This window comes from Clostridium sp. TJA032 (assembly GCF_058310275.1).
In genome coordinates, this window is the sequence record NZ_JBZEFB010000001.1 from 1002235 (window position 1) to 1059905 (window position 57671).

The following is a 57671-nucleotide window of genomic DNA, read 5'->3' on the forward strand; positions in this document are numbered from 1 at the left end:
CCTACAAAGTCCATAAACTTAGGCAATACTTCCTCTATACTAGGCTGACCATTTACCATATTTTGAGTGATACTTGTAAGCTCGGTAATTTTATACGGAATATTTACCTTAGGGTCTACAAATGTACTAAAAGAATCTATTATTTCTCCATTTTTTAATTTAACGGCACCAATTTCTATAATCTTATCATTTTTGCTTGAAAAGCCTGTTGTTTCTATGTCAAATACCACATACTCATCATCAAAGGATTCATTGTTACTATTAATAACTATTGGTGTTCCATTATCTGCTAAATATCCTTCAACTCCATAAATAACCTTTATATTATTTTTTTTAGCTGCTATTTGAGCATCAGGAAAAGCTTGAACAACCCCATGGTCTGTTATTGCCACAGCCTTATGGCCAAACTTTGCTGCCCTTTCAACAATTTTACTTGCAGAAGTTACAGCATCCATAGAACTCATAGTTGTATGCATATGAAGCTCAACTCTCTTTTCTTTTGCATTATCAGTACGCTCTATCTTTTTCAATTTATTTATATCTCTAGCCATTATTACAACTTCCTTAGCATATGGGTCCATAGTAGCTTCCCCTCTAACTTTGCAATAAAGACCTTTTTTAACATTTTCTAAAACATGTTCTTTATCTTTCTCTCTTAAAAAACACTTAACAGATATAGAACTTGTATAATCTGTTATAAAAAATGTAAGTATTATTCTTCCTGTTTTAGTTTCAAAAATATCAGTTTTAAACACATCTCCTGAAACAGTAACAATACCAGAACCCATATCTATACTACTTATATCTACACTTTCCCCTTGAATACTTCTTCCAAGTATAGTATTTTCATCCTTAGGTTCATCTTTATAATATTTCTTTTCATAAGTTCCTTTGTTAGAACTTGCTGTTTTATTTTTATTTTCTCCGCCTTCTCTTTTTGAAGATTTTTCTTTTAGCTCTTGTGATTTTATGCTTTCTATAAGTTTTTTAGCTATTTCTTTATTTTCATTTAATTTAGCTTCATTATAATTTTTATCTTCTAAACTTTCATCATAATTAAACTCTACAAGAGAGTTAATTCCAAAAAATGATTTTATGTATCCTTTAATTTCTCTATCTAAACTCTTTTTAGCAACATAATTACATAAAAATTTAGAACCACTTTTTATAGTTATTTTTTCTTCTTTAATTTCCCTAGGAGAATTAATTAAAAACTCTTTTAAAACAGGATGTTTTTCTATGATTTTTTCACAGACATGATTCCAATGTTTTTCTCCTACTTCTTTTAAACTTATATCTGAAATATCTATATAATGCATAATTTCTACATTAACTTCAAAACCTATAGCTTTTTTTATATATTTCTTAATTATATTTTTTTGTTCTTCGCTTAACTTTTCTTTACTTTTTATTAAAGCTCTAAGAATATTGCTTTTTTTAACCAATTGAAACTTAGTTATTTCAAATTCTAAATCATTAAGATTTTCATCTGATTTTATTGACCTGTTAATCTTTTTAACAAACTCATTACTCAAAATCTAAGCCTCCTTTGAATTTTATTTTAAATTATCCCTATACAACATAAAGAAGGGATATTAATCCCTCCTTTAAGCTTAAATTGTTTCTATTATTTTTATAAGTTCCTCAACTAAATCCTCTTCTTTTACTTTTTTAATTATTTCTCCTTTTCTAAAGATAAGACCTTCTCCCTTACCTCCAGCTATACCAATATCAGCTTCTCTTGCTTCTCCAGGACCATTTACAACACAGCCCATAACTGCAACTTTAATATTTTTTTTGCAATCTTTTAATCTTTCTTCAACTTCTTTAGCTATATTTATTAAATCTATTTGGGTTCTTCCACAAGTTGGACATGAAATAAATTCTATTCCATCTTTTACATATCCAAAATTCTTAAGAATTTCTTTTCCAACCTTTATTTCTTCAACAGGGTCCCCTGTTAAAGAAACTCTTATTGTATCACCAATACCTTCTGCAAGTAAAGTTCCTATACCTATAGCTGATTTTATTGTTCCTCTCCAAGGTGTACCTGCTTCTGTAACACCTAAATGAAGAGGATAATTTGTCTTTTTAGAAGCTATTCTATAACTTTCTATCATAGTTTCAACATTTGAAGATTTCATAGAAATTACTATATCGTGAAAATCTAATTCTTCTAATATTTTAACATGTTCTAAAGCACTTTCAACTAGTGCTTCTGGGGTAGGTTTACCATATTTAGTTAAAAGTTCTTTTGAAAGCGAACCTGAGTTTACTCCAATTCTTATTGGAATATTTTTTTCTTTACAAGCTTTCACTACCGCTTCTACCTTTTCCCTTGAACCAATATTTCCTGGATTTATTCTTATTGCAGAAACTCCATTTTCTATAGCCTTTAAAGCTAATCTATAGTCAAAATGAATATCTGCAACTAAAGGAATGCTTATTTTTTCTACAATCTCTTTTATAGCAGAAGCTGCCTCCATATCTAAAACTGCACATCTAACTATATCACACCCTGCTTCTTGTAGCTTTTTTATTTGTTCTACAGTAGCCTCTACATCCTTTGTATCTGTATTTGTCATAGATTGGACAGAAACTCTAAAATCTCCTCCAACATATATATTTCCAACTTTAACCTTTCTAGTTTCTTTTCTCTTCACAACTAAGTCCTCCAAACTTTATAGTATCGGGAATATTATATCTTTTATAGTAACCAACACCATAAGTCCCATAAGAAGCATAAAGCCTAAGGTATTTAAAGCTTCAACATATTTAGATGGAATTTGTTTTCTAATTATCATCTGAATAATCTCTATGAAAATTCTTCCTCCATCTAAAGCTGGGAATGGTAAAAGGTTAAATACAGCTAATTGAACACTTAAAAATGCCATAAACCATAAAAGATTACTTATACCTGCTTTTGCAGCTTGACCTGACATTTTAATTATTGTAACAGGACCACCTACATCTGTTTTTAAATTTGCTTTTCCCATAACTATGCTCTTTAAAGCAATAAATGACTGAGATATAAGACTTCTTGTTTTATTAAAACCTTCTTTTACGCCTTGAAGTAAAGTAGGTTTTTCTACAAAATCATAATTTATTCCCACTTGATACATTCCATTTTCATTTACAATAGGCTTTACGGTTTTTGAAATAACCTCATTTCCTCTTTTTATCTCTAAATCAACTGGATTTCCCTTTGCTAAAACTAATCCCATTTTAAAATCTTCTGTAGTATAAATTCTATGGCCATCTATTTTTAGGAATTTATCCCCCTTTTCTATTCCTACTTCCTGTGCTGGAGAATTTGGTAAAACTTTTTCAACCTTATTCTCTGCAAAACCAGTATTCATAGTTAAGCCAATAAAAATCAAAAGGGCTAATAAATAGTTCATAAAAGCTCCAGCCCCCATAACAAGGATTCTTTGAATTGGAGTTTTATTACTTAAGCTTCTTGAATCGTTGCTTTCTTCTTCCTCTCCAAGCATTCTAACAAAGCCACCAAAAGGAAGTATTCTTAAATTATATTCTGTCTCTCCAATCTTCACCCCAAAAAGCTTTGGACCCATTCCAATTGCAAATTCCTCAACATAAATACCATTTAATTTAGCAACAATAAAATGCCCAAGTTCATGAACTACGATTAAAACACTAAAAGCTATTAAAGCAAAAATTATATACACCCTTTTACCTCCTAATTATACTTTTCACATATATACTGTCTAACTTCTTTATCTAAATTTATTACATTATCAAGAGTTACCTCTTTGTTGTAATCAAAAATATTCATACACTCTTTTATTATCTCTGGTATTTGTAAATAACTTATTTTTTTATTTAAGAATAACTCAACGCAAACTTCATTTGCACCATTTAAAATAGTAGGCATAAGTTTTCCTTTTATTCCTGCTTCATAAGCTAATTTTAAGCATTTAAATGTGTTTAAATCTGGCTTTTCAAAGGTTAATTCTCTAATTTTAAATAAATCTAATTTCTCACTAATATTTTCTCCTCTATTTGGATAATTTAAGGCATACTGAATTGGTAATTTCATATCAGGCACTCCTAATTGAGCTATAATAGCACCATCAGTATATTGTACCATAGAGTGAATTATTGATTGAGGATGTACTACAACTTCTATGTTCTCATAAGGACAATTAAATAGCCAATGAGCTTCTATAACTTCTAAGCCCTTGTTCATTAATGTTGAAGAATCTATTGATATTTTCTGTCCCATATTCCACTTTGGATGTTTAAGAGCCTTTTCTGGAGTTACTAATTTTAAATCATCTATTCTAAATCCCCTAAAAGGTCCTCCTGATGCAGTTAATAATATCTTATCAATTTTATTATGATAGTTTCCTTGTAGTGATTGGAATATAGCACTATGCTCAGAGTCTACAGGAAGAATTTTAACACCATTTTCCTTAGCTTCTCTCATTACAAGTTCACCAGCTACCACTAAAGTTTCCTTATTTGCTAAAGCTATATCTTTTTTCTTTCTAATAGCCTCAACGGTAGGTCTTAAACCAATCATTCCAACAACTGAAGTAACTACTATGTCAACTTCATCTAAAGTAGCTACCTTTATTAACCCTTCCATACCGTATATTATTTCACAGTTTAACCCTTCTTCTTTTACTAAATTCACAAGCTTTTCATAAGATTCTTTGTGATTTATAGCAACACATTTAGGTGAAAACTCCTTTATTATGTCTAAGGTTAATTTTATATTTCTATTAGCTGTTATACCAACTAATTTGAAAGCATCTTTATGAAATCTTAATACATCTAAAGTCTGTGTTCCTATAGAACCAGTTACCCCTAGTATAGATATTTTCTTCATAACTTTTTCCTCCTAAGTTTTCATTAAAACATAATAGACTAAAATAATCTACTTAGTCTATTCTATTATTTTATATCATTATATACTTAAATACAATAATATACATTTATTATGTTTTTATTTTTAAAAAAGTTATTATATTTATTGCTTACACATAATAAATATACTCAATTTATCTTTTAATATTCTTTTAAATAAAAAAAATGCTTTAGAAAATCTAAAGCATTAAAGTTTTAAAACAAGAGTTAAATAGAAAAATACTACAGTACCAGCAAATAAAATACTATCAAATCTATCTAATATTCCTCCATGTCCTGGTATTAAATTACTATAATCTTTTATTCCAGCATATCTTTTTATAGATGAAGCTACTAAATCACCAAATTGGCAGAAAACTCCACATAATATACCTATTATAAAATAATGATATACCGGTATTGATGGTATGTTGTGAGATATTAATATTCCAAATATTCCACATGCTAAAGTACTTCCTAAAACTCCACCTATAGAACCTTCAATAGTTTTCTTAGGACTAACCTTTGGACATAACTTATGTTTACCAAAGAATCTTCCTGCATAATAAGCTGCTGTATCACAAAGCCAAGAAGCTAAGAATATAAGCCAAACTAAATATTGTCCTCCTGTTTTTGAATTTACTAAGTATATGAAGCTAAAGAAAACGCCTACATATATAAATCCTAATATTGTAACAGCTACATCTATAAATGTATATTTAATATCTAATATAGGAACACAAAGTAAAAGGAAACTTCCTATTATTATCAAAAATGATAAAACTTCAAAATTATTACCTGTTAAATAATATAAAATAAGTAAAATATATCCCGCTATGGAAATAGGCTTTAACTTAGCTACCTTCACAGTTTTATAATATTCATAAAGTCCTGCAAAAGAAAGGGCTATTGTAAGAATCTTAAGCCAAATTCCACCTAAAAATATAAATATAATAAAGGGTGCCATTATAAGTGCCCCTAAATATCTACTATTAGATTTCACAAAATCACCTCTATTTTTATTTAATTCCACCAAATCTTCTATCTCTATTTTGATAATCAAAAATGGCTCTTCTTAAATCTTCACCTTTAAAATCTGGCCAATTTATTGTTGAATACCAAAATTCAGAGTAAGCACATTGCCATAATAAAAAGTTGCTAAGTCTTTGTTCTCCACTTGGTCTTATTATAAGATCTGGATCTGGCATTCCTTTTGTGTATAAATAGTCTTCAAAAGTAGATTCATTAATATCCTCTACCTTTATCTTTCCCATTTTTACATCTTCTACTATATTTTTTACTCCTCTTAATATTTCATCTCTTCCGCCATAATTTAAAGCTAAAGTTAATATTACGCCATCATTATCTTTAGTCTTATCCTTAGCCCATGCAATAGCTTGTCTAGGCTCCTCTGGAAATTTTGAAATATCTCCTATAGTTTGAACTTTTACTTTATTTTTATCAAGTTCATGAATTTCTTCCTTAATAAATTCAATTGCTAATTTCATAAGAGCATTTACTTCTTCTTCTGGTCTTTTCCAATTTTCAGTAGAAAAAGCATATAAAGTTAAGTACTTAACCCCTAATATTTCACACTCTTTTACTATACTCTTTATAGTTTTAACTCCTGCTCTATGACCCATAGTTCTTGGAAGACCTCTTTTTTTTGCCCATCTTCCATTACCATCCATTATTATAGCAATATGTTTTGGCATGTTTTCTTTATCTAAAGTTATTTCTTCTAAAGTTTCATTTGATTTTTTCCCAAAAATCTCTAACATAGAGCTTCCTCCTTATAATTTAATTATAAAATAAAAAACCTGCTAAAGAGCAGGTTTTTTTAAATTAAATTGACATAATCTCTTTTTCTTTAGCTGCAACTATATTATCTATTTCTTTAACAAATTTATCAGTTACTTTTTGGATGTCATCTTCACCCTTTTTCATTTCATCTTCAGTTATAGTTCCTTCTTTTTTGAAATTCTTAACTTTATCATTTGCATCTTTTCTTATAGATCTTATAGCAACTTTAGCTTGCTCTCCAACTTTTTTCACATTCTTAACTAAATTTTTTCTAGTTTCTTCAGTTAATTCTGGAACTAAAAGTCTTATTATAGTACCATCATTGTTTGGATTTATTCCTAAATCTGATTTTAAGATAGCCTTTTCTATTTCCTTAAGCATTGGTTTTTCCCAAGGTGTTATAACTAATAATCTTGGTTCTGGTGATGAAACATTAGCTACTTGATTTAAAGGACACATACTTCCATAATACTCAACTTGAATTCTATCTAACATAGTTGGGTTTGCTCTTCCAGCTTTCATTGTAGCTAATTCTGAATTTAATGAATTTATAGTTTTATTCATTTTTTCTTCTGATTTTTTTATAACGTCCTTAATCATTTAAAACTCCTCCTTATTTTTTGCTACTTACTATTGTTCCTATATTTTCTCCTAAAACAACCTTTTTGATATTCTCAGGATTATCTAAAGCAAATACTAATATAGGGATATCATTGTCCATACAAAGTGATGTTGCTGTTGAATCCATTACTTGTAAACCTTGTTCAAGTACTTCTATATATGATAATTTGTCATATTTTTTAGCATCATCATATTTATGTGGATCTTTATCATAAACTCCATCAACCTTTTTAGCTAATAAAATTACATCAGCTTCTATTTCAGCGGCTCTTAAAGCTGCTGCTGTATCAGTTGAAAAATAAGGGTTTCCTGTTCCTGCTCCAAATATTACTACTCTACCTTTTTCTAGGTGTCTCATAGCTCTTCTTCTTATATAAGGTTCTGCAATTTCTTTCATTTCTATAGCTGTTTGTACTCTAGTGTCTACTCCTAAAGATTCTAAAGAATCTTGAAGTGCTAAAGCATTTATAGAAGTTGCTAACATCCCCATATAGTCAGCAGTTGTTCTATCCATACCTTCTCCACTTCTGCCTCTCCATATGTTTCCGCCACCTACAACAGCTCCTACTTCTATGCCCATATCAACAAGTTCTTTTACTGCTTTTGCTATGTCCATTGCTATATTAAAATCTATCCCAAAACCATTTTCACCTGCTAAAGCTTCACCTGATAACTTAAGCATAACTCTTTTGTATTTACAAGTTCCCATCTTAAACCTCCAAAACGCTGAAATTTTTAATTTTATATCTATATTCTAAAAAAAGAGAACACAATGTGTTCTCTTATGTTATTATTTTCCGCCCATTTTAGCTACTTCTTCAGCGAAGTTTTCTTCTTTCTTTTCGATTCCTTCTCCTCTTTCGAATCTTACGAACTTAGTTATAGTTATTGGAGAACCTACTTCTTTTGATTTTTCTTCTAATAATTTAGCGATTGACTTGTCGCCATCTTTTACCCAAGCTTGATCTAAAAGACAAACTTCTTTACAGTATTTTTTGATTCTTCCCATTACCATCTTATCAACGATGTGCTCTGGTTTTCCTTCGTTAAGAGCTTGAGCTCTGTATATTTCTTTTTCTTTTTCTAAAGATTCTTGATCTACATCAGCTTCTGATAAGAATAGTGGGTTTGCAGCAGCTATTTGCATACAAACATCTTTAGCAACTTCAGCTAATACTGGTGATTGAGCATCACAAGCTAACTCAGCCATAACACCTATTCTTCCGCCACCATGAATGTAGCTTTGAACTATTCCATTTTCTATAGCAAATCTTTCGAATCTTCTAACGCTCATGTTTTCACCGATTTTAGCTATTAACTCAGTTAAAACTTCTTGAACAGTTTTATCTCCGTCTAATTTTTCTGCTAATAATTCTTCTACAGTATTTACATTTGAGTTAGCAACTAATTCTGCTACTCTTCCTGCAAATCCAACAAATTCTTCGTTTAAAGCAACGAAATCAGTTTCACAGTTGATTTCAACTATTGAACCTTTTTTCATATCTTCAGATACGTAAGTTTTAACTATACCTTCAGCGGCTACTCTTCCAGCTTTTTTAGCTGCAGCTGCTAATCCTTTTTCTCTTAAAACTTCAACTGCTTTTTCCATATCTCCATTAGTTTCAGTTAGCGCTTTTTTACAATCCATCATTCCTGCGCCAGTTCTTTCTCTTAACTCTTTAACTGCTTTAGCTGTTATCATTGAAATTCCTCCTGACTATTTAATTAAAAGGTAAACAAAGCATAAGAGAGCTTCATCTACCTTTTCAGTATTTATCTTAATATTACTCTGCTAATTGCTCGCCTTGTCTTCCTTCGATTATAGCGTCTGCCATTTTACCAGCTATTAATTTAACTGCTCTTATAGCATCGTCATTTCCTGGAATTACGTAGTCAACTTCTTCTGGGTCACAGTTAGTATCAACTATAGCTACTACTGGGATTCCTAATATTTTAGCTTCTGCTATTGCATTTTTTTCTTTTCTTGGGTCAACAACGAACATAGCTCCTATGTTTGAAGCATCTAATTCTTTGATTCCGCCTAAGTTTCTTTGTAATTTTTCTCTTTCAAGTTTTAACTTGATTACTTCTTTCTTAGGTAAAACATCAAATGTTCCGTCTTGTTCCATTTCATCTAATTTGTTTAATCTGTTTATTCTTGTCTTTATAGTTGAGAAGTTAGTTAACATTCCTCCTAACCATCTGTGGTTAACGAAGTACATGTTTGATCTTTCTGCTTCTTCTTTAACAGCTTCTTGAGCTTGTTTTTTAGTTCCAACGAATATTACGTCTTTACCAGCTTCTGATACTTCTCTTATAAAGTTATAAGCTTCTTCAGCTTTCTTTACAGTTTTTTGTAAATCGATTATGTATATACCGTTTCTTTCTGTAAAGATGTAAGGAGCCATTTTAGGGTTCCATCTTCTTGTTTGATGTCCGAAATGAACACCAGCTTCTAATAATTGTTTCATTGAAATTACTGACATTATTTTTTCCTCCTAGATTGGTTATTTCCTCCACTATCTTCCTTACTATAAGCACCACTTATATAAGTAGCACCAGCCTATAGATTCGATAATGTGTGTATTTGTTACCTTTGATAGTATAACATAGGGTTTTAAAAGTATCAACAAGATTTTTAAAAGTTTTTTAAAATAATAAATACTACATATTAAAATTCTTGTTATGTAAAAAATTCAAAAAATCTTTTTAAAAATATTATTTCTCTTTTTATATTTTTTATAAAAATAAGAGGGCATAAAATCCCCCTTTAACCTTAAACTATTTTATCTTTTTAAGTTCATCCATTAATTTTTCATTTAAAATTTTTATATGAGTACCTTTCATACCAAGACTTCTAGATTCAATAACTCCTGCACTTTCAAATTTTCTAAGGGCATTTACTATAACTGACCTTGTTATTCCAACTTTATCAGCTATTTTAGAGGCAACTAATAATCCTTCGTCTCCCTTTAACTCACTAAAAATATGTTCAACAGCTTCTAACTCTGAATAAGATAGGGTACCAATAGCTAGCTGAACCACTGCCTTTTTGCGTGCTTCTTCTTCTATTTCTCCCTGTCTAGCTCTTAAAAGCTCCATTCCAACTATTGTAGCACTATATTCTGCTAAAACTAAATCATCATCATTAAATTCTTCCCCAAACCTTGCTAATAATAAAGTACCTAACCTTTCTCCATTACCAATAACGGGAACAATAGTTGATATTTTCTTAGAAATAATACAATCTCCTACTCCCTCAAAAACACAAATCCCCCTATTAGGTATGTTAGCAATTGTATCTTGAATGTTTATTAATTTATTATTGTAGTCTTCTGGGAATTTTCTATCAACAACAACTTTTTCTTTCATTATGTCACACTCAAATTTTTCAAAAAAGGAATATCCTAATATATCACCTTTTCTTCCAACTAAATATACATTACATGACATAACTTCACTTAATAATTGGCATATATCTCCAAAAGCTATAGCTTCAGTACCTGATTTTTGTAAAATCTTATTTAATCTTCTAGTTTTACTAAGTAGTGTCGACATTATATCCTCCTCGCACCATTTTACAAAAGATGTAAATTTCAGAATCTTTGAAATATTCTTATAACAACTTACTATTTAAATATTAACATAGTCAATAATTCATTTCAACTAATAATACTAATGCGAGTTAGGCACTAAATTACTTTTCTTCCTTATTGTCATCATTTACTTTTTCTATTACTTTTTCGTATTTACATTCTTTATTACTACATTGTAAATACTCTCCCTTACTTTTTGAATATCTTTTTACCATATAAGAACCACACTCTGGGCACTTTTCATTTGTTGGTTCATACCAACTTACAAAATTACATTCAGGATAATTACTACATCCATAGAATCTATTTCCCTTTTTGCTTCTCTTAACTAAAACCTTTCCTCCACACAAAGGACAGTTTGCATCAACTTCTTCAACTATAGGTTTTGTATTTTGACATTCAGGATAGCCAGGACATGCTAAAAAGTCTCCAAATCTTCCATGCTTAATAACCATAAGTCTTCCACACTTATCACAAGGCACATCACTTACCTTATCTTCTATAATAACTTTAGATATTTCCTTCTCAGCTTTTTCTATATCCTCTTTTAAAGGAGTAAAAAATTCATCTACTATATGAGTCCAACTTTCATTTCCAGCTTCTACATTATCAAGCTTAACTTCCATTTCTGCTGTAAAATCAGTATCTACTATTTGCTTAAAATAATTTGAAAGTATATCATTTACTATAAAACCCAATTCTGTAGGTATTAATATTTTCTTTTCTCTTTCTACATATTTTCTGCTAATTAAAGTAGATATTGTTGGAACGTAAGTACTAGGTCTTCCTATCCCCTTTTCTTCTAAAAGCTTAACAAAAGCAGCTTCTGAATATCTTGCAGGTGGTTGAGTAAAATGTTGTTTTCCTTCAATAGATTCTTCCTTTAAAACTTCATTTTCTTCTAATTCAGGTAAAAGAACTGATTCTTCCTCTTCTCCTGAAACATATTCATAAACTTTCATAAACCCATCAAAATTTATTGTGGAACCACTAGCTCTTAAAATATATTCACCATTTTTTATTTCTAAGCTATTTGTATTTAAAATACAAGTTGCCATTTGACTTGCTATAAATCTTTTCCATATTAAAGCATATAATTTATATTGTTCATTGCTTAAATTTGCTTTAGCAATTTCTGGTGTTATTTCAACATATGTAGGTCTTATGGCTTCATGAGCATCTTGTATATTTTTCTTTCCCTTATATACTCTAGGCTCTGTAGGAATGTATTCTTTTCCATATGTTTCTTCTATAAAATTTAAAGCCTTATCTTGAGCTTCCTTTGATATTCTAACAGAGTCAGTTCTCATATAAGTTATCAAACCTACAGTTCCAAACTTTTTAACTTCAACTCCTTCATAAAGTTGCTGAGCTACTGACATTGTTTTCTTAGTCATAAAGTTAAGCTTTTTACTAGCCTCTTGTTGAAGAGTACTTGTTGTAAAAGGAGCTAAAGGATTTTTATTTTTAGTTCCTTTTTTTATTTTGTTTACTACATATTCATTTTCTTTAAGCTCAGTAATTATTTCATCTGCTTCTTCTTTATTTTTTATTTCTATCTTCTTTTTATTTTTTGTTGTTAATTTAACAGGAAAAGTTTTTCTGCCCTTTTTAAGTTTTACATCAACAGTCCAATATTCCTCTGGATTAAATTTTTTAATTTCTTCTTCTCTATCACATATAAGTTTTAATGCCGCTGATTGAACCCTTCCAGCACTCAATCCCCATTTAACATTTCTCCATAAAAGTGGACTTATTTCATATCCAACTAATCTATCTAATACTCTCCTAGCTTGTTGAGCGTCTACTAAATTAGAATTTATTTTTCTTGGATGTTTTATAGAGTTTTTAACTGCATCCTTTGTTATTTCATTAAATTCTATTCTACAATTTTCGTTTTCATCTATCTTAAGCACGTTAGCTAAGTGCCAAGATATTGCTTCCCCTTCTCTATCAGGGTCAGTTGCAAGATATATCTTATCACTTTTTTTAGCTAACTTTCTAAGTTTATTTAAAAGTTCTCCTTTTCCTCGTATAGTTATATACTTAGGCTTATATTCATTTTCTATATCAACGCCTAATTGGCTTTTTGGCAAATCTCTTACATGTCCCATTGAAGCTTCAACTACATAATTTTTACCTAAGTATTTTTCTATAGTCTTAGCTTTAGCTGGTGACTCAACAATTACTAATTTTTGACCCATCGTAAACCCCGAATTAAATTCAGAGTGTTCACCCCCTCAAACTATCATATTATTTTTGTATAATAATCTCCTGGTATAACTTCTATTTTATTTTCAAATTGCAATTCACATAATAACTCATATATAATAGATGTGTCAATATTTGTTACTCTTATAATATCATCTATATGTAGAATATTATTCTCTAATATGTTTAAAAGCAAATTATTAATCTCTGAAATTTCCTCTTTTTTGCCAGTTTTATTACAATTTCCTTCTTTTTTTATTTTAAAAGGTATGGAATTTAAAAATTCATTTACACTACTAAAAATATAAGCCCCTTCTTTTATAAGATTATTACAACCTTTACTTAAAGAAGAAAATATATCTCCTGGTACTGCATATACATCTTTACCTTGATTTATAGCATAATTTGCAGTTATTAAAGACCCACTTTTCTCCCCAGCTTGAACTACTATAGTAGCTTCTGACAAACCACTTATTATTCTATTTCTCCTAGGAAAATTATATTTAAGAGGTTTTGTATCAGGAAAAAATTCGCTAAGTATACATCCATTTTTAATTATTTTTTTATACAATTCTCTATTATAAACAGGATAATCTATATTTATACCACACCCAAAAACTGCAATGTTATATATACCCTCTTCAACACATTTTTTATGAACTTCAGTATCTACTCCAAAGGCTCCTCCACTTATTATTCTAATATTAGCTTTTCCTAATTCTTTAGCTATATAGGACGCACACCTTTTTCCATATAAATCACATTTTCTTGAACCTACAATTGATATACTATAATCTTCAACCTTTTCTAAATCACCTTTATAAAATAAAATATAAGGTGGTTCGTCTATATTTTTAAGCCTACTTGGATAATTATCATCTAAATATGTTACTACTTTATATTCTTTTTTATTTATATCACTAATTATTCTATGATTCAAATCTATATTAAGGTCATTTTTAAATTTACTAGCACATTTAATCCCTGTTTTCTCTATATCTTTTCTATGTATGTATATATTTTCCTCATTTCCTAATTGATTTAAAAGTTCTATCTTTATATTATTTGAAATAGCTAAACTTCCAAACCATAATTTATAACTTAAATCAACTTCCTTCATTATATTATATCTCCCTCTAAATTCTTTCTATAATTAATAGCTTCATATATATTTTTTCTTTCAATGTTTTCCTTTCCTTCTAAATCTGCTATGGTTCTAGATAGTTTTATAATTCTATCTAAAACTCTACTACTTAAGCAAAATTTTGCATACACTTTACTTAAAACCTCATCACATTCACTATTTATCTTAATTAAATTTTGAATATGCGAGTGCTTCATTTGAGAATTATAATTTATATCTAAATCTCTAAATCTAAATTTTTGTCTTTCTCTAGCCTCTTTAATTTTTGCTCTTAATAGGTCTAAATTTTCTTTTTTATTTTTTAAGCTTAACTCATTATAAGAGGCGTATCTTAAAGAAGTAAATATATCTATTCTATCCATCATAGCTTTAGATAATCTGTTTCTATATCTAATTTTTTCATATTCACTACATGTACAAACTCTTTCTTCATATCCACTTAAATAATTACCACAAGGACAAGGATTAAAAGCTCCTATTAACATAACTTCTGAAGGATAAGTTACGCTTCCTAAATTTCTAGATAAAGTTATTTCTCCATTTTCTATAGGCTCCCTTAAGGATTCTAAAATCCCTTTTTCAAATTCTAAAAGTTCATCTAAAAATAAAATTCCATTATGAGCTAAAGTTATCTCTCCTACTTTTAAATCTCTTCCTCCTCCTAATAAAGACACCTTTGTTGTAGTATGATGTGGACTTCTAAAAGGTCTCTCAATTCCTTTCTTAAATTCATTTAACTTTCCTGAAACACTATAGATTCTTATTGTTTCTAAAATTTCTTGTCTACTTAACTCTGGCATTAAGGATTTAATTCCTTTAGCTAACATAGTTTTCCCAGAACCTGGTGGTCCTTGCAATATAATATTATGATTTCCAGAAGCGGCAATTATCATAGCCCTTTTTGCACTTTCTTGCCCACATATCTCGTTAAAAGAATTATCTTCTCTAACTTTATATAAATTATCTTTTCTTTTATAAGGTTTTAAATCCTTATAAGACAAAAATCCAACAACTTCTTTTAAGGTATTAAAACCATATAAATTTACCTCTTCTAAAAAAGAACATTCTTCTAAGTTTTCCTTTGGAATTATAAAATTATAAATTCCTTTTTCTTCTGCTGATATTACAGAACATAAAGCTCCCTTAACTCCTCTTATATGCCCATCTAAAGATAATTCACCTAAGCATATAGTTTTATCTAAGTCCTCTCCCTTTATCTGCCCACTTTCAATTAAAATACCTAAAGCTATTGCTAAATCAAAATAAGTTCCACTTTTTCTTATATTTCCTGGTGCTAAATTTATAGTTATTCTTCCTAAAGGAAATTCATATCCACTATTTAAAATGGCTGCTCTTACTCTTTCTTTAGCTTCCTTAAGAGAGGTATCTGCTAATCCAACTAAAGTAAAACTTGGTAACCCTTTGCTTATATCTACTTCTATATTAACCACTATTCCCTCAATACCTAATAAAGCTGAACTTTTTAAAGTTACAGACATATTAAAATCACCAACCTTTTAAGATATACTTAAAAATCATACTAACCATAAAAAAATTTTTTAATCATTAAAATTTTAAAAGGTTTAAATTTTTTATTCCTTGTTAAAAATTAAAAAGAGGTGATTAAAATGAAAAAATATAATAAAGAAATAGGATATTATGGGGAAAGCTTAAGTATAAATTTTTTAGAAAAAGAAGGGTATAGGATTTTAAATAAAAATTTCACTTGTCCCTTTGGAGAAGTTGATATTATAGCTATAAAAGATGATATAATATCTTTTGTAGAAGTAAAAAGCAGGTTTTCAAAAACCTTTGGGAAAGCAAAGGAATCTGTAACCTGCCTTAAACAAACTAAAATAATAAAAGTTGCAAAATATTATTTGCAAAGAAAAAATTTATACAATTATTATGTTAGATTTGATGTTATTGAAGTTTATTTAAATTATAAAAATTCTAATTACGAAATAAATTTTTTAAAAGATGCCTTTAGGCCTTAATTATAAAATATTCTTTAAAAAACTCATTCTATGAATTTCTGTAGGACCAAATTCTTTTAAAGCTTCAACATGAGCTTTAGTTCCATACCCTACATTCTTTTTAAAATCATATTCTTTATAAATATCATCATATTTTTTCATAATATTATCTCTATAAACTTTTGCAATAATTGAAGCACAAGCTATGGAAGCACTTTTTGTATCTCCTTTTATAACATGTTTATTTTCCCCATTAAAGTTTTTTATTAAATACCCATCAGAGAGAACTAAATCAGGCTTTATTTTAAGCCCTTCACAAGCTTTTATAAAAACTTCATTATTACAATAGGCTATGCCTTTTTCATCTATTTCCTTATTATCACAAACTGAAATAGAATAACTTAAGGCTTTCTCTTTTATAATTTCATTTAATTCTCCTCTTTTTTCTTCTGATAATTTTTTTGAATCATTTATATAAAGAATTAAATCATCTAAATCACTAGAATTTAATATAACTGCTGCTGAAACTATAGGCCCAGCTAAAGGACCTCTCCCCACTTCATCAACACCAGCAATGTATTTATATTCTCCAAAACTCTTATCAAAAAGATACATATTTTTAACTCTTTCTTCTTCTTTAATAAGATTATTTACTTGTTTTTCTAATTTATTTCCTAAAGATATAACATTTTTTCTTTTATCAGATTTTAATAAAGAAGAAAGTTCAATTATTTGTTCTTTATTTTCTTTGTTTATGTCTATCTTTTTAACTAATTCATTTATAATTTTAAAAGAATATGTATTTAGATTTTCTCTTATATCTTTTATTAAATTATCCATAATAAACCCTACTTCCTATTCTGGTTTTTCTAAAGATATTTTTCCTATTTTTCCGCCTCTAAACTCATCTAAAATTATTCCTGCAATTCTGTTATAATCTATTTGATTACCAGCCATTATAGCTCCTCTTTTTCTAGCTATAGCATCTAAATTATCTAAAGGATTCTCTTTAATTTCTGTAAGCTTGTATCTTGTCATTAATTCCTCTTTATTTGTTTCTTGAAGTCTTTCAACTAATTTAAGAGCTAGTTCTTCAGTATCCATTATTTCGTCTTTTATAGCACCTGTAAAAGCTAAATTTAGCCCAACAGTTTCATCCTCGAATTTAGGCCATAATACTCCTGGAGTATCCATAAGTTCTATACCTAACTTAGTTTTTATCCATTGTTTATTTTTAGTAACTCCTGGTCTATCTCCAGTTTTAGCTATATTATTTTTAGCCATTTTATTTATAAAGGTTGACTTACCTACATTAGGTATTCCAACAACCATAGCTCTAGTAGTTATTTTAGCTAATCCCTTAGCTTTTAACCTATCATGCTTTTCTTTTAAAAGTTTTAAAAGTGCAGGCTTAATAGCATTTAGTCCCTCTCCTTTTAAAGCGTTTACTTCTAAAACAATTGTTTCATCATTAGTTAAACTATCTTTCCATGCTTTTGTTATTTTAGGGTCAGTTAAATCACTTTTATTTAAAAGTATTACTCTAGGCTTACCTGCACATAGAGTATCTATATCTGGATTTTTAGAAGATCTAGGTATTCTAGCATCTCTAATCTCTATAACTGCATCTACAAGCTTTAAATTATTTTGTATTTCTCTCTTTGTTTTGACCATATGGCCAGGAAACCAGTTTATTGCCATAATAAATCATCCTTCCTGCTTTTATTATTATTTAATATATTATATAAACAAACTTCTAGTTGTTCTAAACAAAAATTTAATATTTTTATAAAACAAAAAATGGGACTATTCACTAGTCCCAGTTTATGTTTAAAAAATTATCTAGTTAACTCTTTAACTTTAGCAGCTTTACCTACTCTATCTCTTAAGTAGAATAATTTAGCTCTTCTTACTTTACCTCTTCTTACAACATCAATCTTATCGATGATTGGAGCATTTATTGGGAAAGTTCTTTCAACACCTACACCGTAAGCAACTCTTCTTACTGTGAAAGTTTCTCTTAATCCACCGTTTTGCTTTTTGATAACAGTTCCTTCGAATACTTGTATTCTTTCTCTGTTACCTTCTTTAATTTTAACGTGAACCTTTATAGTATCACCTATGTTGAATTGAGTTAAATCTTCTCTGATTTGTTCTTTTTCGATTGCTCTTATGATTTCGTTCATTGTGCATTCCTCCTTGATATTCTATAAAATTTTGACGTTCTTAACACACTCTGTGACAGAGGACCGCCGGTACTAGCACGAAGTTTATTCTACCACACTTGTATTTTTTAATCAACATATTTATTTTGATTTTAACAATTTTATATCTTCTTTTGAAAGTTTAATTTTTTCAAACATATCAGGTCTTCTCTCTTTTGTAATAAGAAGCGCTTCTTTTCTTCTCCATTTTCTTATATTTTCATGATGACCTGATATAAGTACTTCCGGCACTTTTTCTCCTTCAAAATCAAAAGGCCTTGTGTATTGTGGATATTCTAAAGTCCCATCATAGTAACTTTCATCTTGAAAACTTTCTTCACTTCCTAAAACTCCTGGAACTAATCTAGCTATACTGTCAATAACAGGAATACAAGCCATTTCTCCTCCTGTTAAAACAAAATCTCCAAGAGAAATTTCTAAATCAAAATATTTATAAACCCTTTGGTCTATTCCTTCATAATGGCCACATACAAAGATAAGTTCCTCTTCTTTAGAAAGCTCCTTTGCCATCTCTTGATTAAAAGTTTTTCCTCTAGGTCCTAAAAATATAACCTTACCCTTATTCTTTTCTTTAATAGCCTTTATAGAATCTATAACAGGCTGTGGAGTCATAACCATTCCTGCTCCACCACCATAAGGATAGTCATCTACTTTTTTATGTTTATTTAAAGTATAATCTCTTATATTTGAAGTTTCTATATGTAAAAGACCATTTTCTCTAGCCTTTCCAATTATGCTATGATTAAATATATCAAACATTTCTGGAAATAAAGTAAGAATATTAATCTTCATATTGCCACTCCCTAGAAGGTCTTATAGTTATTAATTTTTCATCCATATTAATATCTAAAACTATATCTTTAAGTACTGGAACTAAAACTTCTTTTTTCCCTTGAACCCAATATACATCATTGCTTGGTGTTTGTATTACATCTTTTATTCTTCCATACTCAAAACCTTCTGTATCTATAACAGTGCATCCAATTAAATCTACAATAAAATATTCATCTTCTTCAAGGTCTATAGCATCTTCACGCTCTATTTCTAAATAAGTTCTTTTTAACTTTTCAGCTTCCTCTATTGAGTTTATTCCTTCTAGTTTAAGTATAACCTTGTCTTTAAAGTATTTTACGCCCTCTACTTTAACTTTTTTACCCTTTAAGATAACGTATTCTAAGTAATCAAATCTTCTCATATCTTCAGTTAAAGGCATAACTTTCATTTCACCCTTTAACCCATGAGTATTTATTATTTGGCCAACTACTAATAAATCTTCCATTATTACACCCCTTTTCTGTATATAAAATAAGAGTTAGGTATTCCCCTAACTCTTTTTAGATGATTTCTACTACAACTTTTTTATTTTCTTTAATTGCAGCAGCTTTCACCACTGTTCTTATAGCTTTAGCAATTCTACCTTGCTTTCCAATAACTTTTCCCATATCTTCAGGTGATACCTTTAGTTCTAATATGATTGATTCCTCTCCTAATACTTCATTTACATGAACTTCATTAGGCTTATCTACTAGTGACTTAGCAATTATTTCAACTAATTCCTTCATATTATTCCTACTTAAAAATAAGTAGATTCACCCCCTAGGAAAATTATTTTATACCAGCTTGGTTGAATAATTTTTTAACTATATCAGTTGGTTGTGCACCATTACCTAACCACTTAGCAGCCTTTTCAGCATCTATTTTAACTTCAGCTTCTGGCTTAGCAACTGGGTTGTAGTATCCTATTTCTTCGATGAATCTTCCATCTCTTGGACTTCTTGAATCAGCAACAACTACTCTGTAGAAAGGAGCTTTGTGAGCACCCATTCTTCTTAATCTTATTTTAACTGCCATTACATTTTCACCTCCTTCAAAAGTGTGTTCAATTTATTTCATAAAAGGAAGTTTACTTAAAAATCCCTTTTTACTAGCATTTTTTTGAAATGACTTCATTTGTTTCATTTGTTTTTTCATCATTTCATAACCTTTTAAAACTTTATTTACTTCTTGTACTGTTGTACCAGAACCTTTAGCTATTCTTCTTTTTCTTGAACCATTTCCTATTACTAAAGAAGGTTGTTTTCTTTCCTTAGCTGTCATAGATTGAATGATTGCCCTAACTGTAGCCATTTGCTTTTCTCCTTGAGAAAAATCAATACCTTCTAGTTCTTTAGTATTAACACCTGGAATCATTTCTATTAATTTATTTATAGGTCCAAGCTTCTTCATCTGATCCATAGCTGACAAGTAATCATCAAAGTTAAATTCTTGATTTAACATTTTTTCACTTAACTTACTTGCTTCATCTTGGTCAATAGCTTGTTGAGCTTTTTCTATTAAAGAAAGTACATCTCCCATACCTAAAATTCTTGAAGCCATTCTATCTGGATGGAATACTTCAATATCACTCATCTTTTCACCAACACCAACAAACTTAATTGGCTTTCCAGTAATGTCTCTTATTGAAAGAGCTGCACCACCTCTTGTATCACCATCTAATTTTGTTAGTATTATTCCTGAAAGGTCTAGAGAGTTATTAAAAGTTTCAGCTACATTAACAGCATCTTGTCCTGTCATAGCATCTACAACTAATAATATTTCACTAGGTTTTGAAACTTCTTTAACATCCTTTAACTCTTGCATTAACTCTTCATCTATATGAAGTCTACCAGCAGTATCTATTATAACAACGTTATTTCCATTGTCTTTTGCATGTTCTATTGCAGCTTTAGCAATGTCTACAGCTTTAACTTTATCTCCCATTGAGAATACTGGTATATCTATTTGTTTTCCTACAACTTGTAATTGCTTAATAGCTGCAGGTCTATATATATCACAAGCCACAAGTAATGGCTTTTTGTTTTTCTTTCTTAAATGTAGTGCAAGTTTTCCTGCCATAGTTGTTTTACCTGCACCTTGAAGACCTACTAACATAAATACCGTTGGGCCATTGTCTGAATATTTTAATTTACTTTCAGTTTCTCCCATAAGAGTTGTTAGTTCTTCATTTACTATTTTAATAACCTGTTGACCTGGAGTTAAACTGTTTAAAACCTCCTCACCAACACATTTATCTTTAACACTTGATATAAACTTTTTAACCACCTTGAAGTTAACATCTGCCTCTAAAAGAGCAAGCTTTACTTCTCTCATGGCTTCTTTTATATCTTTTTCTGTTAGCTTACCTTTACCCTTTAATTTTTTAAGCGTGTCTTGTAACTTAGACGCTAATCCATCAAAAGCCATGCTTAACCCTCCTAAGCGTTTATAATTTCCTCTAATTTTTCATCTATATATTTTTTCAAATCATCCTTTAAATTAGAGTTCTTATTTAATTCTGCCATAAGCTCTTCCTTAATTCTATACCTTTTATCAAATTTCTTTGATAAATTAAGTTTTTCTTCATAAGAATGAAGTTGCTTACAACATCTTTTGATTAAATCATAAATTGCTTGCCTACTGGTTTTATTAATTTCAGCAATCTCTGCTAATGACAAATCTTCATTATAATAAAGGGTCATAACATTAAACTGCTTTTCCGTAAGCAATGTTCCATAGTAATCTATTAATATTGATATTTCAAATCTATTCTCCATATAACCACCTTGCTCACGAATAAGATAATAACAAATAATTTTATAAGTGTCAAGTATTTTTACTTAACACTTATTTTTTTATCTTTATTCTCACAAAGCTTATTATATCTAGCATAGACTGCTATTTATTTTATTTATGATTAAAATTTAAAAAATATTTTTTTATAATAATGCTTCAGCAAATTCCTTAGCATTAAATTTTTGTAGATCTTCTACACCTTCTCCAACACCAATATATTTAACTGGTATATTTAAAGTATTTTTAATAGATATAACAACTCCACCCTTAGCTGTTCCATCTAATTTTGTTAGTATTATTCCATCAATAGGACAAGCTTCCATGAATTGCTTCGCTTGTATAACTGCATTTTGTCCTGTTGTACCATCTAATACTAAAAGAGTTTCCTTTTTTCTATCTCCTAATTCTCTATCTATTATTCTGTTTATTTTAGCTAACTCATCCATAAGATTTTTCTTGTTATGAAGTCTTCCTGCTGTATCACATATTAATAAATCAACATCTCTAGCCTTAGCTGCCTGTACTGCATCAAAAACTACTGCTGCTGGGTCTGAACCTTCTTGATGTTTAACTATATCAACCTCAGCTCTCTTACTCCATATATCTAATTGGTCTATAGCAGCTGCTCTAAAAGTATCTGCTGCAGCTAATAAAACTTTTTTACCATTATTCTTATTTCTAGCAGCAATTTTACCTATTGATGTAGTTTTACCAACTCCATTAACTCCTATTATAAGCATAACTTTTTTTTCATTATCTTCTTCGTCCTCTTCAAAGTCACCCTCTAACATCATTTCTGCAATAACTTCTTTTAAGGCTGGTTTAACCATTTCAACATCATTTATTTTTTCTTTTCTTATTTTAGCTTTTAATCTATCAATTATCTCAACAGTTGTTTCCATTCCTATATCAGACATTATAAGAGCTTCTTCAAGTTCCTCATACATATCATCATCTATAGTTACAGCTAAATTTAAAGCTTCATTTATTTTATCTGTTAAGTTATCTCTTGTCTTTGTTAAACCTGTTTTTAATTTATCAAATAATTTTCCAAACATTTTTGTCCTCCTTATTTATCTAAGTCAACTGAAACAATTTTAGATATACCCTTCTCTTCCATAGTAACTCCATACATAACATCAGCAGCTTCCATTGTACCTTTTCTATGAGTTATTACTATAAATTGAGTTTTATCTCTAAATCTTCCTAAAAACTCAGCGTATCTTCTTACATTTGCATCATCTAATGCAGCTTCAATCTCATCTAAGATACAAAAAGGTGTAGGTTTCATCTTTAATATTGAGAATAATAATGCTATTGCAGACAGAACCTTTTCCCCTCCTGACATAAGATTAATATTTTGAAGCTTTTTACCTGGTGGCTGAACATTTATATCTATATTTCCTGTAAGTTCATCTCCATCACTTAATACAAGCTTTGCACTTCCCCCTTTAAATAACTCTTTAAAGGTTTCATCAAATAACATATTTAAAATATTAAAATTCTGTCTAAAAACTACTTTCATTTTAGAGGTCATTTCTTCTATAACATTTAAAAGTTCCTCTTTTGCTTTTTGTAAATCCTCTCTTTCATTAACCATAAAATTAAACTTTTCTGATATTTCCTTAAACTCATGAATAGAATTTACATTTACATTTCCTAAACTTGTTATTTTACTTTTAAGATTTGATATTCTTATTTTATGAGAATTTATATCTTCAATAGGATTAAACTTTTCTTTTTCTTCTTCAAAACTTGTATTAAATTCTTCAAAAAGCCTTTTATTTAAAATATTTTTCTCGTTTTCTTGCTTTGTGTAACTTATATCATTTCTATGGATTTCATCTTCTCTTTTAGCTATTTCAACAGAAAGAACTTCTAATTTATTTTCAGTAGAATTTAACTCTTCCTTTAGCTTTCCCTTTTTAATATCAAATAAATTAAATTTCTCTTGAAAAGAAAGAACTTTTTCCTGCTCTTTTTTAACAAAAATTTTTAAAGATGATATTTCCTTTTCACTTTTTTCTTTATTTATTTCTATACTTTCTAAATTATCAATTATATTACTTTCTTTTTCTTGTAACTCTTTTATATTAGAATTTATCCTGTAAGAATCTTTTTCTTTTCCTTCTAAAGATTCTTTAACCTTTGCATTATTTATTTTTCTTAAGGTTAAATCCTCTTTACTTTTTATAAATTCTCCTAAAAGATTATCCTTATCTTTTTCTAAGAAATTTACCTTCTCTAAAGAATTTTTTTCACTTTCTTTAAATAAGAGAATTTTCTCATCAATAACTTCTACTTCCTTTAAAATTTTTTCTTTTTTATTGTCTGCTTCTTTTAAATCTAATTCTAAAGATTTAATTGAATTTTTAATTTTAAAGGTTTCATCATTGATACTTTTAATCTTATTATTTAAATCTGCTAACTCTAAATTTTTCTCATAAATATTATTTATTATCTCTTGTTTTTTTATTTCTAAATCCTCTTGATTTTTATTTAATAAATCTAATTCTTTAGAAAAATTATTTTCCTCACTCTTTATTTTTTCTAATTCAAGAGTTAAATTTTTAACCTCATTTTTTCTAGAAATAATACCTGTATTCTTTTGATAAATACTTCCTCCTGTAAGAGCTCCTCCTGAATTTATAACCTCTCCAGATAATGTAACTATCTTATATCTATAATTAAGAGTTTTCGCTATCTTTATAGCGTTATCTATATTGTCGCATATTATAGTTTTTCCTAAGATATAATCTACAATATTTTTATAAATCTTATTAAAACTTACAAGTTCTGAAGCTATCCCTAAAAATCCTTCACTTTTTATGACATTTTTACTAAGTTCTAAGGATTTACCATTTATTATTGATAAAGGCAAAAATGTAGCTCTTCCTAACTTATTATCTCTTAAGTATTTTATAAGAGTTTTAGCTTCTTCTTCATCCTTTGTAATAATATTAGAAATACTTCCACCTAATGAAATTTCAATAGCTGTTTCATATCCAACTTTAGTTTCTAGAATTCCCCCTAAAACCCTACAATTATTCTTACTTATTTTAACCTTGCCATTTTCTATACTTGACATTAGTTTTTTTACAGAAGTATTATATCCCTCATATTGCTTCTCTAGCTTATTTAAAAAATCCTTATTAGCTTCAAGCTTATTTAATTTAGATAAAATTATTTTAAGCTTTTCTTGAGTTTCTCTAATAGAAGCTATTCCCTTTTTAAATTCTTCTTCTTTTTTTCTTAATTCTTCTTCTTTAAACTTTTTATCTTCACTTATAACTTGAAGTTCCTTTTGAAGATTTAAACTAGTTGCCAAATTTATTTTTAAAGAGTTATTTAAACTCAACTCTTTATTTTTTGAAGAAGATATTTTTTCTTCTAAGTTCTTTAATTCATTTTTTAAAAGTTCTCTTTTGTTTTTTATTGAAGAAATCTTTTTAAAATTCTCTAGCTCTAATTCCTTTAATTTTTTAATTTCTTTTTCTGTAGATACTACTTTTAAATCAAGTTCTTTAACATAATTTTCTAAAGAAGCAGTTTCTTTTAAATCTGTTTCTAGAGTTTTTTTACTATTTAAAAAAGCTTTTTCTATTTCTTCTTTTTCTTTAAATAAAGCTTTTAACTTTTTCTTATTTTCTTTTAAATCCTCTTTATTTTTTAAAATTAAATGGCCTGTATTTTTAATTCTTTCTTCTAAAAGATTTATATTTCCTAAAGCTTTATTTATTTCCTCTTTCTTAGAAAAATACTCTTCTTGTCTTTTTGAATTTTCTTTTTCTAAGGAATCTAGATCTTCCTTTAAAGAGAACATTTTTTCTCTTTCTTTTTTGTATTTTTCTTTTTCTTTTGCATTTAAAGATATTAATCCATCTATTTTTTCCTTTTGTTTAAATATAATGCTATCTACATTAAGTAGTTCATTCATAATAGAAGATATTTCTTTATGCTTTAACTCATTTGAAAGTTCTAAATACTTTAAAGCTTTATTTTTTTCTTCCTCTAAAGGACCTAATCTTTCTTCATAAGTAAAAATAATATCATTTATTCTTACTAAATTTTCCTCAGTATTTTTTAATTTTTTTTCAGCTTCACCTTTTCTAGATTTAAACTTCACAATTCCTGCTGCTTCCTCTAAAATGGTTCTTCTCTCTTCAGGCTTTCCACTTAATATACTATCTATTTTACCTTGCCCAATTAAAGAATAACCTTCTTTCCCTATACCTGTGTCCATAAATAGGTTCACAACATCTTTAAGTCTGCAAGGAGAATTATTTATTAAATATTCACTTTCTCCAGAACGGAATAATTTTCTTGTAACTTTTACATCTAAATAATCTAAAGGAAGCTCTCCTAAGGAATTATCTAAAGTTAAAGAAACTTGAGCATAACCTATAGGCTTTCTATACTCTGTGCCGGTAAATATAACGTCCTCCATTTTAGCCCCTCTTAAGGTTTTAGCACTTTGTTCTCCTAAAACCCATCTTACACTATCAGATACGTTACTCTTTCCACTTCCATTAGGTCCAACTATAGCTGTTATTCCTTTTTTAAAGCTTAATTCTGTTTTATCAGCAAATGATTTAAATCCCCTTATCTCAAGAGATTTTAAAAACATATATTCACTCCTATCTTTACATAAATATAATTGGTACTAAAGTTGCTAAAAAGCATATTACAACAACAATAACCGTTATTTTTATAACCTTTTCTCTAGTAGTTTGTTTCATTTTACTTCACTCCTCATGGTATAAGTTTATATTATGCCAATTAAAATATCAATAAAAAAAGCCTTAGAGATAAACTCCAAGGCATATAATAGTTATAGGTCTATTTTATATACTTTCGATTCTACTTCTATATTGATTTTATTCACTTCCATAGAATTATCTACTTTAACCTTTATTTTGCAGTTTTTAACCTTATCTTGAAGTTCTTTAAAGTACCTTTTTTTATCAGCATAAAGCTTAGATATAGATTTATTGCTAATTCTTATAAGGACTTCTCCCTCTTTGTCTTTTAAAATATTATATAACTTTTCTATTATAATACTACTTTCCACTAATTCTCTAAAGGCAGGATGAAAAGGTCCTGCAACTACATCTTTTCCTAAAGCTATATTATCTGTAGGTTGTAGTCCAATTCTTATAACTTGAATATTATTATCTTTATAAAGTTTATAAACTTCAGCACTTATATGTACAGCTTCTTCTAAAGTATACGGCTTATAACTTCCCTCTAAATACATATCTTCCATCGGGGTATTTTTTACTGTTAAAGCAGGATATATTCTACATATATCTGGTCTCATTTTTATAGATTCCTTTGCTGTTTCTATATCCTTTTTAAAATTATCCATAGGAAGCCCTATCATTATCTGATGGCCTAAGACAAAACCGTATTCTTTTATTAGCTCTGATGCTTTTAAAACTTCATCATATCCATGACCTCTACCTGATTTATGTAAAACTTCTTTATCTAAAGATTGAACTCCAAGTTCTATAATATCTACACTATAACTTTTTAAATGGTCTAAAATATAATAATCAATATAGTCTGGTCTAGTTGACAATCTTATATAATCAATTATATTTTTATCTTTAAATTCTTTAGCAACAGCTAGTAACTCTCTTTGTTTATTTATATCAATTGCAGTAAAGGTTCCTCCAAAAAAGGAAACTTCTAAAATTCTATCTCCTTCTCCAATGGTTTCTAAGTATTCCTCAATTGTTTTTCTTACAAAGTCCCCATTAACCTTATTTTCCTGCTTATATTTTGGCCCTAATATAATTCCCTTATTTTCCCCAGTTATCTTCCCTTGATTACAAAATACACAATCATGGGGACATCCTTCATGGGGAACAAAAATAGGAATTATATAGTGTCTTTTTCCCATTTTATTTCACCTAACCTTTTAAGTGCTTCCTTAGCTGCATTTTGCTCAGATTCTTTTTTACTATAGCCAATTCCCTGCCCCATAATCTCACTATTAATTAAAAGATCTGTATAGAACTTTCTTCTATGAGGAGGTCCTTCATGCTTAAATAAATTATAAGCAATAGCAACTTCTCCATTTTTTTGAAGCACTTCTTGTAATCTTGTTTTAAAATCTAATATTATTTCTTCATTTATAGCTTTATCTATAACTTCTTTAAAGTTTCTTAAAATAAATTCATTTGCAACTTCAATTCCCTTATCTAAATAAACCGCTGCAATGACTGCTTCTAAAGCATCTGCTTGTATAGAGGTTCTTTCTCTTCCTCCTGTTAATTCTTCACCCTTACTCATTCTTATATATTTACCTAATAATAGTTTTTTTGAAACCTTATGAAGAGAACTTTCACAAACAACTAAAGCTCTTATTTTAGTTAATTCTCCCTCTGATTTATCCTTGTAATTGTTAAATAAATATTTTGTAACGCAAAGCTGTAGAACTGAATCTCCTAAAAACTCTAGTCTTTCATTATATTTTACATCTTTAAATTGATTTGCGTAAGAACTATGAGTTAAAGCTGTTATAAGTACACCTTTATTTTCAAATTCAATTCCTATAAGCTTTTCAACTTCTACTAAATTAATATCTTTCACCTTAAATTCATCTCCTTAAGGTTTATTCTTCAAGTTGTTTTTGAAACAACTTCAAGAATAAACTTAAATTAAAAATCCCGCTTTTTGGCGGGACTTTATTACTTTTCTGTATGCTCTGTAATATATTCTACTACATCTCCTACTGTTCTGAAGCCCTCAGCATCTTCATCTGGGATTTCCATCTCTAACTCTTCTTCAAGAGCCATTATTAATTCAACTATATCAAGAGAATCTGCACCTAAGTCATCTATAAATGTTGACTCCATAGTTATTTCATCTTCGCTTATGCCTAATTTATCAGCAATAATTTCTTTTAATTTATCAAACATTTAATTCACCTCCTAAGTTAATCTAATAAAATATTATTATATATAAAAAGCATAGTCAATATACAATGCATAAATTTTAAACATTTTTTTGATTATCAAAGCTTTTTTCTGTAATTTCTTCACTTATTTTCTTAATAAGGTCATTTTCATAAAATTTTCTTGCTTGTCTTATAGCATTTTTAAAAGCTTTTGCATCTGAACTTCCATGAGCTTTTACACATATTCCTTTTACTCCTAAAAATGGTGCTCCACCATACTCCTTATAATCCATTTTTTTCTTAAGATTCATTAAAGCTGGTGCTAAAAAAGGAACTCCAAATTTAGCTAAAAATGAAGAATTAACTTCATCTTTTATCATACTTAATATTGTAGAGGCAACGCCCTCATACATTTTTAATATAGAGTTACCAACAAATCCATCACAAACTAAAACATCTGTTTCTCCTGTTGATACTTCTCTAGGCTCTATATTCCCTACAAAATTAATATCTTTTTCTTCTTTTAAAAGTTTATAAGTAGCCTTTGTAAGTTCATTTCCCTTTTCTTCTTCTTCTCCAATATTAACTAACCCAACTGTAGGATTAGAAACATCCATAACAGATTTAAAGTAAACCTCACCCATTTTAGCAAATTGAACTAAATAAGAAGGTTTAGAATCTACGTTAGCTCCAGCATCAATTATCATAAAAGGTCCTTTTTTACCAGGCATAACTGGTGCTAAAGCAGGTCTTTCTACCCCTTTTATTCTTCCAACAATAAGTGTACATCCTGTTAAAAAAGCTCCAGTGCTTCCTGCTGAAATTACTGCATCACACTTATTTTCCTTAACAAGTCTAAGAGATTTTACAAGACTTGAATCCTTTTTCTTTTTAACAGCCATAGCAGGATGTTCATTTGTACTGATTACTTCTTTAGCATCTATAAAGGTAACTCTTTCTTTATCATATTTAAACTTAGAAAAAGCCTCCTTTAATTTATCTTCTGGCCCTGTTATATATATTTCTATGTCATTAAATTGATTTAACGCTTGAACGCACCCTTCAACTACTGCACTTGGGGAATTATCTCCACCCATTCCATCTACAGCAACTCTCATGAGTTTCACCCCTTTTTTTCCTATATATAAAGAAAAGAAAGTCATAAGACTTTCTTTTATTCTTCAACTGATACTACTTCTTTACCTTTGTAGTGTCCGCAGTTTTTACATACTCTATGAGCCATTTTCATTTCATGACATTGTGGGCATTCTACGATACCTGGTAAGCTTGCCTTGAAAGTTTGAGCTCTTCTTGAATCTCTTTTTGCTCTGAACGTTTTTCTAGCTGGATTTCCCATTGTTACACCTCCTTATTACTTAAACAAGTCCATTAGCTTTGCCATTCTTAAGTCAATTTCTTCATTGTCACATTGGCATGTTTCTTTATTTAAATCAATACCACATTTTTGACAAAGCCCCTTACAGTCTGTGCTGCAAAGTCTTTTTATAGGTAAGGTTGAAATTACGTTTTCTACTACCGCTTCAGCAACGTCTAATTCGTCACCTTCTACATAAGCAATAGAATCATCTTCTTGATTTGAATTATTTGTAAATTTCTCATCCATATCTATTGATACTTCATAAGAGAAATTAGTTAAGCATCTTGAACACCTCATCTGAAGTTCTCCAGTAATGTTACCTACTAACTCTATAAAAGACTCATTAGATATAACTTCACCAGTAAAATGTAGAGGCTTTATAACCTTCATATTTTCGCCTTCAAATTCGAAGCTTTTTAAATCCAGAACAAAATCTAAAGATTTTCTTCTTTCTCTTTTTGATGAGCATATTTCTGAAAAAATTAATTTCATAATAACCGTAGTTAAATAACTACTTTCACGCTCCTTAACATAAGATATGCATTGTTTATTCCTAAACAACACATATCTTATTATATTAACTACCTATTTAAAAGTCAAGTATTTTATAATTATTTACTTACAATACTTACTGTGTCTTGTGCTATCATTAATTCTTCGTTAGTTGGAACTACAAAAAGTTTTATTCTTGAACCTTCTTTGCTTATTTCAGCAATCTTAGCTCTTATATTATTTCTTTCTTCATCTAACTCAATTCCTAAGAACTCTAAATCTCTACAAATAGCTCCTCTTTCTATTATTGAGTTTTCTCCAACTCCAGCTGTAAATACTATTACATCACATCCATTCATTTCTGCAATGTATGCTCCTATAAATTTCTTTACAGAGTTTCTAAATAAATCTAAAGCTATTTGAGCTTCCTTACTTCCTTTATCAGCAGCAGCTTCTACATCTCTAAAGTCACTACTTACACCTGAAACTCCAAATATACCAGATTTTTTATTCATTAGTGTGTTTACTTCTTTAGAAGTATATCCTAACTCATCTATTAAGTATGTAACTACAGCAGGGTCAATATTTCCACATCTAGTTCCCATAACTAAACCTTCAAGAGGAGTAAATCCCATAGTAGTATCTATACATTTACCATTTTTTATAGCTGCTATACTTGCACCATTTCCTAAATGACAAGTGATTATTTTTAAATCTTCTATGTTTTTGCCCATAGCTTCTGCTATTTTAGCTGATACATATTTATGAGAAGTTCCGTGGAAACCATATTTTCTTATATGTTCTTTTTCATATAATTCATATGGTAATGCATATACAAAAGACTTCTCTGGCATTGTTTGATGGAAGGCTGTATCAAATACAACAACCATAGGAACATTTGGCATTAAAGCTTTGCAAGCATTTATTCCTATTATGTTTGCAGGGTTATGAAGTGGTGCTAATTTAGCACATTCTTCTAAATCTTTCATAACTTCCTCTGTAACTAAGGCAGATTCTGCATACTTTTCTCCACCATGAACAACTCTATGTCCTATAGCATTTATTTCATCTAGTGATTTTATAACCCCATGTTTTTCATCTCTTAATGCTTCTAATACTAATCTTATTGCATCTTCATGATCCTTCATAGGCTCTACTATTTCATACTTTTCTTTGCCTTCACTTTTTTGAGCTAAGTTTGCGCCTTCTAATCCAATTCTTTCTACTAATCCTGTTGCTAAAGCATTTTCAGTATCCATATCTATTAATTGATACTTTAATGATGAGCTTCCACAGTTTATAACTAATACGTTCATTATAAAATCCTCCTATTAAACTTATAAATAAGCTTAAATTTCCTTAATTTCACTTATCTTTGCAATTAAAAAATTTTATGAAATAATTATTTAGTAGCTTGTGCTTGAACAGCAGTTATAGCAACAACATTAACTATGTCATCTGAGCTACATCCTCTTGAAAGGTCATTTATAGGTTTTGCAAATCCTTGACAAACAGGTCCTATAGCTTCTGCCTTTGCAAATCTTTGAACTAATTTATATCCTATATTTCCAGCTTGTAAATCTGGGAATACTAATACATTAGCATTACCTGCTACACTACTATTTGGAGCTTTTTGAGAAGCAACCTTTCCTACTATAGCAGCATCTAATTGTAATTCACCATCTATATCTAAATCTGGTCTTAATTCTTTAGCTTTTTCTGTTGCTAATCTAACCTTTGTTACTAAATCATGGTCTGCACTTCCCATAGTTGAGAATGAAAGCATTGCAACCTTTGGTTCAATGTTACAAAGATTTTTAGCAGTATCAGCAGTTGCAATAGCAATAGCTGCTAATTGGTCTGCTGTTGGATTTGGGTTAACAGCACAGTCTGAGAATAATAACATTCCGCCTTCTCCATATTCTGAACCTGGTACCATCATTATGAAGAAACTAGATACTACAGATACTCCTGGAGCTGTTTTTATTATTTGAAGACCTGGTCTTAAAAGGTCACCAGTTGTGTGAACTGCACCTGAAACCATTCCATCAGCATCTCCCATTTTTACCATCATTGTTCCAAAGTATAGAGGGTCTCTTACTATTTTTCCAGCTTTCTCAAGTGTCATACCTTTAGCTTTTCTTAATTCATAAAATTCATTTATGTAAGTTTCTAATTTATCTGAAGTTTCAGGGTCTACTATGTTTATTCCCTCTAAGTTTACTCCTAGCTTTTCAGCTTTTTCTCTTATTGTGCTTTCTGAACCTACTAAATATACATCAGCAAGTCCTTCCTCTTTTATTTTTTGTGAAGCTACAAGTGTTCTTTCTTCATCACCTTCTGGAAGTACTATCTTTTTCTTGTTGTTTTTAGCACTTTCCCATATTTGTTTCATAAGTTCCATGTTAATTTCTCCTTTCAAGTTAAAGCAGATGTTATGTTTTTATACATACAATACTAATTAATACTATACTCCTATAATAGTATATTTTTCAATACATAACAAAGAAAAAAACGCTATCATAATTATTGTTTTTATATTAAAAATTATCTGAATTTTCTATTAAATATATACCCTTTATTATTTTTTCATATTCATGTATTATAAATTTATTAAAATACAAAAAAGTGGTGATTTAAATGAATATAACTGGAATAATAACAGAATACAATCCTTTTCATTTAGGACATGAACTTCACTTAAAAGAAACAAAAAAAATTACAAATTGTGATGGAATAATTTGTGTTATGAGTGGAAATTTTGTTCAAAGAGGCTTACCTGCTTTAACAGATAAATGGACTAGAACTAAAATGGCTCTAGAATCTGGAGTAGATTTAGTTTTAGAACTTCCTACACTTTTTGCAACTTCTTCTGCTGAGTATTTTGCTTTTGGTTCTGTTTCCACACTTAATTCTTTAAATATTGTTAATAATTTATGCTTTGGTTCAGAATGTGGTGATATAAATTTATTAAAAAAACTTAGTGAAATTATTATCAATGAACCGTTGTCCTATAAAGAATCCTTAAAGGAATTTTTAAAGGAAGGACTTCCTTTTCCAAAGGCAAGAAGTAAAGCTTTAATTGAATATTTAGAAAAAAATAATTTTAATTTAGAACCTTCTTATTTAGAAAAAATTTTAAATTCCTCTAATAATATATTAGCTATAGAATATTGTAAAAGCCTTTATACTTTAAAAAGTTCCATTACTCCTTTTACAATAAAAAGATTAGGTGCAGATTATAATGAAGATAAATTATTAGATGAAGAAATAGCTTCAGCTTCAGCTATAAGAAAAAGCATTTATAATTTAAACTTTGAAAAAACTAAAAGTTTTCTTCCTAAAAGCTCTTATGAACTTTTAGAAAAATCTAAATTTAGTGATATAGAAAAAATGTTTTTCTTAGTAAAGTATGCCCTAATACAAAATCCTAATACATTAAAAGAAATACCTGAAGCTTCTGAAGGAATAGATAATAAAATAATACAAAATTTAGGGAAAGCTACTTCTTTAGAGGATTTAATAAATCTTTCTAAAAGCAAACGTTATTCTTACACTAGAATAAACAGACTTTTATGTCATACTCTTTTAAATTTAGATAAGGAACTTATTTCTCTTAGAAAAACTCCTCCTAATTACATAAGAGTTTTAGGATTTAATAAAAAAGGGCAAGAAATTTTAAAGGAAATAAAGAAAAACTCTCAAATAGAAATTGTTAATAAATTATCAAAAGCTACTAAAAACCCTTTATTAGATCTTGATATAAAGGCTACAAATATCTATAGTCTTTTAAATGATTCCATAAAATATAATAGCGATTATTTAATTAGCCCTATTATTTTTAGATAACAATAATATTCTTATATAAATGAAAATATAAATACTATATATGATTTCATAAAAGGAGGAAAGCATGTATAGTATTTTATTTTTTTTAATTATAGTACTTGCTATACTTTTAATAAAGCAACTTAAAATAAAAGGAAATGTTATTTTCTCTCTACTTTTAACCTTAACAGTAATATATTTCATAATTAACCCTAAAATAGCTATGGAAGCCTCTCTATCTGGTGCAAAGCTATTTTTTTATTCTGTTCTTCCTACTATGTTTCCCTTTATGGTTATATGTAATATGATAATTAATTTAGATGGTATAAAATTATACTCAAAAATTCTAGGACCAATTTTATGTAAACCGCTAGGGTTAAGTTACCCTTGTAGCTTTGCCCTAATTGCAAGCTTTCTTTGTGGCTATCCACTTGGCGCTAAATATACAACAGACTTATATAAAAAAGGCGCTATTTCCCATGAAGAATTTGTAAGACTTCTTAATATAGCTTCAAATATTGGTCCACTTTTTTTAATAGGTGCCGTTGGAACTTCTATGCTTGGCAACTCAACTTTAGGATATTTATTATTAATTCCTAGCTACACCTCAGCTATAATCATAGGAATTTTAAGCAAAAATAAAAAAGGAGAGAAACAAAGTTCTCTCTACAAAGAATATCATATTAAAAAAAGCTCTTCCTTTAACTTAGGAGAAGTAATAAAAAAATCTATTGAGGATGCCTCTTTAAACATTCTAATTCTATGTGGTTACGTAATTATGTTTTCAGTGATAATAAATATGATAAAAACAATCCTTATATCTACTGGCTCTTTAAATTTTATAAGTTCTTTTTTTAATATTCCAATAGACATAATTAAGGGATTATTTTTAGGAAGCATAGAGGTTACAAATGGATGTAACATAATAGCCTCTAGTAATTTATCCGTCTTTATTAAATTACTTTTATTATCTTTTTTAAGTTCTTTTGGTGGAATATCTATAATTATGCAAACCTCATCTTTTTTCTATAAAGAAAATGTTTCTATAAAAAGATATTTCTCATATAAACTTTTACAAGGAATAATTGCTTTTATAGTTATGTTTTTTGCTTATATGTTATTTAAAAATAACTTAGCAGTTTCTTTTATAGAAAATTCTATTTTAATTACTTTTTCTCCTTTAATAATAATCTTAGGCTTAACGTTATTTTTAAGTATTATTTATAAATTAGTTATCGCCTCTTAATTCTTTAATATTACTTCTTATTTCACTAGTTGCTTTATCTAAGTCTTCTGTAAAATCAATAGCGAATTTTTCCATATTGCTTTTCATATAGTTTAAAAAGACTTCTCTTTTATTAGCTATTTCATTCTCTAGTTGAGATAAGATTTCATCTGCATATTCTCTTGAGCCTAGTCTTATAATATTTGCTTGTCTATGAGCATTTGCAAGTATTTCCTGGGCTCTTAATTCTGCTTCTTTTACTATATTATGATTTTCTATTCTCTTTTTCATCATCTCATAAGTTTCTTGCTTAACACTATCATTTTCTTTTCTAGCTTCTGCTAAAATTCTCTCTTTCTCACTTAAAACCCACTGAGCTTTTTTAATCTCATCTGGAAGACAATTAATCACTTGATCTAAAAGTTCTAAAACTTCTTTTCTATCTACAACAACCTTGCCTGTTATAGGAACCTTAGATGCTCCATCAACAAGATCTCTTAAGTAATCTAAAACCTCAATAACTTGTGATTCCATGTTAATAATTAACCCTCCCCTCTTAAACTAATAATCCTCTCTTGTAAATCTTCTACTATTTCTTTAGGAACAAAATTTTTTATTTCCCCTTTAAAATTTGCAACTTGCTTTATAGCTGAAGAACTTATATAAGAATAATTAGGGCTAGTAACCATAAATACTGTTTCAACCTCATTTGCTAATTCTCTATTCATAAGTGCCATTTGAAACTCATATTCAAAATCGGTAACTGACCTTAACCCTTTTATTATTACATCAGCTTTTTCTTTTCTTACAAAATCGATTAAAAGTCCATCAAAGCTTTTAACATAAACATTATTATATTTAGCTACACATTTTTCTATAAGTCTAACCCTCTCATCTATAGAAAACATACCCTTTTTATTTATATTTATAAGAACAGCCACTATTACCTTATCAAACTTGCTAGAAGCTCTTTCAATAAGGTCTAAGTGTCCCTTAGTAATAGGATCAAAACTTCCTGGATAAACTCCAATTTTCATTTTAGTCCTCCTTTATCTCATAAAAACAAACAGTAGTATTTCCATACTTTTTAACCCTTGTAAGCTTTATCTTTTCAGTTCCCTCAAATATTTCTTCACTTGAATCTATTTTTGTAACTATTAGCCCATCTTCATTAAGTAAATTCTTTTCTTCAATTATTTCTATAGCTTCTGGAATAAGGTTTTTCATATATGGAGGATCTATAAACATTAAATCAAAGACTTTACCTCTTGAAGCTAAACTTCTAAGCGCAGAATAAGCATCTGTGTTTAAAGCATGACAAAAATCTCCAAAACCTAAATTTTCTATATTTTTCTTTAAAACAGGAAAGGTTACTGGGCTTTTATCAACTAAGTAACACTCTTTAGCTCCTCTACTTGCTGCTTCTAAACCTAAACTTCCTGTACCTGCAAAAACATCTATAACTGTAGCATCTGGTATATACCACTGAATCATACTAAACATTGACTCTTTTACCCTATCTAATGTAGGTCTTGTTTCATATGTTGGTGGCGATAATAATTTTCTTCCTCTTGCTTTTCCCGCTATTATTCTCATTTAAAATATCCTCCTTTGATTGTCATTAATTATTTTATCATATTACTAGTTCTTGAACAATTTACTAATTGAAACAAATATATCTACTATCTCTTTCAATTCCTCTCATTATTTCAGTGCAAAGCTTTTTATTCTGGTCATCTATATTATTTTTAACTATTACTTTAGCTTCATAATTAGCACATTTTAATATATTTATATCATCAACTACATTAGATAAAATAAAACCTTCATCTCCATGTTGTCGCATTCCAAAAACTTCACCAGCACCTCTTAATTTTAAGTCTTCCTCTGCAATATAAAATCCATCTGAACTTTCTGTCATTATTTCCATCCTTCTTTTAGTAACATTATTTTTAGTGTTAGCTATAAGAATACAATAGGATTTATAATCGCCTCTACCAACTCTTCCTCTAAGCTGATGAAGCTGTGCTAAACCAAATCTTTCTGCATTTTCTATAATCATAACTGTAGCATTTGGCACATTAACCCCAACTTCTATAACCGTTGTAGATATTATACCTTTTATTTCTCCATTTTTAAAGTTATTTATGATATCCTCCTTTTCACTTCCCTTCATTTTTCCATGTAGCATTTCAATTTTTATATCTTTAAAAATACCTCTTTTTAATTCCTCATAAACCTTCTCTACAGAATTTAAATTAAGCTTTTCATTTTCTTCTATTAATGGAGATACTATATAAAACTGTCTTCCTTTTTCAACTTCCTTTAAAGCAAAGGTATAAGCTTTTTTTCTTTGATTAATATCAACTAAAACAGTATCTATAGTCTTTCTTCCTGGAGGAAGCTCATCAATTATTGAAATATCTAAATCACTATATAAATAAAGGGAAAGAGTTCTTGGAATAGGCGTTGCAGTCATTACTAAAACATCTGCTCTCTTATTTTTATTTATAAGCTTACTTCTTTGCTCTACTCCAAATCTATGTTGTTCATCTGTAACTAAAAGGCCTAAATTTGTAAAGTTAACATCATCTTGTATTAAAGCATGAGTTCCTATTAACATAATTTCTTTACCACTTGATATTTTTTCTTTTATTCTTTTCTTTTCTTTCTCTTTAGTGCTTCCTGTTAATAACTCTATATCAACACCAAATTTACTTAAATGCTTTTTAGCTTCTTCATAATGCTGATTTGCTAATATTTCTGTTGGAGCCATAAGTACAGTTTGATATCCATTCATATAAACATTAAACATAGATATTAAAGCTACTAAAGTTTTACCAGAACCAACATCTCCTTGAACCAATCTATTCATAGCTACACTTCTTTTTTGGTCTAACAATATCTCTCTAACAGTTCTTGATTGTGCATTAGTTAATGTATAAGGTAGTGATTCTTTTAACTCTTTAAGAAGGGGACTAATTTTAAAACTTATACCACTATTCTCTTTTTTTATATGAGCTTTCATCATTATTATTTTTAATGAATATGTAAATAGTTCTTGAAACTTAAGTCTATTTATTGCATTTTTTAATTCTTCTCTTCCTTCTGGAAAATGTATGCTTCTTATAGCCTTATCTAAAGATATAAGTTTGTATTTTTTTATAATATAATCTGGTAAATTTTCTTTTATAATCATACTCTTAAGTATCTCATTTATAAGTTTAACTAAAATCTTATTTGTTAATCCATTTTTTAAAGAGTATATAGGCATTATTTCACTTCTATTCGCTTCTTTACATGGAATTAATGGGTTTATAATCTCTAGCATATTACTATTTTTTTTAAATTTACCCATAAGATTATATTCGTTTCCTAAAACAAAATTTCTTTTTATGTAAGGTTGATTAAACCATTTTCCAACCACCTTAAAATCCTTATAGGTGAAATTAATTGTTGTTAGTATTTTTCCATTTTTAGTTCTTATAGAGCTTCCATAACTCTTAACTTTACATTTTAAAATAGCTTTTTCATTTTCTATATTCCCCTTTAAATCTATATCATCATTTAAAAATTCATAATCTCTTGGAAAATATAAGAGTAAATCTAAAATTGTAAATATGCATGATTTATTAAGTTTTTCTTTAAGTTTTGGACCAACTCCCTTTACTAAGCCTATATCATCATATATATTAATTTTAATCTCCTCCTTAACCTTATAAAAACTATTAAAATTACAAAATTAAAGGATTATAACCATAAAATTTATAGCTATAACCCTATAATAAAATTTCTATTTATATTAATTTAAATTTCAATAAAATTTATTAAAACCTAATTATTCTACTGACATTATAAAATAATATAAAGGTTGTTCCCCTTTGTAGCATTGAACATCTAAGTCTTCATACTTTTCTTCTAGTTTTTCAACTAAAGCATCAACTTTATCTTCATCACAGTCCTTACCATAGAATATAGTAATTAATTCTGAATCTTCATCAACAGAAGCATCAATTAAATCCTCTGCTACCTTATATGGGTCTTCTCCAACCTCTTTTATCTTACCTTCAACTAATCCTAATATATTACCTTCTTTTATTTCTTTACCATCAACTTCAGTATCTCTAACTGCATATGTTACAGAAGTTGTTTTAACCATTTCCATAGCTTCTTTTAATTCTTCATAATTTTCTTCAACCTCAGCTTCAGGATTAAACATAGTTATACAAGTTATTCCTTGAGGAATTGTTTTAGTTTCTATAACTCTTATATCCTTATCTGAAATTTCAGCTGCTTGATTTGCTGCCATTATTATATTTTTGTTATTAGGTAATATAAATATATGCTCTGCATTTAATTTATCAATAGCCTCTAGCATATCTTGAGTACTTGGATTCATTGTTTGACCACCTTCTATAACGTAATCAACACCTAAATCCTTAAATATATTTTTCATACCTTCACCCATAGCTACTGATATGAAAGCATATTTTTTATACTCTCCTGCTGCAACACTTTCCTCAGTATCTGAAGTATCATTATTTTCTTCATACATACCTTCAAGCATTTCTCTATGTTCTTCTCTCATGTTATCTATTTTAATTTTTGAAAGTTCTCCAAATTTAACTGCTTCTTCTAAAACTTTTCCTGGATTATTTGTATGAATATGAACTTTAATTACATCCTCATATCCAACAACAACTAAAGAATCCCCTTTGTCTATAACCTTAGCTTTAAATTCTTCTGCATTGTTTGAATCGCCTAAAATTATAAATTCAGTACAATATCCAAATTTAATATCTTCTTCATTTATAGCTTCACTTCTATTAACTTTAGTTGCTGAAGATTTATCAAAGCTTTGTGTACCTGTAGTTACTTTTAATCCATTTTCTAAAGCTTCTTGCATTCCTTGAAGGATTATTAATAATCCCATTCCGCCTGAATCCACAACTTTAGCTTTTTTTAAGGCAGGTAACATCTCTGGTGTCTTATCAAGCATAATTTTGCTTTCTCTGCATACTTCTCTCATAAGTTCAGTTATATTTTCTTCCTTTAAGGCTACAGCAACCTCTCCAGCTGTTCTAACAATTGTAAGTATTGTTCCCTCTGTTGGTCTCATAACAGCTTTATAAGCTGATTTACTTCCTTCTAAGATAGCATTTGCAAACTCACTTGCATTAGCCTCTTCTTTTCCTTCAAGCCCTTTTGATATTCCTCTAAGAATCTGTGAAAGAATAACACCTGAATTTCCTCTAGCACCCATAAGAGCACCCTTAGCTAATTTTTTAGAAACTTCTCCTATGTTTTTGCTATTCATTCCTTCGATTTCTTTAACAGCAGCTCTAAATGTCATAGACATATTTGTTCCTGTATCTCCATCTGGAACTGGGAAAACGTTAAGAGAGTTTACATAATCACTTTGTAACTCTAACTTATTTGCTGCATTACTCATCATATAATACAAGTGTTCCCCATTTACTTTATTAAATTTCATTCTGTTTTACCTCCTAGACTCTAACCGCTTGAACATTTACTGTTATGCTAGATACTTTAAGCCCAGTATAATTTTCAACATTATATTTAACTTTTTGAATTATATTGTTTGCTATTACAGATATTTTTGTACCATATTCTACCATAACAAATACTTGTATTGTTAATTTATCATTTTTATCATCTATTTTTACGCCTTTTGTTAAATTTTCTATTCTCATTAACTCCCAAAGGCCTTCTGTAGCACTCTTAGAAACCATCCCAACAACTCCATAACATTCCATTGTTGATAGCCCAACAATCTTTGCTAAAACGTCATCAGTATAAGACACATTTCCATATTCATTTGAATATCCTATCATGGCGATTCCTCCTCAACTAATTAGCTATACTGTATTTAATACCTTTATTTAAGTATAATAAAATAAACACATAAACCTATTACATATACTATATTCTATATTAAATACTTTGATTATTCAAGAACTATATACCTTTTGAAACATATTTTTAAAGAATTATTTTAATATTATGCTTGCATAAACGATATATATTATGATAGAATATTATCTGTCCTATTGAAGATTTTATCTTCATTTTAAAGGAGGTGTTTTTAATGGCAAGAAGATGCGAGATTTGTAACAAAGGAGTTGTAGCTGGAGTACAATACAGTCACTCTCACAGACAATCAAAGAGAACTTGGGCTCCTAACATAAAAAAGGTTAAAGCAATCGTTAAAGGAACACCAAAAACTGTTCACGTTTGTACAAGATGCTTAAGATCTGGAAAAGTTCAAAGAGCTATATAAGAAATCTTTGGCTAAAATGCAGTTTAATAACTGCATTTTTATTTTGCATAAAAAAGGGATAAGTTTTAAACTTATCCCTTTTCTTTTCCATCTTATGTATCAGATTTCTTATTTCCTTTAAAAGCTCTAACTATCTTAGATAAAAACTTTGGTAATTTAATAGTCATTATTCTCATAAACTCTCTCCTACCTTAAAATTATTCTTAGTTTATTTTATGCAGAAGAAACCTAAATTGTGATTAATCTCTTGAATATATAACTAAAACCTCTCCCTTTTCAAAGGAAATTTCAATATAATCATCAACAAATTCATTAGACACACATAAGGAATCTCCTATTAAAAGTTTATGATTTAAAAGCTCATATTTAGAACCCTTTATAGAAAAATTATTTACAGGACAACCAAAAGCTTGAAAGGATATATAATCACCAAATTCTTTCTCTAACCTTGTCCCTTTATTTTCTAAATATATTTTATTATTGTCATCAATAATATAGGTTTTAATATTTTTTCTTAACCCTTCTCTTAATAACCCTAAATTAGCCATTACATGGTCTATTCTTGTACCTGTAACACCTAATAAAGCTATCTCTGTAGCGCCTAACTCTATAGCCTTTAAAAAAGCTATTTCTGTATCTGTATAATCCTTCTCTGGATTAAATTTTTCAATATTTAAATTTTCTAATATCTCTTTAAATTCTTCTCCAATGGAGTCAAAATCACCTAAAGCATAATCTGGAGTAATATCATTTTCTATATAAGCTTCTACTCCTTTATCTGCTGCAATTAATAAATCACAATCTTTAATCTCTTTTTTTAAAAGTTTAGAACTTGGTTTATTTCCTCCAGCTATTATAAGAGCTTTCATAATTATAAAGCCTCTCTTAAAGCTTTAATATTTTCTTCTATATTATTTCCTTTAAATACAGCTGAACCTGCAACTAAAACGTTAGCACCAGAGTCTACTATTTCTTTTATATTATCTGTTCCAACGCCTCCATCTACTTGAATTAGTAAATCTTCTCTTCCACAAGCTTTAGCCATACTCTTAACTTCTTTTATTTTATCTAAACTATAAGGTATAAAACTTTGTCCTCCAAATCCTGGGTTAACAGACATTATTAATACCATATCTAAAGAAGCTATTAAATTTTTAAGCATTGAAACGGGTGTTCCTGGATTTAAAGCTATTCCAGCTTTGCAACCCTTACTTTTTATATAATTTATTGTTCTATCTATATGTCTATCTGCTTCATAATGAACAGTTATTAAATCTGCTCCTGCATTTATAAATTCATCTATATATCTTCCTGGTTCTTCTATCATTAAATGAACATCAAAAACAAGATTACTTAATCCTCTTATTGCTTTCATTATTGGAAAACCAAAACTTATATTAGGAACAAAATGGCCATCCATTACATCTATATGTAAAAACTCTGCTCCCCCTTTTTCTACTCTTTTAACTTGTTCTCCTAAAACACTAAAATCTGCTGATAATATTGATGGTGCTATTTTAACCATTAATTATTCCTCCTATTTATTATCTCTTCTAAAGTTTTTATATAAAATTCATATCTTAGCTTGTTTATTTTCCCTTCTTCAACGGCTTCCTTTACAGCACACTTAGGCTCTTTATAATGATTACACCCATTAAACTTACAAAGATTATTATAATCATTAAACTCTGGGAAACAATATTTTAATCCATCCCTATCTATAAAAGTAACATCTAAAGTTGTAAAACCTGGAGTATCAACTAAATATCCCTTATCCACTTCAATAAGTTCGCTATGTCTAGTAGTATGTTTTCCTCTTCCTATTTTTTCACTAACACTTCCAGTTTCCATATGTTCTCTATTTATAAAAGAATTTAAAAGTGTTGATTTACCTGCTCCAGAGGGACCACAAAGAACTGTTATATTATTAGCTAACCTTTCTTTTAAAGCATCAAAACCTTTTCCTTCCTTAGCATTTATGAAAAGAACCTCATAACCTATATCATTTATTAACTCCTTTAACCTTTCTTTTTCTTCATAAGTACATAAGTCCTCCTTATTTAGACATACAACTGCATGTATATCATTATACTCACAAAGAGTTAAAAATCTATTTAACAAATCTAAATTTATATCAGGATTTTTTATTGCAAAAACTACAAAGGCTTGTGTTACGTTTGCAACAGTTGGTCTTATAAGCTCTGAGCTTCTCTCATGAATCTTTTCTATTACACCTTTCCCATTCTCAACCTTTATTGTAACCTTATCTCCTACCATAGGTTTTAAAGAATTATATCTAAACTTACCTCTAGCCTTACATTCAATAATACCTTCTTCTGTTTTTATGTAGTAAAATCCACCTATGCCTTTTATTATAATTCCTTCCATGTTTCCTCCCTTTATTTAATGCTATATACTCTTATAATAAACAAAATTTAATATAAAATGCAAGAATCTTATAATCTATTTATATGATTTTGTAAAATAATAATCATATTTTATAATTTTTATAAAAAAAGAGAGCCTATTTAGCTCTCTCTTTTTTATTGATTATCTCCTGGTTGATTTGGATTTGGATGTTCTTGATTTTGTTGTTCTTCAGGTTTTGGTTTTTCCTCATTCTTATTTTCATCTTTTGGTGGTTCAACTGGCTTTTCATTTTTAGGTTTCTCCATAGTTACAGAAACAGAACCACCTTCTTCTACTGTATTGTGACTTACTGAAATTATTTTTAAGGAATCACTAGTTATTCCATTTACAGTTACATTATGGTTTGCAGCCCAATTTCTTGCTTCACTTCCTGTCATACCTACAAGGTCTCCTGCATTAAATTTAGCTTTAGCAGGTTCTCCATAGTAACTTATTGTTATTGTTAAAGTTTCTCCCTCTTTAATTGTTATTCCACCAACTTGGCTTTGGGCATAAACTTTTCCTACTTCTCCTTGACTATTTGCAGCGTCTCCTTTTACAGCATTAACTGAAACTCCAAGGTTTGCTAAAATTGATTTAGCTTCATCTACAGATTTACCTGAAACATTTGGTACATCTATAAGCTTAGTTTTTATTTCTACACCCTTACTTAAAATAACATTTATCTTAGAACCTTTATCTACCGATTCATCTTTGTTAGGGTTTTGAGAAATAACCTCTCCCTTAGCAACGCTATCACTATAATCTTCGCTAACATCACCTAGTTCTAATCCTAAACTATTTAAAGTTCTCTTAACACTCTCTAAATTCATGTTTGTTAAATCAGGTACTTTAACTTGTTCAGGACCTCCACTTACAACAAGCTTCACTTCACTTTTTTTCTTAACAGAAGCCCCAACTTCTGGTTCAACTTTCAAGACTACACCTTTTTCCTCATCACTTTCTTCTGTAACTTCTACAACTTTTAATCCTAATTTTTCTAATTCTTTTTTAGCTACATCCTGTTTTTGTCCTACTACATTAGGTATTGTAACCTCTTTGTTTTCAGACATTTTTTTAACACCTACAACCCCAATAGTCCCTAATAATGCTATAGCTAAAACTGCACAAAGAATCATAACTATAGGCGATTTTTTATTGCTACTTCTTTTTTTAATGTTATTTTGAGAATCCTCTTCTTTTTGATTATCCTCATCTTCGTCGTCTTCTTCATCCTCATCTTCATCATAATCGTCAAAATCTTCAGATTTTACCTCATTATTAGGAGGTACCACAGGAGACATAACTTTTGTAAATTGATTTTCTTCTTCTTCCTTCTTAGATAAAATAGTTGCATTTGGATCCTTTTTTATTTTTTCTAAATCAGTTATCATTTCCTTAGCAGTTTGGTATCTATTAACAGGATCTTTTTCAATAGCTTTCATTATTAAATCATTTAAACTATCTGGAATATTTTTATTTATACTCTTAGGAGGTATAGCCTGTTCTTGTATATGCTTAACAGCTACAGTAACAGGGGAATCTCCATTAAAGGGTACAACTCCTGTAACCATTTCATAAAGTACTATTCCTAAAGAATATAAATCTGTTCTATAGTCTGTATATGTTCCCTTAGCCTGTTCTGGCGAAAAGTAATGAGCAGACCCCATAACACTATTTGTATGTGCTATAGTTGATGAATCCATAGATTTAGCTATTCCAAAGTCTGTTACTTTAACAACCCCTTCTTCTGTAACCAAAATATTTTGTGGCTTAACATCTCTATGTATAATTCCACTTCTATGGGCACATTCTAAAGCCTTAGCTACCTTTATTCCTATACTTATTGCAACTTCGTAAGGCAATGGGCCTTTTTCTTTAATTATATCCTTTAAAGTTTTTCCCTCAACATATTCCATTACAATATAATTGATATCATCTTGAGTTCCAACATCTAATACATTTACTACATTTGGATTAGATAAGTTAGCAATGGCTGTAGCTTCCTTTTTAAATCTTCTAACAATTTCTTCATTGTTTTTAAATTCATCTTTTAATATTTTAACAGCTACGAATCTATTTAACTTTCTACATCTAGCTTTGTACACAAAGGACATGCCACCTTCGCCTACACACTGAAGCAACTCGTACCTATTCCCTAAGATTTTACCTATCATTCTACTTCTCTCCTCCAAAAACTAACACTGTAATATTATCTTTTCCTCCCCTTGCCTTTGCCATTTCTACTAATTCATTGCATGCTTTATCAAAATTTTCAGCCTTAATTATCTTTTTCCAAATTTCATATTCTTCTACATCATTACTTAGTCCATCTGTACAAAGTAAGTATGCCTTATATTCATCTCTGTCAACTTTAAATACATCTACATCAACATTTGAATTAGTTCCTATAGCTCTAGTTATTACATTTTTTCTTGGATGGTTTCTAGCTTCCCCCTCTGTAATACAACCACTATCAACAAGTTCTTGAACTAAGGAATGATCCTTTGTTAGTTTTTTTATTCCATTTTCATTAATACCAAAACAAGAACTGTCACCTACATTGGCAACATAAACTATATTTTTAACTTCTAATATAGCTGTTATTGTTGTACCCATACCAGATAAACCTGAACTTTCTTTACTCATATTATATATTTTATTGTTAGCATGTAAAATAGCTTCTCTTAAAAGATCCTCTATAGGTATTAATGAAAATTTCTCTTTAATAAAAGATATTATACTCTCAACAGCTCTTTTACTTGCAACTTCTCCTGCATTATGTCCACCCATTCCGTCGCCAACTACATATATTGAAAATTCATCTTCTCTAGAATAAGACAAAAAGTCTTCATTTAATTCTCTAACATTTCCTTTATCTGTTACAAATCCTAACATAAAATTTCCCCCTACAGTTTCAACCCTTTTGACTTAATATAACTTCTTCTTAATTGCCCACAGGCTGCATCTATGTCTGAGCCCATTTCTCTTCTTACTGTAGCTTCTATTCCATAGGTTTTAAGAGTATTTAAAAATACTTCTATATCTTTTTTAGTAGACCTTTTAAACTCATTTTCTTTTATTTCATTTACAGGAATTAAATTGACATGACAAAGCATTCCTTTTAAAAGTCTTCCTAAACTTTTAGCATCCTCTTTAGTATCATTAACTCCACTAACTAAAGAATACTCAAAAGTTACTCTTCTTCCTGTCTTTTCAATGTAATAATTACAAGCTTCTAAGATTTCACTTATGGAATACTTATTAGCTATTGGCATTATAGTTCTTCTCTTTTCATCAGAAACAGCATGTAAAGAGATAGCTAAGGTAACTTGCATTTCCTTATCAGCCATTTCTTTAATCTTTGGAACAAGTCCACAAGTTGATAAAGTTATATGCCTTTGACCTATGTTTAAACTATAATCAGCATTTACAACTTCTAAAAACTTCATAACATTATCATAATTATCTAAAGGCTCTCCACTTCCCATTAAAACTATATTAGATATTCTCTCTCCTAAAAGCTTTTGACCTATTAATACCTCTGATAATATTTCTCCTGAAGTTAAGTTTCTTACCATTCCTTCTAAAGTTGATGCACAGAATTTACATCCCATCCTACAACCTATTTGTGTGGAAACACAAATAGAATTTCCGTATTTATATCTCATAATAACACATTCTATTATGTTTCCATCTCTTAAGGCTAGAAGAACTTTTCTAGTTCCATCCTCACTAGAGGATAAATAATCTATAACTTCAGGTATTCCTATATAAAAGTTTTCTGAAAGTTTGTTTATTAATGCCTTAGGTATATTTTTCATTTCTTCAAAATTAAATACCTCTTTTTTATATATCCAATCGAAAATTTGCTTTGCTCTAAAGGCACTTTCTCCATTTTCTTTCATCCATTCTTTTAATTCATCTAATGTAAAATCTAAGATGTTTTTCATATAGTTTCACCTTCCATGTTTATCTTTTTTGCTTTTTACTTTTATTTTTTCTTAAGCTTAGCAATAAAGAAACCATCCATATATTTATTAGGTAATATTGTAACACTTCCATTATCGTTATATATTACATTATCTGCCTTACCTAAAAATATCTTCTCAATTTCGCAATCTGAATTTTTCTCTACAAACCAATCTATAACTTCTTCATTTTCCTTTTTATTTAAAGTACAAGTAGAATAAATTAGTTCTCCACCTTTTTTCAAATAATTCCAAGCATTATTTAAAATTTCTTTTTGGACCTTAACAACCTCTGTTAAGTCATTATTCTTTTTATTCCATTTTATTTCTGGTTTCTTTCTTATAATTCCAAGTCCTGAACAAGGAACATCTAATAAAACTCTATCTGCCCAATTTACGTAATTAGAGTTTACCTTTGTTGCATCTCCTAATTCAACTTTAATATTGCTTAATCCTAATCTATCTATATTTTCTTTTATTAAAGCTAACTTATGGTCATGAATATCAAAAGCTACAACTTCTCCTTTATTCATAAGTAACTCTCCAATATGAGTTGCCTTAGTTCCTGGTGCACTACATAAGTCCATAACTTTTTCTTCACCTTGTAAATTAAATAAAGGTGCAACTAACATTGCGCTTTCATCCTGAACTGTTATTAAACCTTCTTGATAAAGTTTATTCTTTTCTATTGCACTACCCTTTTTAATTATAATAGCTTCAGGTGAGAAAGCACCTTCTTCTATATCATATCCTTCTTCTTCAAGTCTTTCATAAACCTCATCATAGTCAGCTTTAAGTGCATTAACTCTAACTGTTATATATGGAACTGTGTTTAATCCTCTAAGAATTCTTAAAGCATCTTCTTTTCCATATTGTTTTATAAACATTTCTATCATCCATCTGTCAAAAGAAAAATCATAGCATAGAGCCTCATTATTTCTTAATCCAACCTTAAAGTTTTTGTTTTCATTTCTTAAGTAATTTCTTAAAACTCCATTTACAAGCTTACTTAAGTTAGGTGCAACTTCCTTAGTTAAGTTTACAGCTTCATTAACTATAGCATAAGGTGGCACCCTGTCTAAAAACTTCATTTGATATACTGAACTTCTTAAAATATTAAGTACATTTTCATCTATCTTTCCAATATCAGCTACAAAATTTGAAAGAATTATATCTATCATTTTTTTGTATTTTATAGTTCCATAAACAACTTCTGTTATTAATCCTTTATCCTTTGGATCTATATCATTAGATGCAAATTGCTTATTTATTTCTATATTTGAGTAAGCTCCCTTTAATAAAACATTATCTAATATTTCAACTATTATTTTTCTTGCATTCATATATTTTAACCTCTAATCATTTGAATTTCTATCGCTTATAGCGAAAAGCCTTACTAATTGTAAAACAGCCATAAGTGTTGCTGCAACATATGTTAAAGCTGCTGCTCCTAATACTTTTTTAGCTCCTTGTATTTCCTCATCATATAATATTCCTCTATCTTCTAAAAGTTTTAAAGCTCTTGAAGATGCATTAAACTCTACTGGTAATGTTACTAGTTGAAAAAGTACAATTACAGAAAATAAAATTATACCTATAGTTACTAATCCTTTAAAACTAAATAATATTCCAACTATAAATAAAATCCAAGATAAACTTGAAGAAAAGTTAACTAAAGGAACTATGGAATTTCTAAAAACTAAAGCTGCATAAGATTCCTTATCTTGTATAGCATGCCCTACTTCATGAGCAGCTACTCCTATAGATGCTACTGATGTACTTCCATAAACATCTGAAGAAAGCCTTAAAACCTTTGACTTTGGGTCATAGTGGTCACTTAATCTTCCTCCTATTTGTTGAATTTCTACATCTTGAAGTCCTGCATCATTTAAAAGAATTCTAGCAACTTGTGCTCCTGTATACCCATTTCTACTTCTAACGGTACTATATCTATTAAAAGTGCTAGATACTTTAAATTGAGCCCAAGCTGATATTAAAATTGCTGGTATAAGTATTAAGTAAGTTGGATCAATCCTGTACGGATAAAACATAATCTCACCCTCTTAAATTATTTTAAAGTTTTACCAATTTCAATCTTGTTACCATTTATAAATTGTTCTACATATAATTGTTTACTATTTGGGAATTGTAATTTTTCTATAACAAGTATATCTTTTCCTGTTGAAACCTTAATACCTGTCTTATCTACAGATAATATAGTTCCTGCTTCCTTGTTGCTATTTCCTTTTTCAACTCTTGTTTCATATATCTTTACTACTTTATCATCATAAGATGTTAAAGCTATAGGCCAAGGGTTTAATCCTCTAACTAAATTATGAATATCTTCAGCAGGAAGATTCCAATTAATTTTAGCTAATTCTTTATTAAGCATAGGTGCATAACAAGTCTTCTCATCCTCTTGCTTTTCTGGAACTATTTTATTTTCCAAAATACCTTTTATTGTTTTAACTAATAAATCTCCGCCTCTTTCTTTTAAGATATCATGTAATTCTCCTGTTGTCATATTATCAGTTATTTCAACTTCATCTTTTAAAAGCATATCACCAGTATCAATGCCTACATCCATAAGCATTGTTGTATTTCCTGTTACCTTTTCACCTTTTATTATACTCCAATTTAAAGGTGCTGCCCCTCTATACTTAGGAAGTAATGACGCATGTAGATTTATACATCCATATTTAGGTATATCTAAAACTTCTTTAGTTAATATTTGACCAAAAGCTACCACCACAATAAAATCTGGTTTCATATTTTTTAATTCTTCTATAGTTTCAGGTTCATTTTTTAATCTTAAAGGTTGATAAACCTTTATGTTATTTTCTAAAGCAACCTCTTTAACTGGAGACATAGCTAATTTTTTTCCTCTTCCCTTTGGTCTATCTGGTTGAGTAAACACAGCCTCTACTCCAAATTCCTTTATCAAACTTTTTAATGATGGTACCGCAAATTCTGGTGTTCCCATAAATACTATCTTCATGTCAAATTCCTCCTTAGTCTTAAAGTTCGTGGTCTATAAAAAGTACTCCCTCTAAATGATCATACTCATGTTGTATAGCTCTTGCTAAAAGTTCTTCAGCCTCTAATACAAATTCATTTCCATCTATATCTAAAGCTTTTATCTTTATTTTATTAGCTCTGTTTACAGCTTTATGTCTTCCTGGTAAACTTAAGCATCCTTCTTCATCTATTTGTTCTCCACTTTTTTCTAATATTTCTGGATTTATAAAAACCTTAGCTCCCTTTCCATCCATAACATCAACAACAAAAACTCTCTTTAGTATTCCAACTTGAGGTGCCGCTAAACCAACTCCATTGTTTTCATACATAGTATCTAACATATCTTTTACTAAGATTTTTATTCTATCATTAATATCTTCAACTGCTCTACATTTTTTTCTTAGTATCTCATCTTCATTAAATCTTAAGTTCCTTATTGCCAAAATAAACTCCTCCTTACATTAAACTATTAGGATTTATATCTAAACCAATCTTAATCTCATTATAAACATCTTTAGATAATTCATAAACCCCTTTTTTTATTTTATCACATAGCTCAGAAGTTAAACTTCCCTTAATTAAAATTTGCCATCTATAAACATTTTTTATTTTGCTAATAGAACAAGGGCAAGCTTCATATATAAATATATTATCATATTCTTTTAATATATTACGAAGATAACTCTCTAATTTTTTTGAAAATACTTTTACTCTTATTTCTCCTCTACCACTTAAATTTATTAAAAATAAATCCTTAAAGGGAGGGTAATCCATAAGATTTCTAATTTCAATTTCCTTTTTAAAAAAACCTTCATAGTTATTATCTTTAGCACAGGTTAAAGCATAATGACTTGGTTCATAACTTTGAATTATTACCTCTCCTTCATTTTCTCCTCTTCCTGCTCTTCCACTTACCTGCGTTATTAACTGAAATGTTTTTTCACTTGATTTATAATCTGGAAAGTTTAAAGACATATCTGCTGCCATTACTCCAACTAAAGTAACCTTTGGAAAATCCAATCCTTTAGCTATCATCTGAGTTCCTATTAAAATATCTGCTTTTCCTTCTTTAAACTCATTATATATTTCTTCATGAGAATTTTTTCTTCTTGTAGTATCTACATCCATTCTTAAAGTTTTCGCTTCTTTAAAATAAGTATTAACTGCCTTTTCTAACTTTTCTGTCCCTGTTCCAAAATGCTTGACATATGTACTACTACATTTTGGACAAAGTCTAGGCATCTTTTCTCTTCTTCCACAGTAATGACAAACTAAATCTCCATTATTATGATAAGTCATAGATATGTCACAATTGTTACATTTAAACACAAAACCACAACTTCTACAAGAAACAAAGGAAGAAAATCCTCTTCTATTTAAAAACAAGATAACTTGTTCTTTTTTCTCTAACCTATCTTTTATTTTAAAGTATAACTCTCTACTAAACATTGTCTTATTATTCGATTTTAATTCTTCTCTCATATCAACAATATTCACTTTAGGAAGCTTTCCATTATTAACTCTATTTTTAAGCTCAATTAATTCATATTTTCCCTTAAGCGCTTTATAAAAACTTGAAACACTAGGTGTTGCAGAACCTAAAACAACTTTACAATTTTTTATAAAACTTAAATATTCACAAACTTCTATAGTATTATATTTAGGGTTCATATCTGATTTATAACTACTTTCATGTTCTTCATCAACTATTATAAGCCCTAAATCTTTAAAGGGTAAAAATATAGCAGACCTTGCTCCTATAATTACCTTGACCTTATTATTTTTAACCCTAAACCACTCATCGTATCTTTCTCCATCTGAAAGCCTACTATGAAAAATAGCTACATCTTTACCAAACCTTCCTTTAAACCTTTCAATCATTTGAGGAGTTAAAGCTATTTCTGGAACTAATATTAAAGAACTTTTTTCTAAAAGAAGCATATAGCTTACTAAATTCATATAAACTTCTGTTTTTCCACTTCCTGTTACACCCTTTAATAAAAATATATTTTTTTCACTTTCTAATATCTTATCATAAGCTTTTACCTGCTCTTCATTTAATACCTTAGGTGGATAAAAATTAAACTCTCTTAAATTTTCTCTTAAAACTCTAACATCACAAGTAAGAACACAACCTAAATCAATTAATTTATTAATCATATAGATTGATATATTTAGCTTTTTATTAAGTTCAGCCTTTGTAAATTTTCCACTTTCTTCTTTGATTAAGTCTAAAGCTTGTTTTTGAGGTTCACTTAATCCTTCCTTATAGCTATTAAAAACTAAAACTTGTTTTGTTCTCTCTTTATTTCCACTCATTATTTTAGGTGGAATCATAACCCTTATAGCATCTATATATTTACACATATATTTTTCTCTCAAAAACTTAATAATTTTTAAGGAATCCTCACTTAAAAGAGGTTCTTTATCACAAAGAGAATATATGCTTTTATATGCTATATTTATATTTTCAACATGATTTAATATTTTTAAAACAAAACCTTCAATTTTTTTATTTCCTTTTCCAAAAGGAACTAGAACTCTATGTCCAACCTTTATGTTTTTTTCTAAATCTTCTTTAATTTTATATGTAAAAGGTTTATCAATCGTAACAGCTTCACTATTTACAATTACCTCTGCAAATTTTTCCAAAATAATCACCCTTATTTGTATAGAATAAAAAGGCGCCCTTAGCGCCCTTTTATAATGTCAAATATATTCTTTGCAACTTCTCTTTTAGACATTTTATCTAAAGAAAACTCCTCACCAGTCTTACTTATAATAATAACTTTATTATCATCGCTAGCAAAACCAGTATCTAAATTACTTATATCATTTGCAACAATATAATCTAAATTTTTCTTCTTTAACTTACCCTTAGCATTTTCTGTTAAATTGCTACTTTCTGCTGCAAAACCAACTAAAATTTGATTCTTTTTCATTTCTCCAAGAGTTTTTAGAATATCTCTATCTCTCTCAAAAACTAAATTTAAATCTTCATCTGCTTTTTTAATTTTTTCTTTGCTATAATTTTTACTTTTATAATCAGCAACAGCAGCTGATTTAATAACAATATCAGAATCTTTAAAATGCTCTTTTATAGCATTAAACATTTCTTCATTAGTTTTTACATCAATAACATTAATCCCATAAGGCTTTCTTAAAAATGTAGGTCCTGATATAAGTGTAACATCAGCACCTCTATCTCTAGCTTCCTCTGCTATTGCATAACCCATTTTACCTGAAGACCTATTTGTTAAAATCCTAACTGGGTCTATTGGTACTGTAGTAGGTCCTGCTGTAACAAGTACTTTCTTGCCAAGTAAGTCCTTATTAGAATGTAACCTTCTCATTATTTCTTCTGCAATAATTTCGGTATCTTGAAGTTTACCTTTTCCCTCATCACCACAGGCTAATCTTCCACTAGCTGGTTCTATAAAGTCATAACCAACTTCCTTAAGAAGACTTATATTTCTTTGAACTATAGGATTTTCATACATATTTGTATTCATTGCAGGGCAAAAAACAACTGGCGCCTTTGTTGCCATTATAGTTGTTGATAACATATCGTCAGCTATTCCATTTGCAACCTTTCCTATAATGTTAGCTGTTGCTGGAACAATAAGCATTAAGTCTGCTTTCTTTGCAAGAGATATATGCTGTATTTCCCAAGCTTTTGGTTCAGCAAACATATCTGTTATAACCATATTTTGGCTTAAGGATTGAAAAGATAAGGGTGTTACAAACTCAGTAGCGGATTTAGTCATTATAACATGTACTTCTACACCTTTTTTTCTTAACCTGCTTATAACATCTAAAGCTTTATAAACAGCTATTCCTCCACTTACTCCTAAAACAACACATTTCTTATCTTTCATAATTTTTATTTCTCCTCAGTATCTTTGTAATTTACAAATCCTTCATCAATTTCATTTATAGCTATTGTTAAAGGTTTATTTGAATCAACATCAACAAAAGTTTCAGCACCGTCAATTATTTGTCTTGCTCTTTTAGCACTTAATATTACTAAAGAATATCTATCTTCTACCCTTTTTAATAAATCAACGATTGATGGATTAATCATAGAGTTGTTCATGCATCTCGTCCTCCTTTGACTCTAATAAATTTTCTTTTAATCTATCTACTCTACACTTTTCAGCTAATAATATAGCTTCTATTTTCTTTACTGCATCTTCTACATTATCATTAACTACTGCATAATTATATTTTGACACATAATTAATTTCTTTATAAGCTGATTTAAATCTTGTCATTAAACTCTCTGGAGTTTCACTACCTCTTTTTATTATTCTTTGTTTAAGTTCTTCCATTGAAGGAGGTAAAATAAATATAAACACTCCATCAGTAGCCTTTTCTTTAACCTTTAAAGCACCTTGTATATCTATTTCTAATATTACATTTTTTCCTTCTTCAAGCATCTTCTCAACACTTGATTTAGGTGTTCCATAATAATTTCCATAAACTTCAGCATACTCTAAAAAATCATCTTCAGCTATTTTTTCTTTAAATTTTTCCTTTGTCAAGAAATGATAATTTACTCCATCAATTTCTCCAACTCTAGGATTTCTAGTTGTTGCAGAAACAGAAATAAATATGTCATCATGTTTTTCTAATAGAGCTTTACAAATAGTTCCTTTTCCTGCACCTGAAGGACCAGAAATAACTATTAAAACTCCTCTGTTATCTTTATGTATCTTATTCATCATCTTCAACAACTACTTCTTCCTTAGTTGATAATCTGTGAGCCACTGTCTCAGGTTGAACAGCTGAAAGAATTACATGGTCTGAATCTGTAATTATTACGGCTCTTGTTCTTCTACCATAAGTTGCATCTATAAGCATACCTCTATCTCTAGCCTCTTGTATGATTCTCTTTATAGGTGCTGATTCAGGACTTACTATTGCTACTAATCTATTAGCTGAAACTATGTTACCAAAACCAATATTAATTAATTTTATACTCATTTGCTACCTCCTATTATTCTATGTTTTGCACTTGTTCTCTAATTTTTTCAATAATATTTTTTATATCTATAACCTTATTGGTTATTTCCAAATTAGTTGACTTTGATGCTATTGTATTAGCTTCTCTATTCATCTCTTGTATTATGAAATCTAGCTTTCTACCTATTGTTTCATCTAAAGTTAAAGTTTCTCTTAGTTGATTTATATGACTTTTAAGTCTTATTATCTCTTCATCAATTGAAACTTTATCAGCAAAAACAGCAATTTCCATAGCCAATCTGTTTTCATCTACTGGAATTTCTTCTAATAAAGTTTTAAGCCTATCTTCTAACTTTTCTTTATAAGAAGCCACAATAACTTCTGCCTTTTCTTCTATAAAGGATACTATCTCCTCTATTAAACTACATTTAACTAATATATCATTAGCTAATTTCTCACCTTCAACTTTTCTCATAGAAATCATATTTTCTAAAGATATCTTTAGTAGTGAGTTTATTTCTTCCCATATAGCTTCTAAATCTTCTGATTTTTCTTCTATAGTTATTACATCTTGGTATTTAGCAACTAATGATAAACTTAAATCATCTTGTAAATTAGGAAATAAAGATTTTAAATCATTTAAGGCACTTACATAACTTTTAGCTAAGTCTTCATTTAAAAGTGCAACTCCTTGATTTTTAGCATAATCCTTATAATTTATAAAGATATCTACCTTTCCCCTGCTAAGTTTAGAAGAAACCATATTTCTTATCTTTTCTTCTAAAGAAACCATACTTCTTGGCATTCTTATGTTGATGTCTAAATATCTATGGTTTACACTTTTCATTTCTAAAGAAAAAACCTTATCTTTTCCTTCTTCACTAGTTGCTCTCCCAAAACCAGTCATACTTTTAACCATAAAGAGAGCCTCCTTGAAAATAATCTAAATATAGATTAATATAAATTCTAATTAATAACAAGTTATTTTTCACAAAATGTTAACATTTATTTTTAATATCCTAGTAAAAATAAAAAATAGACTTTACTTAAGAAATTAAAATCAACTTTTTAATTTCTTATAGCAAAGTCTATTTAAATTTTAAAATATTTTATCCCATCA

61 protein-coding genes (2 of these 61 only partly in view) are annotated in these 57671 nt (G+C 28.9%); 4 read left to right on the forward strand and 57 right to left on the reverse strand.

Annotation, left to right across the window (positions count from 1 at the left end):
* The 14 genes from AC4FRL_RS04565 to AC4FRL_RS04630 form a co-directional block, all read right to left on the reverse strand.
* A protein-coding gene (locus tag AC4FRL_RS04565; RefSeq protein ID WP_491139032.1) for a PolC-type DNA polymerase III crosses the window boundary here: on the reverse strand, window positions 1-1535 show its start. It extends 2815 nt beyond the left edge of the window; 1535 of the gene's 4350 nt are visible here — the first part of the coding sequence; its start codon is at window positions 1533-1535; the stop codon falls past the left edge of the window.
* 78 nt (window positions 1536-1613) lie between these two features.
* Window positions 1614-2663 (reverse strand): flavodoxin-dependent (E)-4-hydroxy-3-methylbut-2-enyl-diphosphate synthase, encoded by a 1050-nt coding sequence (ispG, locus tag AC4FRL_RS04570; protein ID WP_491139033.1) that lies wholly within the window; start codon window positions 2661-2663, stop codon window positions 1614-1616.
* Between the two features lie 18 nt (window positions 2664-2681).
* Entirely contained in the window at window positions 2682-3689 is a 1008-nt protein-coding gene (gene rseP, locus AC4FRL_RS04575) for an RIP metalloprotease RseP (protein WP_491139034.1), read from the reverse strand.
* An 11-nt stretch (window positions 3690-3700) separates the two neighbouring features.
* A complete protein-coding gene (locus AC4FRL_RS04580) occupies window positions 3701-4855 on the reverse strand; it encodes a 1-deoxy-D-xylulose-5-phosphate reductoisomerase (protein ID WP_491139035.1) in 1155 nt (384 codons plus the stop codon).
* Window positions 4856-5080: 225 nt separating this feature from the next.
* The gene (locus AC4FRL_RS04585) at window positions 5081-5875 is read right to left on the reverse strand and encodes a phosphatidate cytidylyltransferase (RefSeq protein WP_491139036.1); all 795 of its coding nucleotides are present in this window, start codon (window positions 5873-5875) and stop codon (window positions 5081-5083) included.
* A gap of 16 nt (window positions 5876-5891) precedes the next feature.
* A complete protein-coding gene (gene uppS / locus AC4FRL_RS04590) occupies window positions 5892-6653 on the reverse strand; it encodes an undecaprenyl pyrophosphate synthase (RefSeq protein WP_491139037.1) in 762 nt (253 codons plus the stop codon).
* Between the two features lie 64 nt (window positions 6654-6717).
* The gene (gene frr / locus AC4FRL_RS04595; RefSeq protein WP_491139038.1) at window positions 6718-7275 is read right to left on the reverse strand and encodes a ribosome recycling factor; all 558 of its coding nucleotides are present in this window, start codon (window positions 7273-7275) and stop codon (window positions 6718-6720) included.
* A 13-nt stretch (window positions 7276-7288) separates the two neighbouring features.
* Window positions 7289-8005, reverse strand: coding sequence for a UMP kinase (gene pyrH / locus AC4FRL_RS04600; RefSeq protein ID WP_491139039.1), 717 nt, complete (start codon window positions 8003-8005; stop codon window positions 7289-7291).
* An 81-nt stretch (window positions 8006-8086) separates the two neighbouring features.
* Window positions 8087-8998 carry a translation elongation factor Ts gene (gene tsf, locus AC4FRL_RS04605; protein WP_491139040.1) on the reverse strand — a complete coding sequence of 304 codons (912 nt, stop codon included), beginning with the start codon at window positions 8996-8998 and terminating at the stop codon, window positions 8087-8089.
* An 82-nt stretch (window positions 8999-9080) separates the two neighbouring features.
* Window positions 9081-9782: a 30S ribosomal protein S2 gene (gene rpsB / locus AC4FRL_RS04610; protein WP_491139041.1), complete on the reverse strand. Its 702-nt coding sequence runs from the start codon at window positions 9780-9782 to the stop codon at window positions 9081-9083.
* Window positions 9783-10077: 295 nt separating this feature from the next.
* A complete protein-coding gene (gene codY, locus AC4FRL_RS04615; RefSeq protein WP_491139042.1) occupies window positions 10078-10854 on the reverse strand; it encodes a GTP-sensing pleiotropic transcriptional regulator CodY in 777 nt (258 codons plus the stop codon).
* Window positions 10855-10993: 139 nt separating this feature from the next.
* Window positions 10994-13096 (reverse strand): type I DNA topoisomerase, encoded by a 2103-nt coding sequence (topA, locus tag AC4FRL_RS04620; protein ID WP_491139043.1) that lies wholly within the window; start codon window positions 13094-13096, stop codon window positions 10994-10996.
* 44 nt (window positions 13097-13140) lie between these two features.
* Window positions 13141-14223: a DNA-processing protein DprA gene (dprA, locus tag AC4FRL_RS04625; protein ID WP_491139044.1), complete on the reverse strand. Its 1083-nt coding sequence runs from the start codon at window positions 14221-14223 to the stop codon at window positions 13141-13143.
* The gene (locus AC4FRL_RS04630; protein ID WP_491139045.1) at window positions 14223-15746 is read right to left on the reverse strand and encodes a YifB family Mg chelatase-like AAA ATPase; all 1524 of its coding nucleotides are present in this window, start codon (window positions 15744-15746) and stop codon (window positions 14223-14225) included. Before AC4FRL_RS04630 ends, dprA begins: the two co-directional genes overlap by 1 nt.
* Window positions 15747-15875: 129 nt before the next feature.
* On the opposite strand from AC4FRL_RS04630, the gene AC4FRL_RS04635 reads away from it, so the two are divergent.
* Window positions 15876-16244: a YraN family protein gene (locus AC4FRL_RS04635; protein WP_491139046.1), complete on the forward strand. Its 369-nt coding sequence runs from the start codon at window positions 15876-15878 to the stop codon at window positions 16242-16244.
* Here the strand turns inward: AC4FRL_RS04635 and rnhB are convergent, their stop codons facing one another.
* From rnhB to pta, 19 genes are all read right to left on the reverse strand, one after another.
* Window positions 16245-17063: a ribonuclease HII gene (gene rnhB, locus AC4FRL_RS04640; protein WP_491139047.1), complete on the reverse strand. Its 819-nt coding sequence runs from the start codon at window positions 17061-17063 to the stop codon at window positions 16245-16247. It abuts the gene before it with no gap.
* Window positions 17064-17078: 15 nt separating this feature from the next.
* On the reverse strand, window positions 17079-17924 hold the full coding sequence (gene ylqF / locus AC4FRL_RS04645; protein ID WP_491139048.1) for a ribosome biogenesis GTPase YlqF: 846 nt from the start codon (window positions 17922-17924) through the stop codon (window positions 17079-17081).
* Between the two features lie 137 nt (window positions 17925-18061).
* Entirely contained in the window at window positions 18062-18409 is a 348-nt protein-coding gene (gene rplS / locus AC4FRL_RS04650; protein WP_491139049.1) for a 50S ribosomal protein L19, read from the reverse strand.
* 120 nt (window positions 18410-18529) lie between these two features.
* Window positions 18530-19240, reverse strand: coding sequence for a tRNA (guanosine(37)-N1)-methyltransferase TrmD (gene trmD, locus AC4FRL_RS04655; RefSeq protein WP_491139050.1), 711 nt, complete (start codon window positions 19238-19240; stop codon window positions 18530-18532).
* The gene (rimM, locus tag AC4FRL_RS04660; protein ID WP_491139051.1) at window positions 19230-19727 is read right to left on the reverse strand and encodes a ribosome maturation factor RimM; all 498 of its coding nucleotides are present in this window, start codon (window positions 19725-19727) and stop codon (window positions 19230-19232) included. The genes trmD and rimM overlap by 11 nt, the downstream gene beginning before the upstream one ends.
* A 55-nt stretch (window positions 19728-19782) precedes the next feature.
* Complete coding sequence (locus AC4FRL_RS04665; protein ID WP_491139052.1) at window positions 19783-20010, reverse strand: KH domain-containing protein; 228 nt, start codon at window positions 20008-20010, stop codon at window positions 19783-19785.
* Window positions 20011-20053: 43 nt separating this feature from the next.
* Window positions 20054-20299, reverse strand: a complete 246-nt coding sequence (rpsP, locus tag AC4FRL_RS04670) for a 30S ribosomal protein S16 (RefSeq protein WP_491139053.1) — start codon at window positions 20297-20299, stop codon at window positions 20054-20056.
* Between the two features lie 33 nt (window positions 20300-20332).
* Window positions 20333-21691 carry a signal recognition particle protein gene (ffh, locus tag AC4FRL_RS04675; RefSeq protein ID WP_491139054.1) on the reverse strand — a complete coding sequence of 453 codons (1359 nt, stop codon included), beginning with the start codon at window positions 21689-21691 and terminating at the stop codon, window positions 20333-20335.
* 11 nt (window positions 21692-21702) lie between these two features.
* Complete coding sequence (locus AC4FRL_RS04680; RefSeq protein ID WP_491139055.1) at window positions 21703-22041, reverse strand: putative DNA-binding protein; 339 nt, start codon at window positions 22039-22041, stop codon at window positions 21703-21705.
* 162 nt (window positions 22042-22203) lie between these two features.
* Window positions 22204-23118, reverse strand: a complete 915-nt coding sequence (gene ftsY, locus AC4FRL_RS04685) for a signal recognition particle-docking protein FtsY (protein ID WP_491139056.1) — start codon at window positions 23116-23118, stop codon at window positions 22204-22206.
* 11 nt (window positions 23119-23129) lie between these two features.
* On the reverse strand, window positions 23130-26687 hold the full coding sequence (smc, locus tag AC4FRL_RS04690) for a chromosome segregation protein SMC (protein WP_491139057.1): 3558 nt from the start codon (window positions 26685-26687) through the stop codon (window positions 23130-23132).
* 204 nt (window positions 26688-26891) lie between these two features.
* Window positions 26892-27965, reverse strand: a complete 1074-nt coding sequence (locus AC4FRL_RS04695) for an elongator complex protein 3 (protein WP_491139058.1) — start codon at window positions 27963-27965, stop codon at window positions 26892-26894.
* A complete protein-coding gene (gene rnc, locus AC4FRL_RS04700; RefSeq protein ID WP_491139059.1) occupies window positions 27944-28657 on the reverse strand; it encodes a ribonuclease III in 714 nt (237 codons plus the stop codon). Before rnc ends, AC4FRL_RS04695 begins: the two co-directional genes overlap by 22 nt.
* Before the next feature lie 98 nt (window positions 28658-28755).
* Complete coding sequence (acpP, locus tag AC4FRL_RS04705; RefSeq protein ID WP_491139060.1) at window positions 28756-28986, reverse strand: acyl carrier protein; 231 nt, start codon at window positions 28984-28986, stop codon at window positions 28756-28758.
* Window positions 28987-29062: 76 nt separating this feature from the next.
* The gene (gene plsX / locus AC4FRL_RS04710) at window positions 29063-30082 is read right to left on the reverse strand and encodes a phosphate acyltransferase PlsX (RefSeq protein ID WP_491139061.1); all 1020 of its coding nucleotides are present in this window, start codon (window positions 30080-30082) and stop codon (window positions 29063-29065) included.
* Window positions 30083-30138: 56 nt separating this feature from the next.
* A complete protein-coding gene (gene rpmF / locus AC4FRL_RS04715) occupies window positions 30139-30321 on the reverse strand; it encodes a 50S ribosomal protein L32 (protein WP_003449428.1) in 183 nt (60 codons plus the stop codon).
* A 15-nt stretch (window positions 30322-30336) separates the two neighbouring features.
* The gene (locus AC4FRL_RS04720; RefSeq protein ID WP_491139062.1) at window positions 30337-30732 is read right to left on the reverse strand and encodes a YceD family protein; all 396 of its coding nucleotides are present in this window, start codon (window positions 30730-30732) and stop codon (window positions 30337-30339) included.
* 221 nt (window positions 30733-30953) lie between these two features.
* A complete protein-coding gene (locus AC4FRL_RS04725) occupies window positions 30954-32150 on the reverse strand; it encodes an acetate/propionate family kinase (protein WP_491139063.1) in 1197 nt (398 codons plus the stop codon).
* A gap of 86 nt (window positions 32151-32236) precedes the next feature.
* On the reverse strand, window positions 32237-33238 hold the full coding sequence (pta, locus tag AC4FRL_RS04730) for a phosphate acetyltransferase (protein ID WP_491139064.1): 1002 nt from the start codon (window positions 33236-33238) through the stop codon (window positions 32237-32239).
* A 236-nt stretch (window positions 33239-33474) separates the two neighbouring features.
* Here pta and AC4FRL_RS04735 point away from each other — a divergent pair, with 236 nt between their 5' ends.
* Entirely contained in the window at window positions 33475-34683 is a 1209-nt protein-coding gene (locus AC4FRL_RS04735; RefSeq protein ID WP_491139065.1) for a nucleotidyltransferase, read from the forward strand.
* Between the two features lie 64 nt (window positions 34684-34747).
* A complete protein-coding gene (spoVV, locus tag AC4FRL_RS04740; protein WP_491139066.1) occupies window positions 34748-35908 on the forward strand; it encodes a dipicolinic acid transporter SpoVV in 1161 nt (386 codons plus the stop codon).
* On the opposite strand, the gene AC4FRL_RS04745 is transcribed toward spoVV, so the two are convergent.
* The 6 genes from AC4FRL_RS04745 to AC4FRL_RS04770 all read right to left on the reverse strand — a co-directional run bounded on the left by AC4FRL_RS04745 (window position 35891) and on the right by AC4FRL_RS04770 (window position 41742).
* Window positions 35891-36421: an ATPase gene (locus AC4FRL_RS04745; RefSeq protein WP_491139067.1), complete on the reverse strand. Its 531-nt coding sequence runs from the start codon at window positions 36419-36421 to the stop codon at window positions 35891-35893. The two genes, spoVV and AC4FRL_RS04745, sit on opposite strands and share 18 nt — an antisense overlap.
* An 8-nt stretch (window positions 36422-36429) precedes the next feature.
* Complete coding sequence (coaD, locus tag AC4FRL_RS04750; protein ID WP_491139068.1) at window positions 36430-36924, reverse strand: pantetheine-phosphate adenylyltransferase; 495 nt, start codon at window positions 36922-36924, stop codon at window positions 36430-36432.
* A 1-nt stretch (window position 36925) separates the two neighbouring features.
* The gene (gene rsmD, locus AC4FRL_RS04755; protein WP_491139069.1) at window positions 36926-37483 is read right to left on the reverse strand and encodes a 16S rRNA (guanine(966)-N(2))-methyltransferase RsmD; all 558 of its coding nucleotides are present in this window, start codon (window positions 37481-37483) and stop codon (window positions 36926-36928) included.
* Window positions 37484-37547: 64 nt separating this feature from the next.
* Window positions 37548-39584: an ATP-dependent DNA helicase RecG gene (recG, locus tag AC4FRL_RS04760; RefSeq protein ID WP_491139522.1), complete on the reverse strand. Its 2037-nt coding sequence runs from the start codon at window positions 39582-39584 to the stop codon at window positions 37548-37550.
* A 141-nt stretch (window positions 39585-39725) separates the two neighbouring features.
* Entirely contained in the window at window positions 39726-41381 is a 1656-nt protein-coding gene (locus AC4FRL_RS04765; RefSeq protein WP_491139070.1) for a DAK2 domain-containing protein, read from the reverse strand.
* Window positions 41382-41394: 13 nt separating this feature from the next.
* Entirely contained in the window at window positions 41395-41742 is a 348-nt protein-coding gene (locus AC4FRL_RS04770) for an Asp23/Gls24 family envelope stress response protein (RefSeq protein ID WP_491139071.1), read from the reverse strand.
* Window positions 41743-41996: 254 nt separating this feature from the next.
* Between AC4FRL_RS04770 and rpmB the strand changes: the two genes are divergently transcribed.
* Window positions 41997-42188 carry a 50S ribosomal protein L28 gene (rpmB, locus tag AC4FRL_RS04775; protein WP_003458496.1) on the forward strand — a complete coding sequence of 64 codons (192 nt, stop codon included), beginning with the start codon at window positions 41997-41999 and terminating at the stop codon, window positions 42186-42188.
* A gap of 92 nt (window positions 42189-42280) precedes the next feature.
* Here the strand turns inward: rpmB and spoVM are convergent, their stop codons facing one another.
* From spoVM to AC4FRL_RS04865, 18 genes are all read right to left on the reverse strand, one after another.
* Window positions 42281-42364, reverse strand: a complete 84-nt coding sequence (gene spoVM, locus AC4FRL_RS04780; protein WP_491139523.1) for a stage V sporulation protein SpoVM — start codon at window positions 42362-42364, stop codon at window positions 42281-42283.
* Between the two features lie 63 nt (window positions 42365-42427).
* Window positions 42428-43057 (reverse strand): thiamine diphosphokinase, encoded by a 630-nt coding sequence (locus tag AC4FRL_RS04785; RefSeq protein WP_491139072.1) that lies wholly within the window; start codon window positions 43055-43057, stop codon window positions 42428-42430.
* 2 nt (window positions 43058-43059) lie between these two features.
* Window positions 43060-43713, reverse strand: coding sequence for a ribulose-phosphate 3-epimerase (gene rpe, locus AC4FRL_RS04790; RefSeq protein WP_491139073.1), 654 nt, complete (start codon window positions 43711-43713; stop codon window positions 43060-43062).
* A complete protein-coding gene (gene rsgA, locus AC4FRL_RS04795) occupies window positions 43713-44576 on the reverse strand; it encodes a ribosome small subunit-dependent GTPase A (RefSeq protein WP_491139074.1) in 864 nt (287 codons plus the stop codon). Before rsgA ends, rpe begins: the two co-directional genes overlap by 1 nt.
* A 155-nt stretch (window positions 44577-44731) precedes the next feature.
* Window positions 44732-46774, reverse strand: coding sequence for a Stk1 family PASTA domain-containing Ser/Thr kinase (gene pknB, locus AC4FRL_RS04800; RefSeq protein ID WP_491139075.1), 2043 nt, complete (start codon window positions 46772-46774; stop codon window positions 44732-44734).
* A gap of 1 nt (window position 46775) precedes the next feature.
* The gene (locus tag AC4FRL_RS04805) at window positions 46776-47495 is read right to left on the reverse strand and encodes a Stp1/IreP family PP2C-type Ser/Thr phosphatase (protein WP_491139076.1); all 720 of its coding nucleotides are present in this window, start codon (window positions 47493-47495) and stop codon (window positions 46776-46778) included.
* 11 nt (window positions 47496-47506) lie between these two features.
* Entirely contained in the window at window positions 47507-48550 is a 1044-nt protein-coding gene (gene rlmN, locus AC4FRL_RS04810; protein WP_491139077.1) for a dual-specificity RNA methyltransferase RlmN, read from the reverse strand.
* A gap of 41 nt (window positions 48551-48591) precedes the next feature.
* A complete protein-coding gene (gene rsmB / locus AC4FRL_RS04815) occupies window positions 48592-49911 on the reverse strand; it encodes a 16S rRNA (cytosine(967)-C(5))-methyltransferase RsmB (protein WP_491139078.1) in 1320 nt (439 codons plus the stop codon).
* Between the two features lie 12 nt (window positions 49912-49923).
* Window positions 49924-50619: a zinc metallopeptidase gene (locus AC4FRL_RS04820; RefSeq protein WP_491139079.1), complete on the reverse strand. Its 696-nt coding sequence runs from the start codon at window positions 50617-50619 to the stop codon at window positions 49924-49926.
* A gap of 17 nt (window positions 50620-50636) precedes the next feature.
* Entirely contained in the window at window positions 50637-51566 is a 930-nt protein-coding gene (gene fmt / locus AC4FRL_RS04825; protein WP_491139080.1) for a methionyl-tRNA formyltransferase, read from the reverse strand.
* 19 nt (window positions 51567-51585) lie between these two features.
* Window positions 51586-52029, reverse strand: a complete 444-nt coding sequence (def, locus tag AC4FRL_RS04830; RefSeq protein ID WP_491139081.1) for a peptide deformylase — start codon at window positions 52027-52029, stop codon at window positions 51586-51588.
* 13 nt (window positions 52030-52042) lie between these two features.
* The gene (gene priA, locus AC4FRL_RS04835) at window positions 52043-54238 is read right to left on the reverse strand and encodes a primosomal protein N' (RefSeq protein ID WP_491139082.1); all 2196 of its coding nucleotides are present in this window, start codon (window positions 54236-54238) and stop codon (window positions 52043-52045) included.
* 38 nt (window positions 54239-54276) lie between these two features.
* Entirely contained in the window at window positions 54277-55464 is a 1188-nt protein-coding gene (gene coaBC, locus AC4FRL_RS04840; RefSeq protein ID WP_491139083.1) for a bifunctional phosphopantothenoylcysteine decarboxylase/phosphopantothenate--cysteine ligase CoaBC, read from the reverse strand.
* A 5-nt stretch (window positions 55465-55469) separates the two neighbouring features.
* A complete protein-coding gene (gene rpoZ / locus AC4FRL_RS04845; protein WP_491139084.1) occupies window positions 55470-55682 on the reverse strand; it encodes a DNA-directed RNA polymerase subunit omega in 213 nt (70 codons plus the stop codon).
* On the reverse strand, window positions 55663-56313 hold the full coding sequence (gene gmk / locus AC4FRL_RS04850) for a guanylate kinase (protein WP_491139085.1): 651 nt from the start codon (window positions 56311-56313) through the stop codon (window positions 55663-55665). The genes rpoZ and gmk overlap by 20 nt, the downstream gene beginning before the upstream one ends.
* The gene (remA, locus tag AC4FRL_RS04855) at window positions 56303-56572 is read right to left on the reverse strand and encodes an extracellular matrix/biofilm regulator RemA (protein WP_003458433.1); all 270 of its coding nucleotides are present in this window, start codon (window positions 56570-56572) and stop codon (window positions 56303-56305) included. The genes gmk and remA overlap by 11 nt, the downstream gene beginning before the upstream one ends.
* 13 nt (window positions 56573-56585) lie before the next feature.
* A complete protein-coding gene (locus tag AC4FRL_RS04860) occupies window positions 56586-57470 on the reverse strand; it encodes a YicC/YloC family endoribonuclease (RefSeq protein WP_491139086.1) in 885 nt (294 codons plus the stop codon).
* A 190-nt stretch (window positions 57471-57660) separates the two neighbouring features.
* On the reverse strand, window positions 57661-57671 hold the 3' end of the coding sequence (locus tag AC4FRL_RS04865; protein WP_491139087.1) for an NCS2 family permease. It continues 1387 nt past the right edge of the window; the window shows 11 of its 1398 coding nt (coding positions 1388-1398); its start codon lies beyond the right edge, outside the window; it ends in the stop codon at window positions 57661-57663.

What these genes read in the sequence shown, in the direction of transcription:
- AC4FRL_RS04580 (WP_491139035.1), bottom strand. Translation starts at nt 4,855, where the DNA reads ATGAAGAAAATATCTATACTAGGGGTAACTGGTTCTATAGGAACACAG.
- uppS (WP_491139037.1), bottom strand. Translation starts at nt 6,653, where the DNA reads ATGTTAGAGATTTTTGGGAAAAAATCAAATGAAACTTTAGAAGAAATA.
- frr (WP_491139038.1), bottom strand. Translation starts at nt 7,275, where the DNA reads ATGATTAAGGACGTTATAAAAAAATCAGAAGAAAAAATGAATAAAACT.
- pyrH (WP_491139039.1), bottom strand. Translation starts at nt 8,005, where the DNA reads ATGGGAACTTGTAAATACAAAAGAGTTATGCTTAAGTTATCAGGTGAA.
- tsf (WP_491139040.1), bottom strand. Translation starts at nt 8,998, where the DNA reads ATGATAACAGCTAAAGCAGTTAAAGAGTTAAGAGAAAGAACTGGCGCA.
- rpsB (WP_491139041.1), bottom strand. Translation starts at nt 9,782, where the DNA reads ATGTCAGTAATTTCAATGAAACAATTATTAGAAGCTGGTGTTCATTTC.
- codY (WP_491139042.1), bottom strand. Translation starts at nt 10,854, where the DNA reads ATGTCGACACTACTTAGTAAAACTAGAAGATTAAATAAGATTTTACAA.
- topA (WP_491139043.1), bottom strand. Translation starts at nt 13,096, where the DNA reads ATGGGTCAAAAATTAGTAATTGTTGAGTCACCAGCTAAAGCTAAGACT.
- dprA (WP_491139044.1), bottom strand. Translation starts at nt 14,223, where the DNA reads ATGAAGGAAGTTGATTTAAGTTATAAATTATGGTTTGGAAGTTTAGCT.
- AC4FRL_RS04630 (WP_491139045.1), bottom strand. Translation starts at nt 15,746, where the DNA reads ATGTCTGTAACTTTAAAAAGTTCAGCTTTATTAGGTATTGAGGGAATA.
- AC4FRL_RS04635 (WP_491139046.1), top strand. Translation starts at nt 15,876, where the DNA reads ATGAAAAAATATAATAAAGAAATAGGATATTATGGGGAAAGCTTAAGT.
- rnhB (WP_491139047.1), bottom strand. Translation starts at nt 17,063, where the DNA reads ATGGATAATTTAATAAAAGATATAAGAGAAAATCTAAATACATATTCT.
- ylqF (WP_491139048.1), bottom strand. Translation starts at nt 17,924, where the DNA reads ATGGCAATAAACTGGTTTCCTGGCCATATGGTCAAAACAAAGAGAGAA.
- rplS (WP_491139049.1), bottom strand. Translation starts at nt 18,409, where the DNA reads ATGAACGAAATCATAAGAGCAATCGAAAAAGAACAAATCAGAGAAGAT.
- trmD (WP_491139050.1), bottom strand. Translation starts at nt 19,240, where the DNA reads ATGAAGATTAATATTCTTACTTTATTTCCAGAAATGTTTGATATATTT.
- rimM (WP_491139051.1), bottom strand. Translation starts at nt 19,727, where the DNA reads ATGGAAGATTTATTAGTAGTTGGCCAAATAATAAATACTCATGGGTTA.
- AC4FRL_RS04665 (WP_491139052.1), bottom strand. Translation starts at nt 20,010, where the DNA reads ATGAAGGAATTAGTTGAAATAATTGCTAAGTCACTAGTAGATAAGCCT.
- rpsP (WP_491139053.1), bottom strand. Translation starts at nt 20,299, where the DNA reads ATGGCAGTTAAAATAAGATTAAGAAGAATGGGTGCTCACAAAGCTCCT.
- ffh (WP_491139054.1), bottom strand. Translation starts at nt 21,691, where the DNA reads ATGGCTTTTGATGGATTAGCGTCTAAGTTACAAGACACGCTTAAAAAA.
- AC4FRL_RS04680 (WP_491139055.1), bottom strand. Translation starts at nt 22,041, where the DNA reads ATGGAGAATAGATTTGAAATATCAATATTAATAGATTACTATGGAACA.
- ftsY (WP_491139056.1), bottom strand. Translation starts at nt 23,118, where the DNA reads ATGTTTGGAAAATTATTTGATAAATTAAAAACAGGTTTAACAAAGACA.
- smc (WP_491139057.1), bottom strand. Translation starts at nt 26,687, where the DNA reads ATGTTTTTAAAATCTCTTGAGATAAGGGGATTTAAATCATTTGCTGAT.
- AC4FRL_RS04695 (WP_491139058.1), bottom strand. Translation starts at nt 27,965, where the DNA reads ATGGGAAAAAGACACTATATAATTCCTATTTTTGTTCCCCATGAAGGA.
- acpP (WP_491139060.1), bottom strand. Translation starts at nt 28,986, where the DNA reads ATGTTTGATAAATTAAAAGAAATTATTGCTGATAAATTAGGCATAAGC.
- plsX (WP_491139061.1), bottom strand. Translation starts at nt 30,082, where the DNA reads ATGAGAGTTGCTGTAGATGGAATGGGTGGAGATAATTCCCCAAGTGCA.
- rpmF (WP_003449428.1), bottom strand. Translation starts at nt 30,321, where the DNA reads ATGGGAAATCCAGCTAGAAAAACGTTCAGAGCAAAAAGAGATTCAAGA.
- AC4FRL_RS04720 (WP_491139062.1), bottom strand. Translation starts at nt 30,732, where the DNA reads ATGAAGGTTATAAAGCCTCTACATTTTACTGGTGAAGTTATATCTAAT.
- AC4FRL_RS04725 (WP_491139063.1), bottom strand. Translation starts at nt 32,150, where the DNA reads ATGAACGTATTAGTTATAAACTGTGGAAGCTCATCATTAAAGTATCAA.
- pta (WP_491139064.1), bottom strand. Translation starts at nt 33,238, where the DNA reads ATGGAACTTATGAAACAAATATGGGAAAGTGCTAAAAACAACAAGAAA.
- AC4FRL_RS04735 (WP_491139065.1), top strand. Translation starts at nt 33,475, where the DNA reads ATGAATATAACTGGAATAATAACAGAATACAATCCTTTTCATTTAGGA.
- spoVV (WP_491139066.1), top strand. Translation starts at nt 34,748, where the DNA reads ATGTATAGTATTTTATTTTTTTTAATTATAGTACTTGCTATACTTTTA.
- AC4FRL_RS04745 (WP_491139067.1), bottom strand. Translation starts at nt 36,421, where the DNA reads ATGGAATCACAAGTTATTGAGGTTTTAGATTACTTAAGAGATCTTGTT.
- coaD (WP_491139068.1), bottom strand. Translation starts at nt 36,924, where the DNA reads ATGAAAATTGGAGTTTATCCAGGAAGTTTTGATCCTATTACTAAGGGA.
- rsmD (WP_491139069.1), bottom strand. Translation starts at nt 37,483, where the DNA reads ATGAGAATAATAGCGGGAAAAGCAAGAGGAAGAAAATTATTATCGCCA.
- AC4FRL_RS04765 (WP_491139070.1), bottom strand. Translation starts at nt 41,381, where the DNA reads ATGAAATTTAATAAAGTAAATGGGGAACACTTGTATTATATGATGAGT.
- AC4FRL_RS04770 (WP_491139071.1), bottom strand. Translation starts at nt 41,742, where the DNA reads ATGATAGGATATTCAAATGAATATGGAAATGTGTCTTATACTGATGAC.
- rpmB (WP_003458496.1), top strand. Translation starts at nt 41,997, where the DNA reads ATGGCAAGAAGATGCGAGATTTGTAACAAAGGAGTTGTAGCTGGAGTA.
- spoVM (WP_491139523.1), bottom strand. Translation starts at nt 42,364, where the DNA reads ATGAGAATAATGACTATTAAATTACCAAAGTTTTTATCTAAGATAGTT.
- AC4FRL_RS04785 (WP_491139072.1), bottom strand. Translation starts at nt 43,057, where the DNA reads ATGAAAGCTCTTATAATAGCTGGAGGAAATAAACCAAGTTCTAAACTT.
- rpe (WP_491139073.1), bottom strand. Translation starts at nt 43,713, where the DNA reads ATGGTTAAAATAGCACCATCAATATTATCAGCAGATTTTAGTGTTTTA.
- rsgA (WP_491139074.1), bottom strand. Translation starts at nt 44,576, where the DNA reads ATGGAAGGAATTATAATAAAAGGCATAGGTGGATTTTACTACATAAAA.
- pknB (WP_491139075.1), bottom strand. Translation starts at nt 46,774, where the DNA reads ATGATAGGTAAAATCTTAGGGAATAGGTACGAGTTGCTTCAGTGTGTA.
- AC4FRL_RS04805 (WP_491139076.1), bottom strand. Translation starts at nt 47,495, where the DNA reads ATGTTAGGATTTGTAACAGATAAAGGAAATGTTAGAGAATTAAATGAA.
- rlmN (WP_491139077.1), bottom strand. Translation starts at nt 48,550, where the DNA reads ATGAAAAACATCTTAGATTTTACATTAGATGAATTAAAAGAATGGATG.
- rsmB (WP_491139078.1), bottom strand. Translation starts at nt 49,911, where the DNA reads ATGAATGCAAGAAAAATAATAGTTGAAATATTAGATAATGTTTTATTA.
- AC4FRL_RS04820 (WP_491139079.1), bottom strand. Translation starts at nt 50,619, where the DNA reads ATGTTTTATCCGTACAGGATTGATCCAACTTACTTAATACTTATACCA.
- fmt (WP_491139080.1), bottom strand. Translation starts at nt 51,566, where the DNA reads ATGAAGATAGTATTTATGGGAACACCAGAATTTGCGGTACCATCATTA.
- coaBC (WP_491139083.1), bottom strand. Translation starts at nt 55,464, where the DNA reads ATGAAAGATAAGAAATGTGTTGTTTTAGGAGTAAGTGGAGGAATAGCT.
- rpoZ (WP_491139084.1), bottom strand. Translation starts at nt 55,682, where the DNA reads ATGAACAACTCTATGATTAATCCATCAATCGTTGATTTATTAAAAAGG.
- gmk (WP_491139085.1), bottom strand. Translation starts at nt 56,313, where the DNA reads ATGATGAATAAGATACATAAAGATAACAGAGGAGTTTTAATAGTTATT.
- remA (WP_003458433.1), bottom strand. Translation starts at nt 56,572, where the DNA reads ATGAGTATAAAATTAATTAATATTGGTTTTGGTAACATAGTTTCAGCT.
- AC4FRL_RS04860 (WP_491139086.1), bottom strand. Translation starts at nt 57,470, where the DNA reads ATGGTTAAAAGTATGACTGGTTTTGGGAGAGCAACTAGTGAAGAAGGA.